Here is a 57,671-nt window from a genome sequence, read left to right as displayed (position 1 = left end):
CAAGGTGGGTTACGTCACGAACCCGCTGGAGTCCGACGAGTTGTCCGAGTATGTCGTGCATTCCGTCGCGATGACCACCCTCACGCTGGGCGCGGTCGAGGCGATCGGCGCGTCGAAGAAGGACGGTCAACGGGCCAAGAACATGTTCGCGCTGGGCTTGCTGTCGTGGATGTACGGCCGCCCGATCGAGACCAGCGAGAAGTTCATCCGGGAGAAGTTCGCCCGCAAGCCCGACATCGCCGAGGCGAACGTGCTGGCGCTCAAGGCGGGCTGGAACTACGGCGAGACGACCGAGGCGTTCGGCACCACCTACGAGGTGTCCCGGGCGACCTTGCCGTCCGGTGAATACCGGCAGATCTCCGGCAACACGGCCATGGCCTACGGCATCGTCGCTGCGGGGCAGCTGGCCGACATCCCGGTGGTGCTCGGCAGCTACCCGATCACGCCGGCGTCGGACATCCTGCACGAGCTGTCCAAGCACAAGAACTTCAACGTCATCACCTTCCAGGCGGAGGACGAGATCGGCGGCATCTGCGCCGCGATCGGCGCCTCGTACGGCGGGGCGCTCGGCGTCACCAGCACGTCGGGTCCCGGCATCTCGTTGAAGTCCGAAGCGCTGGGCCTCGCGGTGATGACCGAGTTGCCGCTGCTGGTCATCGACGTCCAGCGCGGCGGCCCGTCGACCGGCCTGCCGACCAAGACCGAGCAGGCCGACCTGCTGCAGGCGCTGTACGGCCGCAACGGCGAGTCGCCGGTGGCGGTGCTGGCGCCGAGTTCGCCGTCCGACTGTTTCGCCATCGCGATCGAGGCGGTGCGCATCGCGGTGTCGTACCACACCCCGGTGATCGTGTTGTCCGACGGCGCGATCGCCAATGGCTCGGAGCCGTGGCGGATTCCGGACGTCGGGACGCTGCAGCCGATCAAGCACACGTTCGCCAAGCCGGACGAGCCGTTCCAGCCCTACAACCGCGACCCCGAGACGCTCGCGCGCCAGTTCGCCGTCCCGGGCACCCCGGGCCTCGAGCACCGGATCGGTGGCCTGGAGGCGGCGAACGGCTCGGGTGCCATCTCCTACGAGCCGGTCAACCACGACCTCATGGTTCGGTTGCGGCAGGCCAAGATTGACGGCATCACGGTGCCCGACCTCGAGGTCGACGACCCCAGCGGGGAGGCCGAGCTGCTGCTGATCGGCTGGGGCAGCTCGTACGGCCCGATCGGCGAAGCCTGCCGGCGCGCGCGGCGCAAGGGCGTCAAGGTCGCGCACGCCCACCTGCGTCACCTCAGCCCGTTCCCGGCCAACCTGGGCGACGTGCTGCGGCGCTACCCGATGGTGGTGTGCCCGGAAATGAATCTGGGCCAGCTGGCGCTGTTGCTGCGGGGCAAGTATCTGGTCGACGTGCAATCGGTCAGCAAGGTCCAGGGTGTGGCGTTCCTCGCCGACGAGATCGGGCGGGTAATCCGCGCCGCGATCGGCGGCACGCTGGCCGAAATCGAGCAGGACAAGACGATGGTCGCCAGAATGGCGGCAGCGACGGTTGGAGCGGGAGCTATCGAATGACCGACCTGGTGGGAAATCTGGCGGGCACCGACCTCGGGTTGACGCCCAGGTTGAAGAAGAACGACGGTGTCCCCGCGACGGATCAGCCGCAGAAGGGCAAGGACTTCACCAGCGACCAGGAGGTCCGCTGGTGCCCGGGTTGCGGCGACTACGTCATCCTCAACACCATCCGCAACTTCCTGCCGGAGCTGGGACTGCGCCGCGAGAACATCGTGTTCGTCAGCGGCATCGGGTGCTCCAGCCGCTTCCCGTACTACCTGGAGACCTACGGGTTTCACTCCATTCACGGCCGCGCGCCGGCCATCGCGACGGGTCTGGCACTGGCCCGCGAGGACCTGTCGGTGTGGGTGGTCACCGGTGACGGCGACGCGCTGTCAATCGGCGGCAACCATCTGATCCACGCGCTGCGCCGCAACGTCAACATCACGATCCTGCTGTTCAACAACCGGATCTACGGGCTGACCAAGGGCCAGTACTCGCCGACGTCGGAGGTCGGCAAGGTCACCAAGTCGACTCCGATGGGATCGCTGGACCACCCGTTCAACCCGGTGTCGCTGGCGCTGGGCGCCGAGGCCACGTTCGTCGGCCGCGCCCTGGACTCCGACCGCAACGGGCTGACCGAGGTGTTGCGCGCCGCCGCCGAGCATCGCGGCGCCGCCGTCGTCGAAATCCTGCAGGACTGCCCGATTTTCAACGACGGCTCCTTCGACGTGCTGCGCAAGGAAGGCGCCGAGGAGCGGGTGATCAACATCCGCCACGGCGAGCCGATCACCTTCGGCGCCGACGGCGAGTACTGCGTCGTGAAATCCGGCTTCGGCCTCGAATTCGCCAAGACCGCCGACGTTTCCGTGGACGAGATCATGGTGCACGACGCGCACACCGACGACTCCGCCTACGCCTTCGCGTTGTCCCGGCTGTCCGATCAGAACCTCGATCACACCGTGCTCGGCATCTTCCGGGACGTCAGCCGGCCCACCTACGACGACGCGGCGCGCTCGCAGGTGCAGGCCGCGCGCGCCGCCAAGCCGTTCGACGACGCCGCCCTGCAATCGCTGCTGCGTGGGCGCGACACCTGGACCGTCGACTGACGTGGGCGAAAAGAGTTCGCTTGCCGGGGTGGTGCTCGCCGGCGGCGCATCGCAACGGATGGGCCGCGACAAGGCCAGCCTCCCCGTCCCCGCCTCCGCCGGTTCCAACGCGACCACGATGGTCGAGCACGTCGTCGGCGTCCTGCGACAGCGCTGCGACCCCGTCCTGGTGATGGCCGCCCAGGGGCAGCCGCTGCCCGAACTCGAGGCGCGCGTGATGCGCGACGAGCTGCGCGGCCTGGGGCCGCTGCCGGCGACCGGACGGGCATTGCGCGCGGCGGCCGAGGCCGGCGCCCCGCTCGCCTTTGTCTGCGCCGTCGACATGCCTTTCCTGGCAGTCGAACTCATCGACGACCTCACCCGCAGGGCGCAGGAGACGGGCGCGGAGGTGGTGCTGCCGTGGGACGGCCAGGACCACTATCTCGCCGCGGTGTACCGGACCGATCTGGCCGACCGGGTCGACGCCTTGGTGGCGGCGGGGGAGCGCAAGATGCGCGCCCTGGTGGACGCCTCGGACGCGCAGCGCATCGTCACGACGGATTCGCGGTCGCTGACCAACGTCAACACCGACGCCGAGCTGCGCGCCCTCGCGCGGCCCCGCAGCTGAGGGCACCCGGGCCCCCTGCGGCGCCGGATGAAATCTGGGTAAACCCCTTGAACACGGCGCCGATGCGCGCCAATCAGTAAGACTTCGTGGCGATTTCGCGGCTGGAGATCGAAATGCCAAGCCTAGCAGGCGAATTGGAACCCGAGCTCAGCGACTCTTGCGGCTGTTCGGGCGCATTGAAACAGCATGACCGCATGCGGGACATTGTGGAAATCGCCTTCCGGACAGCGTATTTCGTTCTTATCCCGACTCGCCGGCGACGCGCCACGACCGGTGTGCGTTATTTGAACAATGCAAGTTACGCGGCGGCGCAAGGCAATTCGCTCGTATGTTCGCCCCCCGTGTGTGACGTAAACCCGTAACTTGTTGTAGTGTGCGGTGCTTCGCAACGGCGGAATCGAGTCCGATACGGCCGCAACGTTGTAAACGACCGGGGCAAATACGTGGGCCAGTTCACAAAATGGGCGTGATTCGGCTCACGCTGTGAAAGCTTTTGCATTTGTTGGGTACTCGCCGGAATCGCGCGGCTGACCTGCCAAAAGTGCGAGGCTACCGCGTCGTGATCACCCCGTTACCGAACGGAGATATCCGTTTTCCGAAGATGACGAATGCCGTCGGGTCTCGTACGGTCCCTCTTAGCCCGCAACGGGTTACGGAAGAGTAACTGAAAACAGAATCACGGACCCGCGTGTGAGCGGGGCCGCGGACGGCGAAGTCCCGTCCGTGGCCGGCGGTAGTACCCCGCCGGGCGATTCGAGCCCACCGCTGTCGTGCCAGGACAAGCCGGCACGTCCCGAAGCAGGTTTTCGCACCAACCAAACACCGTCAGCCCACCCCCGTGGGCTTGCTTTGGCGCGCGCGCACCGCGAAAGGAAAGATATTGAAGAACGTCCGTAAGACGCTCGTTCTTGCCGCGGTCACGGGCACCCTCGTGACCATCCCGTCGGCCAGCGCCAGCGCGGAGGCCACGGGTTTCGACCCCAACATGGCGCCCGTCGGGGCTCCGGACGCCCCGCCGCCGCCGGCGCCGGACGCCCCGCCGCCGCCGGCCCCGGACGCACCTCCGCCGCCCCCGGCGCCGGACGCGCCGCCGCCGGCCCCCGCGGCCTTCGACCCCAACGTGCCGCCGCCTCCGGCCCCGGACGTGCCGCCGCCCCCGCCGGTGCGGGCGTACAGCGTCAACTGGGACGCCATCGCGCAGTGCGAGTCGGGCGGTAACTGGGGGATCAACACCGGGAACGGTTTCTCCGGTGGCCTGCAGTTCACCTCGAGCACCTGGCACGCCAACGGCGGCAGCGGCTCGCCCCAGAACGCGAGCCGTGAGGAGCAGATCCGGGTGGCCGAGAACGTGCTGCACTCGCAGGGCATCGGCGCTTGGCCGGTCTGCGGGCGTCGCGGCTGATCATCGGACAACGCAGTAATAAGTAGTGCCGGGCCACGGGCCCGGCACTACTTATTTGCGGGAGGGGTAGCGTCGGGCCCGTGACCGCAACGCCGCGCGAATTCGACATCGTGTTGTACGGGGCGACCGGCTTCGTCGGGAAGTTGACCGCCGAATACTTGGCGCGGTCGGCGCCCGGCACGCGGGTCGCGCTGGCCGGTAGGTCAACCGAGCGGTTGCGCGCGGTCCGGGACACCCTGGGCGAGTCGGCGCAGTCCTGGCCGCTTGTCACCGCCGACGCCTCATCGCCCTCGACGCTCGACGAGATGGCGGTCCGCACCCAGGTCGTCATCACCACGGTCGGGCCCTACACCCGCTACGGGCTGCCGTTGGTGGCCGCCTGCGCCGCCGCGGGCACCGACTACGCCGACCTGACCGGTGAGCCGCCGTTCATCCGCGACAGCATCGACTCCTACCACAAGCAGGCCGCCGACACCGGCGCCCGCATCGTGCACTGTTGCGGATTCGACTCCGTTCCTTCGGATCTCACCGTGTACGCGCTGTATCTCGCGGCCCGCGACGACGGTGCGGGGGAGCTGGCCCGCACCGACTTCGTCGTGCGCTCCATGTCCGGCGGACTGTCGGGCGGCACCATCGCGTCGCTGCTGGAAGTGTTGGACACGGCGTCGCGGGATGCCGACGAGCGGCGCCAGCTCTCGGACCCGTACACGCTGAGCACCGATCGCGCCGCCGAACCGGAGTTGGGCCGCCAGCCCGACCTGCCCTGGCGTCGAGGCCGTGACATCGCGCCCGAACTGGCCGGGGTGTGGACCGGCGGATTCATGATGGCACCCGTCAACACCCGAATCGTGCGGCGCAGCAACGCATTATTGGACTGGGCCTACGGCAGGCAGTTCCGGTACAGCGAAAGCATGAGCCTGGGCTCGTCGCCACTGGCGCCGGTGGGATCCGCCGTCCTGAGCGGCGTGGGCAACGCCACGATGGAACTGGGCAGCCGTTATTTCCGGCTGCTGCCCCGCAAGCTGCTGGAACGCGTCCTGCCCAAGCCGGGTACCGGTCCGAGTGAGGCGGCGCGCGAGCGTGGCTACTACCGGATCGAGACCTACACCACCACGACCTCCGGCACGCGGTACGTCGCACGCATGGAGCAACGCGGCGATCCGGGTTACAAGGCGACCGCGGTGCTGTTGGGGGAGTGCGCCCTTGCGCTCGCATTCGACCGCGACAAGCTGTCGGCGCTGCGCGGCGTCCTCACGCCCGCGGCCGCGATGGGTGATGCGCTGCTGGACAGGTTCCCCGCCGCCGGTGTGACCTTGCAGGTCGACCGGTTGGGGAAGTGACCCGGCTCACCTGCAGTTTGGGCACTTACATTCAGGTGAGCGGCGCTCCCTAGAATTGACGGGTGACCGCCAGCCGCAGCCCCGCCACCGACCTGCCCAAGTCGTGGGATCCCGCTGCCGCCGAAGACGCGATCTACCAGAAATGGCTCGACGCGGGCTACTTCAAGGCCGACGCGGCCAGCGCCAAGCCCGGCTACTCGATCGTGCTGCCCCCGCCGAACGTCACCGGCAGCCTGCACATGGGCCACGCGCTCGAACACACCATGATGGACGCCCTGACCCGTCGTAAGCGGATGCAGGGATACGAGGTGCTCTGGCAGCCGGGCACCGACGCGGCCGGCATCGCCACCCAGAGCGTGGTGGAACGGCAGCTCGCGGTCGACGGTAAGACCAAAGAGGACTTCGGCCGGGAACTGTTCGTCGACAAGGTGTGGGACTGGAAGCGCGAGTCCGGCGGCGCCATCGGCGGCCAGATGCGCCGGCTGGGCGACGGGGTGGACTGGAGCCGCGACCGGTTCACCATGGACGAGGGCCTGTCGCGGGCGGTGCGAACGATTTTCAAGCGGCTCTACGACGCCGGGTTGATCTATCAGGCCGAGCGGCTGGTCAACTGGTCGCCGGTGCTCGAGACCGCGATCTCCGACCTCGAGGTCAACTACCTCGACGTCGAAGGCGAGCTGGTCTCGTTCCGCTACGGCTCGCTCGACGATTCGCAACCCCACATCGTGGTCGCCACCACCCGGGTCGAGACGATGCTGGGCGACACCGCGATCGCGGTCCATCCCGACGACGAGCGGTACCGCCACCTGGTGGGCACCACCTTGCCGCACCCGTTCGTGGACCGTCAGCTCCTCATCGTCGCCGACGAACACGTCGACCCCGAATTCGGCACGGGCGCGGTCAAAGTCACCCCGGCGCACGACCCCAACGACTTCGAGATCGGGCTGCGGCACCAGCTGCCGATGATCTCGATCATGGATACCAAGGGCCGAATCGTCGACACCGGAACGCAATTCGACGGCATGGACCGCTTCGAGGCCCGGGTTGCGGTGCGCGAGGTGCTGGCCGGGCAGGGCCGCGTGGTCGAGGAGAAACGACCTTACCTGCACAGCGTGGGCCATTCCGAGCGCAGCGGCGAGCCGATCGAACCGCGGCTATCGCTGCAATGGTGGGTGCGGGTGGAATCGCTGGCCAAGGCCGCCGGTGACGCTGTCCGCAACGGGGACACCGTCATTCACCCCGCCAGCCTGGAGCCACGCTGGTTCGCCTGGGTCGACGACATGCATGACTGGTGCATCTCCCGGCAGCTGTGGTGGGGACATCGCATCCCGATCTGGTACTCACCGGACGGCGAACAGGTATGCGTCGGGCCCGACGAGACCCCGCCGGAGGGCTGGGAGCAGGATCCGGACGTGCTGGACACCTGGTTCTCGTCGGCCCTGTGGCCGTTCTCCACGTTGGGCTGGCCGGAAAAGACTCCCGAGCTGGAAAAGTTCTACCCCACAAGCGTTTTGGTGACCGGATACGACATCCTGTTCTTCTGGGTCGCCCGGATGATGATGTTCGGCACCTACGTGGGGGGCGACGACACGATCACCCTCGGCGGCCGTCGCGCCCCGCAGGTGCCGTTCACCGACGTGTTCCTGCACGGCCTGATCCGCGACGAATTCGGCCGCAAGATGAGCAAGTCCAAGGGCAACGTCATCGACCCGCTGGACTGGGTCGAAACGTTCGGGGCCGACGCGCTGCGGTTCACGCTGGCCCGCGGCGCCAGCCCCGGCGGTGACCTCGCCGTCAGCGAGGACGCCGTCCGCGCGTCGCGCAGTTTCGTCACCAAGTTGTTCAACGCCACCCGGTTCGCGCTACTGAACGGTGCGCGCCCGGCGCCGCTCCCCGATCTCGCCGACCTGACGGACGAGGACCGCTGGATCCTGGGACGGCTGGAGGAGGTTCGTGCCGAGGTCGATTCGGCGTTCGACGTTTACGAGTTCAGCCGGGCCTGCGAGGCGCTCTACCACTTCACCTGGGACGAATTCTGTGACTGGTACGTCGAATTGGCGAAGACACAGCTCTCCGAGGGGATCACGCACACCACCGCCGTGCTCGCCGCCGTTCTCGACACGCTGCTGCGGCTGCTGCACCCCGTCATCCCGTTCGTCACCGAGGCGCTGTGGCAGGCGCTGACCGGCGGGGAGTCCCTGGTGATCGCCGACTGGCCGGCGCCGTCCGGCATCGCGTTGGATAGCGTTGCCGCGCAACGCGTCAACGATTTGCAGCGGCTTGTCACCGAGGTTCGCCGGTTCCGCAGCGATCAGGGGCTGGCCGATCGACAGAAGGTGCCGGCCCAGTTGGCCGGCGGTGGCCACTTGAGCGCGCAGGTGATGGCCCTGACCTCGCTGACCGCCCCGGGTGCGGATTTCAATCCCTCTGCGTCCCTTGAGGTTCGGCTCGGCGCCGACACCATGGTCGTCGAAATCGACACCTCGGGCACCATCGACGTGGCCGCCGAACGCCGCCGCCTGGAGAAGGACCTCGCTGTGGCGCAGAAGGAGCTGGCGTCCACCACCGCCAAACTGGCCAACGAGGACTTTCTGGGCAAGGCCCCGCAGCACGTCGTCGACAAGATCCGCGACCGCCAGCGGGTGGCCCAGGAGGAGACCGAGCGCATCAACGCCAGGCTGGCTGCGCTGCAATGACGTCCGAGCAGCCCGACTGGGCACCGAGCACCGGCCTGGCGCCCACCCCGGACGAGATCGCCGCCCTGCTGCAGGTGGAGCACCTGCTGGATCAGCGCTGGCCGGAGACGAAGCTCGAGCCGAGCCTGACGCGGATCAGCGCCCTGATGGACTTGCTCGGCTCACCCCAACTGGCCTATCCCTCGATCCACATCGCCGGCACCAACGGAAAGACGTCGGTGGCGCGCATGGTGGACGCGCTGGTGACCGCGCTGCACCAGCGCACCGGGCGGACCACCAGCCCGCACCTGCAATCGGCGGTCGAGCGCATCGCCCTCGACGGACGGCCGGTCACCCCCGCCCAATACGTGGCGACCTACCGGGAGATCGAGCCGTTCGTCCAGATCGTCGACGGCCAGTCGCAGGACGCGGGCGGCCCGGCGATGAGCAAGTTCGAGGTGCTGACGGCCATGGCGTTCGCGGCGTTCGCCGACGCGCCCGTCGACGTGGCGGTGGTCGAGGTCGGCATGGGCGGGCACTGGGACGCCACCAACGTGATCAACGCGCCGGTGGCGGTCATCATGCCCGTGGGGATCGACCATGTCGAATACCTCGGCGGCGACCTTCCCGGCATCGCCGGCGAAAAGGCCGGCATCATCACGAAGGCGCCCGAGGGCGCACCCGACACCGTCGCGGTCATCGCCCGGCAGGCGCCCGAAGCGATGGAGGTGCTGCTGGCCCAGGCCATGCGCGCCGACGCCGCCGTGGCCCGCGAGGGATCGGAGTTCGCGGTCCTGGGCCGCCAGATCGCGATCGGCGGTCAGGTGCTCGAACTGCAGGGCCTCGGCGGGGTGTACTCGGACATCTACCTGCCGCTGCACGGGGAACACCAGGCCCACAACGCGGTGGTGGCACTCGCGGCCGTGGAAGCCTTCTTCGGCGCCGGCGCCCAGCGGCAACTCGACGTCGAGGCGGTGCGGGCCGGTTTCGCCGCCGTCACCAGCCCCGGCCGGCTCGAACGCATGCGCAGCGCGCCCACCGTGTTCATCGACGCCGCGCACAATCCGGCCGGCGCGGCCGCGCTGGCGCAGACCCTCAGCGACGAATTCGACTTCCGATACCTGGTCGGCGTCCTCAGCGTGATGGCGGACAAGGACGTGGACGGCATCCTCGCCGCCCTGGAGCCGGCGTTCGACGCCGTGGTGGTGACCCATAACGGGTCCCCGCGGGCGCTGGACGTCGAATCGCTCGCGGTGGCGGCCGCGGCCCGGTTCGGACCCGAGCGGGTCACCACCTCCGAGAACCTGCGCGACGCCATCGACGCCGCCACCGCGCTGGTCGACGACGCGGCGGTGGATGGGGAGGCCGAGGCCTTCTCCGGCACCGGGGTCGTCATCACCGGCTCGGTCGTCACCGCCGGGGCGGCGCGGACCCTGTTCGGTCGTGATCCGGAATGACCGACGAAGACCCGGCCCCGCCGGCCGACCCGTGGCGCAGCTTCGGCGCGGTGATGGCCGCCACGCTGCTCCTGGAAGCGATCGTGGTGCTGCTGGCGATCCCCGTGGTGAGCGCGGTCGGCGGCGGGCTGACCTCGGTGTCCCTGGGCTACCTGGTCAGCGTCGCCGGGCTGCTCATCGTGCTGGGCGGGGTGCAGCGCAAACCCTGGGCGATCTGGGTGAACCTGGCCGCTCAGCTGCTCCTGCTCGCCGGCTTCGCGGTGTACCCGGGCGTGGGATTCATCGGGGTGCTGTTCACCGGCTTGTGGGCCTTGATCGCGTACTTCCGGGCCGAGGTGCGGCGCCGGCAGCCGTAGGGCCCGGTCGCCGCCCGGCCGATCGGCGCCCGGTTCTGTACGCTGTCCGCCGTGACCGAACGGACCCTGGTACTGATCAAGCCGGACGGCGTCGAGCGGCAGCTGGTGGGGGAGATCATCAGCCGCATCGAGCGGAAGGGCCTGACCATCGCCGCGCTGGAGCTTCGGCGCGTCGGCGGGGACCTGGCCGCCGCGCATTACGCCGAACACGAAGGCAAGCCGTTCTTCGAATCCCTGCTGGAGTTCATCACCTCGGGGCCGGTGGTGGCCGCGATCGTCGAGGGACCGCGCGCGATCGCCGCATTTCGGCAGCTCGCGGGCGGTACCGACCCGGTCGAGAAGGCCACGCCCGGCACCATTCGGGGCGATTTCGGGCTGGAGACCCAGTTCAACCTGGTGCACGGGTCGGACTCGCCGGAGTCCGCAAAGCGCGAAATCGCGCTCTGGTTTCCCGACGCCTAGCGACCCAGCTAACGGCGCGCTGACGGCCGGTTTGCTCGGGGGCGGCTTGGCCCGCCGAGTGATGTGGGATACTGACGGAGGGTGAACGTCGCCGGACCGGTGTCGGACACCCGAATGAAGACTTAGACAAGCGCGATCATCGCCACCGGCGTTGGTGCGCGGCATGTCAGGCCATCATTCAGCACGGCGCCGAGTGCGTTCCCCGCGAACCGCTCGGGGCGAGACCATCACAAGTCCGGGGGAAGCCACCCGGACCCATAGCGAAGCCCTCGCGTGGCCGCGTCGCAAGGACGCGCCCGGGGGCTTGAGGAGAATACGTGGTAGACGGTGCACCATCTGCAGAGTCATCCGAAGAGCCGACCGGGCACGACGAACTGCCGGACCGCCTGAGAGTTCATTCGCTGGCACGAACGCTGGGAACCACCAGCCAGCGGGTGCTGGACGCGTTGAGCGCACTCGACGGGCGGGTACGCAGCGCGCACTCGACCGTGGACCGCGAAGACGCCGTCCGGGTGCGTGATCTGCTGGCCGCCCAGCCCGACGGCGGCGCCGAAAGCGCCGCCGACGCCGCGAGCGCTGCAAACGCCGAGGCCGCTGCCGAGGAACCCGAATCCCGGTTGATGCTGGAGACCGCGACCGAGCGGCCGCATTACATGCCGCTGTTCGTCGCCCCGCAGCCGATATCGGAAGACGAGGACGACGGAAGCGCCGACGAGGGCTCCGATTCGGACTCCGACTCCGACGATTCCGACTCCGACGACGAAGACGACGAGCAGGCCGATCGGCCGGCCAACCGGCGCCGCCGGCGGGGCCGCCGTGGCCGGGGCCGGGGCCGCGGTGAGCAGGGCGGATCCGACAATCAAGACGGCGGTGAGGACGACGAGCCGCAGCAGCAGCGGGGCCAGAAGGCCGGCCGTGACGATTCCGCCGACGCCGAGGACGACGACGACTCCGACGACTCCGATGACTCCGACGCCGGTGACGACGGCTCCGCGGAAGGCGGCAACCGCCGTCGCCGCAGGCGCCGGCGGCGCAAGTCGGGTGCAGGCGGCGACGACGGCGACGAATCGCCGTCCCCAGACGACCCGCCGAACACGGTGGTGCACGAGCGGCCGCCCCGCAACGGCAAGAACGGCGGCGACGGCTCGTCGAATGCCGAGATCAAGGGCATCGACGGCTCCACCCGGCTCGAGGCCAAGCGGCAGCGGCGCCGCGACGGCCGCGACGCCGGGCAGCGCCGCCCGCCGGTGCTGACCGAGGCGGAGTTCCTGGCGCGCCGGGAGGCCGTCGAACGGATCATGGTCGTGCGCGACAGGGTTCGCAGCGAGCCGCCGCATCAGGGGGCGCGGTACACCCAGATCGCGGTGCTCGAGGACGGCATCGTCGTCGAGCACTTCGTGACGTCGGCCGCTTCCGCCTCGCTGGTCGGCAACATCTACCTCGGGATCGTGCAGAACGTCCTGCCCTCGATGGAGGCGGCGTTCGTCGACATCGGCCGCGGCCGCAACGGCGTGCTCTACGCGGGCGAGGTCAACTGGGAAGCCGCCGGGCTGGGCGGGTCCGACCGCAAGATCGAACAGGCGCTCAAACCGGGCGACTACGTCGTGGTCCAGGTGAGCAAGGATCCCGTCGGGCACAAGGGCGCCCGGCTGACCACCCAGGTGTCGCTGGCCGGCCGCTACCTGGTCTACGTGCCCGGCGCGTCGTCGACCGGGATCAGCCGCAAGCTGCCCGACACCGAACGGCAGCGGCTCAAGGAGATCCTGCGCGAGGTTGTCCCGTCCGACGCCGGGGTGATCATCCGCACGGCGTCCGAGGGCGTCAAAGAGGACGACATCCGCAACGACGTCACCCGCCTGCAGGAGCGCTGGAAGCAGATCGAGGCCAAGGCGGCCGAGATCACGGGGAAGGCCGCCGGCGCCGCCGTCGCGCTGTACGAGGAGCCGGACGTGCTGGTCAAGGTGATCCGCGACCTGTTCAACGAGGACTTCGCCGGCCTGGTCGTCTCCGGCGACGACGCGTGGACGACCATCACCGAATACGTGAATTCCGTTGCGCCCGATCTAGTTTCGAAGCTCAGCAAGTACGAGCCGCCCAGCGGGCCGGAGGGGCAGCCGGGCCCCGACGTGTTCGCGGTGCATCGCATCGACGAGCAACTCGCCAAGGCGATGGAGCGCAAGGTGTGGCTGCCCTCGGGCGGCACGCTGGTGATCGACCGCACCGAGGCCATGACCGTCGTCGACGTCAACACCGGCAAGTTCACCGGCTCCGGCGGCAACCTCGAACAGACCGTCACCAAGAACAACCTGGAGGCGGCCGAGGAGATCGTCCGGCAACTGCGGCTGCGCGACATCGGCGGCATCGTGGTCATCGACTTCATCGACATGGTCCTCGAGTCCAACCGCGACCTGGTGTTGCGGCGGCTGACCGAGGCGCTGGCCCGCGACCGCACCCGCCATCAGGTGTCGGAGGTGACGTCGCTGGGCCTGGTCCAGCTCACCCGCAAGCGGTTGGGCACCGGGCTGATCGAGGCCTTCTCGACGTCATGCACGCACTGTGGCGGCCGCGGGATCGTGCTGCACACCGACCCGGTGGACTCGGCGCCGTCGAACGGGCGCAAGTCCGAGGGCGGTGGGCGCCGCGGCAGGCGCTCGAAGAAGAACCGGGCCGAGGAGCCGGTGGTGGCCAAGGTGCCCGCCCACGCCCCGGGCGAGCACCCGATGTTCAAAGCCATGGCCGCCGGCGGCTCCGCGCAGACCGATCGTGCCGACGAAGAATCCGACGAATCCGCGGTGGAAGCCACCGACGAGCTCGACGAGCAGAAGCGGCGCGACCTGGCCGACGTGGAGGACACCGACCAGGAGGACTTCGAGGAGTCCGACGACGACACCGATGACGACACCGACGAAGACGACGAGCTCGACGACGAGGACGACGAGGACGACGACGAGGACGAGGACATCGACGACGAGGAAGACCTCGGCGATGACGACGACGACCTCGAGATGGACGACGACGACCTGGACGTCGAGGACGACGACTCCGAGGACTCCGACTCCGACGGTCCAGACGGCGGGCCGGCGTTCGGGCGTCCGCGTCGGCGCCGCGCGGCGGGCCGGCCGGCCGGTCCGCCCATCCACGCGGACTGACCTGGCCCGGTTTGACCCTGTAGCCGCTGGTCAAGTACCCTAGGACAGTTGTCGCCAGGCCGGTTGGGCTTTGGCCGGTGACGGCGGGACTCCCGGGCAGTCGGCGCGGACCCGCAACCCAGACCCACCACGCGCACCGCCGGTGGCTCGCGCGCGAAGCGCCGACCAAGCGGCTGAGCAGAGGAAAGAAGGCAGGAGCAACGATGGCGACCTACGCAATCGTCAAGACGGGCGGCAAGCAGTACAAGGTCGCCGTCGGGGACGTGGTCAAGGTCGAGAAGCTCGACTCCGACCCGGGCGCGAACGTGTCGCTGCCCGTCACCCTGGTGGTGGACGGCGCGAAGGTGACCACCGACGCCGCCGCGCTGGCCAAGGTCGCGGTGACCGGCGAGGTGCTCGAGCACACCAAGGGTCCGAAGATCCGCATCCACAAGTTCAGGAACAAGACCGGCTACCACAAGCGTCAGGGACACCGTCAGCAGCTGACGGTCCTGAAGGTCACCGGAATCGCGTGATGAGCCGTCCGGCGAAGAACAGACAACACTGAGCGGGAGACCACATAAATGGCACACAAGAAGGGCGCTTCCAGCTCGCGCAACGGTCGCGATTCCGCAGCCCAGCGGCTGGGCGTGAAGCGATTCGGCGGCCAGATCGTCAAGGCCGGCGAAATCATCGTTCGCCAGCGGGGCACCAAGTTCCACCCCGGCGTGAACGTCGGGCGCGGCGGCGACGACACGCTGTTCGCCAAGGCGGCGGGGGCCGTCGAGTTCGGCGTCAAGCGCGGACGCAAGACCGTCAACATCGTCGCGGCCGGCCAGACCGCCGACTGACCACCGCGAGCGTGCGCTCGCAGTAGTCGCACGTTCGGCGTGGGGAAGGACCCACGATGCCCCGGTTCGTCGATCGCGTCGTCATCCACGCCCGCGCGGGCTCCGGCGGTAACGGCTGCGCGTCGGTCCATCGCGAGAAATTCAAGCCACTGGGCGGTCCCGACGGCGGCAACGGCGGCCGCGGCGGCAGCATCGTGTTCGTCGTGGACCCGCAGGTGCACACCCTGCTGGACTTCCACTTCCACCCGCACGTCACCGCGCCGTCGGGCAAGCAGGGGATGGGCAACAACCGCGACGGCGCGGCCGGTGCGGACCTGGAAGTCAAAGTCCCCGACGGCACCGTCGTGCTGGACGAAAACGGCCGCCTGCTGGCCGATTTGGTCGGCGCGGGCACCCGCTTCGAAGCCGCGGCCGGCGGCCGTGGCGGCCTGGGTAACGCGGCGCTGGCGTCGCGCGCCCGTAAGGCCCCCGGCTTCGCGCTGCTCGGCGAACAGGGCGAAACGCGGGACCTGACCCTCGAGCTCAAGACCGTCGCCGACGCCGGCCTCATCGGGTTCCCCTCGGCCGGCAAATCCTCACTGGTGTCGGCGATCTCGGCCGCCAAACCCAAGGTCGCGGACTACCCGTTCACCACCCTGGTGCCGAACCTGGGCGTGGTGTCGGCGGGCGAGCACACCTTCACCGTCGCCGACGTGCCGGGCCTGATCCCCGGCGCTTCCCAGGGCCGCGGCCTGGGCCTGGATTTCCTTCGCCACATCGAACGCTGCGCCGTGCTGGTGCACGTCGTCGACTGCGCCACGGCGGAGCCGGGCCGCGACCCGATCTCCGACATCGAGGCGTTGGAAGCCGAACTCGCCGCGTACAAGCCCACCCTGCAAGGGGATACGACGCTCGGAGACCTCGCGGAACGGCCCCGGGCGGTTGTGCTCAACAAGATCGACGTGCCCGAGGCGCGCGAGCTCGCCGAGTTCGTCCGCGACGAGATCGCCGAGCGCGGCTGGCCGGTGTTTCTCGTATCGACGGTCTCGCGAGAAGGTCTGCAGCCGTTGATTTTCGGGCTCTGGCGGATGATCTCGGAGTACAACGCGGCCCGGCCGGCGATCGTGCCGCGGCGCCCGGTCATCCGTCCGGTCCCGGTCGACGACAGCGGCTTTGCCGTCGAGCCGGACGGCGAGGGCGGCTTCCTCGTCACCGGCGCCCGGCCGCAGCGATGGGTCCGCCAGACCAACTTCGACAACGACGAAGCCGTCGGCTATCTCGCCGATCGCCTGGCCCGGCTGGGCGTCGAGGAGGAGCTGCTGCGCCTCGGCGCCCAACCCGGCTGCGCCGTGACGATCGGCGACATGACGTTCGACTGGGAGCCGCAAACGCCTGCGGGACAACACGTTGCGATGTCCGGGCGGGGCACCGACGTGCGGCTGGAACGCAGCGAGCGCACCGGCGCCGCGGAACGCAAGGCCGCCCGGCGTCAGCGTCGGGAGCGCGGCGACGACCCCGGTGAGCGGTCGTGAGTGCGCATCGCGACGCGATACGGACCGCGCGCAGCCTGGTCGTCAAGGTCGGGACCAACGCCCTGACCACGGCCGCCGGTGTGTTCGACGCCGGTAGGTTGGCCGGGCTGGCCGACGCCATCGAGTCGCGGATGAAGGCGGGCACCGACGTCGTCATCGTGTCGTCGGGCGCCATCGCCGCCGGGATCGAGCCGCTCGGATTGACCCGGCGCCCCAAGGATTTGGCGACCAAGCAGGCCGCGGCCAGCGTCGGGCAGGTCGCACTGGTGAACGCGTGGAGCGCGGCGTTCGCCCGCTACGGCCGTACGGTGGGGCAGGTGTTGCTGACCGCGCACGACATCTCGATGCGGGCCCAGCACACGAACGCCCAGCGCACCCTGGACCGGTTGCGCGCCCTGCACGCGGTCGCGATCGTCAACGAAAACGACACGGTGGCCACCAACGAGATCCGGTTCGGCGACAACGATCGGCTTTCGGCGCTGGTGGCTCACCTCGTCGGCGCCGAGGCCCTGGTGCTGCTCTCCGACATCGACGGCCTGTACGACTCCGATCCGCGAAAAACCAAGGGCGCGAGATTCATTGCGGAGGTGTCCGGCGCGGCGGACCTGTCCGGTGTGGTCGCCGGCCCGGGCAGCCACCTGGGCACCGGCGGGATGGTGTCGAAGATGTCGTCGGCCTTGCTGGCCGCCGACGCCGGGGTGCCGGTCCTGCTGGCCGCCGCGGACGACGCCGCGACCGCCCTCACGGACGCCTCGGTCGGCACGGTGTTCGCCGCACGGCCCGCTCGGATGTCGGCCCGGCGGTTCTGGGTCCGCTACGCCGCCGAGGCCGCCGGGGTGCTGACCCTCGACGAGGGCGCCGTGCGCGCGGTGGTGACCCAGCGCCGCTCGCTGCTGGCCGCCGGGATCATCGCGGTGGCGGGCCGGTTCTACGCCGGCGACGTCGTCGAACTGCGCGGACCGGACGCGGCCATGGTGGCCCGGGGCGTGGTGGCCTACGACGCCGCGGAACTGGCGACCATGATCGGCCGGTCGACCTCCGAGCTGCCGGGCGAGCTGCGCCGGCCCGCCGTGCACGCCGACGACCTGGTGGCGGTCTGAACCGGGTCAGGTGAACGGGTTGCTGTTGTCCTGCCACGCCGCCGATTCCGGGCGCGGCCCGAACCGGCGCGCGTAGTCCTCGTGCATCCGCGCCTGTTTCTTGTTCTTGAGCACGTCGACCATGTTCGGGTCGAGGCCGTGCTGGGCGAGCCGGTGCCGGCGCCACACCTTGTTCAACGCCAGCGTGATCAGCAGGGCCCAGATGTACAGCGGCGCCGTCATCTCCGTGTGCACATACAGCGAAGCGGGTAGCAGCCAGAACGGCGCCAGTACGAACAGCGGCGGGATTGCCCACCGGATCATGTGCCGGCGCACTGCTCCCTTGCCGGCGAGATCGTTGGCGACCCAGTCGCGCATCGAGCTGGGCAGGCAGCGCCCGTACGAGTAGCCGATGTATTGCCACACGTTGGGTTTGGTGGTGGTCATGGTTCCCATCTTGTCCTCGTCCTGTCGCGGGCGCATCAGCGCACGGGCTTGAGATAGAGCGCACCCCAGACGATCTCGGCGAGCGTCGCGGCCAGTTCCGGATCGTATGCGGGTGGCTTCACGGGGAGCTCCTGCTGGCACGCCCGCTCGACCATCCAGGTCAGCGCGCCGGCCGTGGTGGTCGCCGGCAGCTCCGGCCGGATCGAGCCATCGGCCTGGCCCTCCTCGATCACCCGGGCCATCCGCCCGGTGACCGCGGTCAGCAAATTGCGGTAGGTCGCCGCGACCAGCGGGTCGTAGCCGGCCATCTCGTTGAGCGCGACCAGCACCGGCTGGTGCCGGCGATAGCTGGCGATGATGCCGTCCATCGCGGCGCGGACGTCACTGGGATCGTGGCGCCCGGCCACCGCCCACCAGCGCTCCGCGCTGTCGGCGAGGTCGGCGAACACCTGGTTGGCCAGGCGGCGCAGCAGGTGGCCCTTGTCCTCGAAGTAGATGTAGAAGCTCGCGCGGGAAATGCCGGCCGCGCTCGACAGCCGGTCCACGCTGAGCTCGGTGAAGCTGGCGCCGTCGCGCATCAGCCGCTCGGTCGCGTCCAGCAACCGGCGCTCGATCTGCTCTCGCCGCTGCTGGCGTTCCTGTTCCCGGTTGGCCTGCGGCTTGCGGGTGACCGATGGCATTCTCCCAGCATAGACCCTGCTTCGACAACTTGACTAGACATCATGTCTAGGAATAGTGTCGCAGGCGGATTTGTGACCGGGGTCATACGCGACGGAGGACCATCATGACCGTGCTGACCGGAAAGTCGGGCACCGAGCAGCCCGGCCGCCCCTACGACCCCATCGACCTGTCCTCCCGCGCGTTCTGGGCGACGACCGCGGCCGAGCGGGAAAAGTCGTTCGCCGTGCTGCGCGCCGAGCGGCCGGTGAGCTGGCATCCGCCCGTCGAAGACGCCCTGATGCCCGATCCGGCGGACCCCGGCTACTGGGCCATCACCCGGCGCGCCGACATCGTCGCGGTCAGCCGCAACAACGAGGCGTTCCTGTCCGGCCGGGGCGTGATGTTCGAGAACATCCCGGTGGAGCTGCTCGAAGCATCCCAGTCGTTCCTGGCGATGGACCCGCCGCGGCACACCAAGCTGCGCAAGCTGGTCAGCGCCGCGTTCACCCCGCGCCAGGTGCGCCGCATCGAGGAGTCGATCCGGGCCAACGCCCGCACCATCGTGGCAGAGCTGCGCGCCGCCGGCAGCGGGGCGGACTTCGTCGACCACTGCGCCAAGGAGCTGCCCATCCGCACGTTGTCGGACATGGTCGGGATCCCCGAATCCGAGCGTGAGCACATGGCGGCCGCCACCGACGCCATGGTGTCCTGGGCCGACCCGGCCTACCTCGACGGCCGCCACCCGATGGAGGTGTTGTTCGAGCACCAGACCTACGTGCACCAGGTGGCCGGGGAGCTCGCGGTCCAGCGCCGCGAGCATCCCGGCGACGACCTGATCAGCGGCCTGGTGAACGCCGAGGTCGACGGTGAGCGGTTGACCGACGCCGAGGTGGCCGCCTTCTTCGTGCTGCTCTCCGTGGCGGCCAACGACACCACCCGGCAAACGACCAGCCACGCGATGAAGGCGCTCACCGATTTCGGTGATCAGCGGGCGTGGTTGCTGGAGGATTTCGACAGCCGGATCGGCACGGCGGTCGAGGAGTTCGTCCGGTGGGCCTCCCCGGTGATGACCTTCCGCCGCACGGCCGCAACGGATTTCGAGTTGGGCGGCCAGCAGATAGCGGCGGGGGAGAAGGTGGTGATGTTCTACCCGTCGGGCAACTGGGACACCGAGGCGTTCGACCATCCGGAGCGGTTGGACCTGAGCCGCAGCCCCAACCCGCACGTCGGCTTCGGCGGCGGCGGCGTGCACTTCTGCCTCGGGGCGCACGTCGCCCGGGCGCAGCTGCGGGCGATCTTCGGCGAACTGCTGCGGCAGCTGCCGGGCATCGAGGCCGGCGATCCGACCTACGTGGCGGGCAATTTCGTGCACGCCGTCCGCAGCATGCCCTGCACGTTCTAACGCGTTGCCAGCGGCGACAATTCGTCGGCCAACAGGGTCAGTAGCTCGGAACAACCGCCGTCGACCTTGACCGTCGCCAGCTCATCGCCGCGGGTGTCGCCGCGGTTGACGATCGCGATCGGCCTGCCCAGCGCGGCGGCGTGCCGCACGAATCGGTAGCCGGAGAACACCGTCAGCGACGAGCCGGCGACCAGCAGGGCATCGGCCTCGTCGACCAATGAATACGCTTGAGCAACAACCTCTTTGGCGACGTTTTCGCCGAAGTAGACGATGTCCGGCTTGAGCATGCCGCCGCAGCGCGGGCAGTCGAGGTAGCGAAAATTCGCGGTGTCGCCGACGACGGCGTCGGCGTCGGGGGCCACCGCCAGGTCGCCGACCGCTTCGGCCCGCTCGATGAAGCCCGGGTTGAGCGCTTCCAGCCGGTCGGCCAGCGCGGCGCGGCTCATGGTGTAGCCGCAGCTCAGGCAGACCACCCGCGCGTAGGTGCCGTGCAGGTTGACGACGTTGACGCTGCCGGCCTTGGTGTGCAGCAGGTCGACGTTCTGGGTGATCACGCCCGTCACCACGCGGACGCGCTCGAGTCGCGTCAGCGCGCGGTGCCCGGCGTTGGGCTGGGTGTCGTCCATGTGCCGCCAGCCGACGTGGTTGCGCGCCCAGTACCGCTGGCGGAACACCGGATCCGAGGTGAACTGACGGATCGTCATCGGATTGCTGGGTGGCGAATCGGGCCCGCGGTAGTCGGGAATCCCGGAATCGGTGGACAGGCCCGCGCCCGTCAGCACCGCGATCCTGCGACCGGCCAGCAGCGCGACCAGCTCCGGCGATTCGGCGCGGCGGGTGGTCACCCCGTCCAGCGTACGGGGCCTAAGGCAGGCAGTCGGCGGCCGTGGTGAGCTCCGCGGACATGTTCCGCTCCATCATTTTGCACGCGGCCTCGGCCAGCCCGGTGTCGATGCCGGCGACGGCGTCGGTCGCGATCACGACGGGAAAATGGCGCACGTAGGCGTCGAGCGCGGTGTAGAGGATGCACTGCTCGGTGACCTGTCCGGCGATGACCAGCCGCTTGGTCTCCAGCCGGTTCAGCAGATACGCCAGCGCGGTCGCGTAGAACGCGCTGTGGCGCACCTTGGTCATCACCCGGCAGTCCCCGGCGGGAAGGATCGGCTTCACCAGATCGGGCCGGGCGCCGTCCAGCGCGGCGTTGACGATGTCGGAGAACTGGGCGGCGAAGTCGCCGTAGTTGTCGTTGACGTAGATCAGGTCGACCTTCTCGGATTCGCGTGCGCGGCGGACCAAATCGGTCAGAGGGTCGATGATCTTGCCGACATTGGGTATCAGTTCCTCAGCATCGGGGTGCTCATAGGTGTTCATCATGTCGACCACCACGACGGCAGTATCGCTCATGATGGAGGTAATACCCGGCGGCAACGGGTTGACACCGGTCAGGCGACAATGGAAGGGCGATGGACTTCTACAACGCTTACAGCCAGGGCTTTGTCCGGGTCGCCGCGTGCACCCATCACACCACGATCGGCGATCCGGCGGCCAACGCGGAGTCGGTCTTACGGCTGGCGCAAGAGTGCCACGAGGACGGCGTCGCCGTGGCCGTGTTCCCGGAGCTGACGCTGTCGGGGTACTCCATCGAGGACATCGTCATGCAAGACCTCTTGCTCGACGACGTCAAAGCCGCCGTCGAGACCATCGTCGCGTCGTCCAGCGATCTGCTGCCCGTGCTGGTCGTCGGCGCGCCGCTGCGCTATCGGCATCGGATCTACAACACCGCGGTGATCATCCACCGCGGCGCGGTCCTCGGGGTGGTGCCGAAGTCGTACCTGCCCACCTACCGGGAGTTCTACGAGCGCCGCCAGATCGCCGCCGGAGACGACGAGCGCGGCACCATCCGGATCTGCGACGCCGAGGTTCCGTTCGGCCCGGACCTGTTGTTCGCCGCGTCGGACATCGCCGACTTCGTGCTGCACGTCGAAATCTGCGAGGACATGTTCGTGCCGATCCCGCCCAGTGCGGAGGCGGCGTTGGCGGGCGCGACGGTGCTGGCGAACCTGTCCGGCAGCCCCATCACCATCGGCCGGGCCGAGGACCGCTGCCTGTTGGCCCGCTCGGCATCGGCGCGGTGCCTGGCCGCCTACGTGTACGCGGCCGCGGGCGAGGGCGAATCGACCACCGACCTGGCGTGGGACGGGCAAACCATGGTGTGGGAGAACGGCGAACTGCTGTCCTCCTCCGAGCGCTTCCCCAAGGGCGAGCGACGCAGCGTGGCCGACGTCGACCTCGACCTGCTGCGCTCGGAACGGCTGCGCATGGGGACGTTCGACGACAACCGGCGCCACCATCGCGGGCCGGCCGAGTCGTTCCGGCGCATCGCTTTTCGGCTGGACCCGCCGGGCGGCGACATCGGACTGCGTCGCGACGTCGAGCGTTTCCCGTTCGTTCCCGCCAACCGCGAACGGCTGGAACAGGATTGCTACGAGGCCTACAACATTCAGGTTGCCGGGCTCGAGCAACGGTTGCGGGCCCTGGACTATCCGAAGATCGTCATCGGGATCTCCGGCGGCCTGGACTCGACGCACGCGCTGATCGTCGCGGCCCGCGCGATGGACCGGGAAGAGCGGCCGCGCAGCGACATCCTGGCGTTCACGCTGCCCGGCTTCGCGACCGGAGATCGGACCAAGCGCAACGCGATCGAGTTGTGCCGCGCGCTGGGTGTGACGTTCGAGGAGATCGACATCACCGAGACCGCGAAGCTGATGTTCGCCGAGATCGGCCACCCGTTCGGGCGCGGCGAGAAGGTCTACGACGTCACCTTCGAGAATGTCCAGGCCGGCCTGCGCACCGACTACCTGTTCCGGCTGGCCAACCAGCGCGGCGGCATCGTGCTCGGCACCGGTGACCTCTCCGAGCTGGCGCTGGGCTGGTCGACGTACGGGGTGGGCGACCAGATGTCGCACTACAACGTCAATGGCGGCGTCCCCAAGACGCTGATCCAGCACCTGATCCGCTGGGTCATCTCGTCCGGTCAGTTCGAATCCGACGTCACCGACGTGCTGCAGTCGGTGCTGGACACCGAGATCTCCCCGGAGCTCGTTCCGAGCGGCGAGGAGGAAGAGTTGCAGAGCAGCGAGGACAAGGTCGGCCCCTATGCGCTGCAGGACTTTTCACTCTTCCACGTGCTGCGCTTCGGCTTCCGGCCCTCGAAGATCGCGTTCCTGGCCTGGCACGCGTGGAGCGACCCCGACCGTGGCAACTGGCCGCCGGGATTCCCCGAGGAAAAGCGACCGACCTACTCGCTGAAGGAGATTCGGCACTGGCTGGGCGTTTTCGTGCAGCGGTTCTACTCGTTCAGTCAGTTCAAGCGCTCGGCGCTGCCCAACGGCCCGAAGGTGTCGCACGGCGGCTCGTTGTCGCCGCGCGGCGATTGGCGCGCCCCGTCGGACATGTCCGCCCGTATCTGGCTCGACGAGATCGAGCGGCAGATCCCCGAGGAATAGCGCGTTGCGGGCCCGCCCGGCAGCGCCGGACGGGCCCCGGGCGTCCGCTCACGCCCGCGCGCGGCGCCAGCCCTGGTACTGCAGCTCGGCGAACACCAGCGTGTAGGCGCCGGCCGCCAGGTTCAACGCGACGCCCGCCGAGGTCAGTGGGAAGACGTCGGTGAGCACCAGCACGACGGCGGCCACCGTGTACGCCACGTTGGCGATGATGACGGCCATGCCGGCGCGCAGGACCGACGGCCGCGCGGCGAGCGCGAACACGACCACGCCGTAACCGATCAGGAACGCGCCCATGGCGTACTCGAACGCCTTCGTCGTGCCCGAGAGCTCGGCGAGCCGGCCGGCCAGCGGGATACCGGCCAGACCGACCAGTCCGCTGATGGCGGCGTCGGCACGCATGGCAAGGCGAAGCAGCCCGTCGCGGGTGCCGGTGCGGTCAATCGTGGTGGCGGACATGATGTTCCTTTCGTCGATGGCTTGAACGCCTCCGACGCTGCCCGTTGACCACTGCCAGATCGACGCCAGACGCTGCCAACTGCTGCCAACCGCAGGTCAGGCCAGTGATTCGAGCGCCGCGTCGATGGCTTCGGCATCCGGCGCGCAGTCCCCGGCGCCGGCCACCAGCGTCGCCAGCGCGCCCGCGGCGCTGGCCCGCCGCAACGCCTGCAGCCGCTGGGCGGGCGTACCCGGGTTGGGTGGCCAGCTTCCGGCCAGCACTCCCGCGAACACGTCCCCGGCCCCGGTGGTGTCCACCGCCGTCACCGCGGGCGCGGGCACCACGAACTCGCCGTCGGCGCCCGCGTACCGCGCGCCGCGCGCGCCCAGCGTGGTGACCAGGTGGGCGGGTCGCCACGGCCACTCGCGGGCCTCGGCCTCGTTGGCGATCACCACATCGGCCAGGTCGGCAAGGTCGGACAACGAGCCCCGGTCCTGGCCGGCCGGCGAGGCGTTGACGATGACGACCGTCCCCGCCGCGCGAGCCTGCCGCGCCGCCTCCACCGCCGCCGCCACCGGAATTTCCAACTGCGTCAATAAGACGTCGCAGCCGGCGATGGCCGTTCGTGCGGCGGCGCCGTCCAGCGACAGCCGCCCATTGGCGCCCGGCGCGACCACGATGGTGTTCTCGGCGTCGGCGTCGACGACGACGATCGCCGTGCCGCTCGAACCGGGCACCTCGGCCGTGGCGTCCAATCCCACGCCGTTGTCCCGCAGGTGCGCGCGTAACCGTTCGGCGGCCGCGTCGTCGCCGACGGCCCCCACGAACTGCACCCGCGCGCCCGCCCGGGCCGCCGCCACCGCCTGATTGCCACCCTTGCCGCCCGGTGCGTAGGTCAACTCCGACGCCAGCACCGTCTCGCCGGGGCGCGGGAGCGCGTCGACGCGCAGCGACACGTCCATGTTGACGCTGCCGACCACGCAGACTCGTGGCATCAGCCGTTGCCCGGGCCAAAACGTTTGCGGTGACGCCGTTTTGGGGCGTGCGTCAGCATCCGCACTCCTCGCCCCGCCACGCCTCGACACCCTCCCGGACCGCGACGCCGGCGATCGCGAGCCCCACCACCGGGTCCACCCACCAGCCGCCCGGCCACACCGCGAGCACGACCAGCGTCAGCAACACCGCAGCGGATTGCGCGGCGCACAGATAGTTCTGGGTGCCCTCCCCGGCGGTGGCCCGCGAGTCCAGACGCCTGGCGAGCGTGCGCTTGGCCCAGCCCAGCAGGGGCATCAACACCAGCGCAACGGCGGTCAACACCATCCCGATCACCGTCGTTTCGGGGCGGGCCCCGGAAAGCAGGTTGCGGACCGATTCGAACGCGATGTAGGGCGCGATGAGCCAGAACGAAATGGCCACCCCGCGTTGCGCCCGCCGCTCGGAGGTCTCCGACAGCGTGCGTGAACCCGAGAACCGCCAGACGACGATCGCACTGGCCAGGCCCTCGACCGCGCTGCCGAGCGCCCAGCCGATCAGGGAGACGGATCCGGCGTTGAACCCTTGCCACAGGCCGAGGGCGCCCTCCGCGCACATCCAGAGCAGGCTCGCCCACGCGAGCCATCTCGCCCAGCGCGCCGCCCGTATCCATTCGGCGTCGCGCTTTGCATCCCGGACGGTTGTCAGGTCGGTGGCGCCGTGGCCGCAACCGTCCGCGCAGCCGTCGCTCATAGCGCAAGGATAAGTGCCCGCTGCCCGGGGAGTTAAGCGCCGTTCTTCCCGTCGAATGCTTTGCCGCAATCCCCCATATCTTGAGACGCGCGCGCTAATGTGCTGCGTGAGCGATGCTGCGTGTCCGAGGAAGGGCGAAGTCGAGTGACATCGAGCGAGCTGCAAGACGCTGAGCCGGCTTCGCAAACCGCACCGGCCCCCACCCCGGCGGAAACGCCTGGGACGCAGGAGGACGAGGCTCGCAAGCACCATAAGTTTCGCCGTCGCCGGCTTTTCCGCATCGGCATTCAATCCAAGCTCCTGCTGACGCTGCTGCTCTGCAGCATCCTGTCGATCGGGGTGATCGGCTTCATCGGGGCGTCGTCGGGCCGCAACGCCTTGCGCCAGGTCGAATCCGAGCGACTCATCGAGTTGCGCGAGTCGCAGGCGCGACAGGTGCAGTCGCTGTTCCGGGAGGTGACGAATTCGCTGATCGTCTACAGCGGCGGGTTCTCCATCGTGGAGGGCGCGGCGGCGTTCACCGAGGGTTTCGCGCAGTTGTCCAACGCGACGATCACGCCGGCCCAGCAGCAGGCGCTCGTCACCTACTACGACGAAAACATGATCCAGCCGATCAGGCGGATCACCGGCGACGAGCTCGATCGCAACGCGATCTTCCCGAGTTCCAATGCGCAGAAATATCTTCAGGCGCACTACACCGCGCCGTACCCGTTGGTCTCGGAGGCGCGAAAGGTCGACGACGCCGGCGACGGCAGCGCCTGGTCGGCGGCCAACGCCCGCTACGGCTTCTACATGCGCAACATCGTCACCCATTTCGAGTTCCCGGACGCGCTGTTGCTGGATATGCAGGGCAACGTCGTGTACTCGGTGAACAAGGGCCCGGACCTCGGCACCAACATCCTCACCGGCCCCTACCGGGAATCGAATCTGCGGGACGCGTATCAAAAAGCGCTGCGGTCCAACGACATCAACTTCGTCTGGATCACCGACTTCCAGCAATACCAGCCACAGCTGGACGCCCCAACGGCGTGGGCGGTGTCCCCGGTCGGGATGAACGGCAAGATCGACGGCGTCATGGCCCTGCCGCTGCCGATCTCGAAGATCAACCGGATCATGACCGCCGACAAGCGTTGGGAGGCCGCCGGCATGGGGCCGGCAACGGAGACCTACCTCGCCGGCCCCGACGGCCTGATGCGTTCCGACTCAAGGCTTTTCCTCGAGGACCCGGCCGAGTACCGGCGCGAGGCCGTGGCCGCGGGCACTCCGCCCGACGTCGTGGACGAAGCGATCCGCCTGGGCGGGACCACGCTGGTGCAGCCGGTCCAAACCGCGGGTCTCCATGCGGCCCAACGCGGACAATCCGGGGTCATCAGCGCCACCGACTACCAGGGCAACCGGGAGCTGGAGGCCTACGCGCCGCTGACGGTGCCGAACTCCGATCTGCACTGGTCGATCCTCGCGACGCGGGACAACTCGGACGCCTTCGCGCGCCTGGGCAGGTTCAGCAGGACGCTGGTGCTGGCGGTGGCGATCATGATCTTCGCCATCTGCGTCGCGTCGATGGTGTTGGCCCAGCTGATGTTGCGGCCGATCCGCCGGCTGCAGGCCGGCACCCAGAAGATCACCTCCGGGGATTACGAGGTCAGCATCCCGGTGACCACGCGTGACGAAATCGGTGACCTGACTGGGGCTTTCAACGAGATGAGCCGCAATCTGGCCATCAAGGAGGAGTTGCTCAACGAACAGCGCCGGGAGAACGACCGCCTGTTGCTTGCGCTGATGCCCGAGTCCGTCGTCCAGCGGTATCGCGAAGGTCAGGAGACCATCGCGCAGGAACACCAGGACGTGGCGATCATCTTCGCCGAAATCGTCGGGCTCGACGAGATCTCCGGGGATGTGTCGGGAGACGAATTGGTCGGCATTGTCGACGAACTGTTCCGGCAGTTCGATTCGGCGGCCGAATCCCTTGGCGTCGAGCGGATCCGCACCTTCCACAACGGCTACCTCGCCAGCTGCGGGGTGGTGACGCCGCGGCTGGACAGCATCCACCGCAGCGTCGACTTCGCCGTGGAGATGCGCCTGATCATCGAGCGGTTCAACAGCCAAACGGGTCACGAGTTGCGCCTTCGGGTGGGCATCAACACCGGCAACGTCATCAGCGGACTGGTCGGCCGATCCGGACTGGTCTACGACATGTGGGGCGCCGCGGTGAGCCTGGCCTACCAGATGCAGAGTGGCTCAAGCCAATCCGGCATCTACGTCACGTCGCAGGTGTACGAGGCGATGCGTGATGTCCGGCAGTTCGCGCCGGCCGGCACCATATCGGTCGGCGGAACCGACCAGCCGATCTACCGGCTGTCGGAGCGATAATGAACCTCTTCGGCTCATCGTGGTTCTACTGGGCCATCGGCGTCGCGATCGGATTCCCGGTCGCGTTGATCCTGCTGACCGAGTTGCACCGCACGCTGGTCCGCCGCAACAGCCACCTGGCCAGGCAAGTGAGCCTGCTGCGCAACTACCTGCTGCCGCTCGGTGCGCTGTTGCTGCTGCTCGTCAAGGCTTCGCAGGTGCCGGCCGGCCAGGGCTCGGTGCGGATCCTGACCACGGTGTTCGGCCTGCTGGTGCTGGTGCTGGTGCTGTCGGCGTTGAACGCGACCGTGTTCGAGGGTGCGCCCGCCGACAGTTGGCGCAAGCGACTGCCGGCCATCTTCCTCGACGTCGCCCGCTTCGGGGTCATCGGCGTTGGGCTGACCCTGATGCTGTCGGTCATCTGGGGCGTCCGGATCGCCGGTTTGTTCACCGCGCTGGGCGTCACGTCGGTGGTCATCGGCCTGATGCTGCAGAACTCCGTCGGGCAGATCGTGTCCGGCTTGTTCATGCTGTTCGAGCAGCCGTTCCGGATCGACGACTGGTTGGACACCGGCACGGTGCGCGGGCGCGTCGTCGAAGTCAACTGGCGCGCCGTGCACATCGACACCGGCAACGGCATCCGCATCATGCCCAACTCGATGCTGGCCAGCACCTCGTTCACCAACCTCAGTCGCCCCTCGCGCGCGTACGACTGCGCGGTCACAACGAAGTTCGCGGCGGGCGATTCGCCGGACAAGGTGTGCGCGATGTTGACCCGGGTCGCCGCCGCGCTACCGGCCCGCAGACCCGAAGTGCCGCCGAGCACCGTGGCCCTCGGCGGCGCCCAATACCGCACGACGATCCGGCTGGTGTCGCCCGCCGACGCCGAGGCGACCGAGGCCACCTTCCTGCGCTGGGTCTGGTACGCCGCGCGCCGGGCGCGCCTGCGCCTGGACGGCACCGAGGACAACTTCTCCACCAAGCGACGGGTGGAGAAGGCGTTGCGCACAGTGGTGGCGCCGGCGTTGCGGCTGAGCCACATCGATCAGCAGTCGCTGGTGCCGTACGCGAAACTCGTCCGCTACGGTGCCGACGAGATCCTCGAGTACGCCGGTCAGGTGTCGTCGGGAATGACCTTTCTGGTGGCCGGCCGGGTCCGGCTGACCGCGAGGACCGAAGACGGGTCGATGGTGCCGGTCACCATCCTGGACGAGGGGTCGTTCCTCGGCCTGACCGCGCTGACCCGCCAGCCCAACCTCGCCGGCGCCTACGCGCTGGACGAGGTGACCGCCCTGCAGATAGATCGGGAGCACCTGGAGCATCTGGTGATGCGAAAACCGTTGCTGCTTCAAGACTTAGGCCGGCTGATCGACGAGCGGCAAGCCAAGGTTCGTCAGGTCAGTGGGCGCGAGCGGCTCGGACCGGCCCGCGCCGAGGCGCAGGATTCCGCCAAGCCGCTGCGCTGAGGAGAACGCGGGTGCCGCGTCCGGCCCCGGCGTTACGCGCCGAGCGCATGCCGTAAATACCCGGGCCGCCGCACCTGGCCGGTTGTGGCCCGATACCCTGGTTCAATGAGTCTGCAAGCACCATCGCTGCCTGACTTGCGCCGGGAGGTCCACAACGCCGCGCGGCGTGCCCGGGTCGCCTCCCGCGTCCTCGCGTTGTTGCCGACGGTCGCCAAGGACCAGGCGCTGCGGTCCGCGGCCGACGCGATTGCCGCCCACACCGACTTGATCCTGTCGGCCAACGCCGAGGATCTCAGCGCCGCCGAAGCCGCGGGCACACCGACCGCGATGCTCGACCGGTTGGCGCTGGACGCCAAGCGGGTCGATGCAATCGCCGCGGGGCTGCGGCAGGTCGCCGGTCTGCCCGACCCGGTCGGGGAGGTGCTGCGCGGCTACACCTTGCCCAACGGTTTGCATCTGCGGCAGCAGCGCGTGCCCCTCGGCGTGGTGGGCATGATCTACGAAGGCCGGCCCAACGTCACCGTGGACGCCTTCGGTCTGGCGCTCAAGTCCGGCAACGCGGTGTTGTTGCGCGGAAGTTCTTCGGCGGCCCGGTCGAACCAGGCGCTGGTGCAGGTGCTGCGTGCCTCACTGGTCAGCGAGGACCTGCCTGCCGACGCGGTGCAATTGCTCTCGGCCGAGGACCGCGCCACGGTGACACACCTGATCCAGGCCCGCGGTTTGGTCGACGTGGTGATCCCGCGTGGGGGAGCGAGCCTGATCAACGCGGTGGTCCGCGACGCGCAGGTGCCCACCATCGAGACCGGGGTCGGCAACTGCCACGTGTACGTGCACGAAGGGGCCGATCTGGAGCTCGCGGAGCGAATCCTGCTGAATTCCAAGACCCGTCGGCCCAGCGTCTGCAACGCCGCCGAGACGCTGTTGGTCGACGCCGCGATCGCCAAGAAAGCGCTGCCCCGGCTGCTCAGCGCCCTGCAGGACGCCGGAGTGACCGTGCACGGCGGGTTTTCGGCGGACGCCGCGGAGGACGACCTGCGCCGCGAGTACCTGTCGATGGACATCGCGGTCGCGGTGGTCGACGGCATCGACGCCGCGATCGCCCACATCAACGAGTACGGCACCGGGCACACCGAGGCCATCGTCACCAGCAATATGGCTGCGGCGCAACGGTTTAGCGACGGTGTGGACGCCGCCGCGGTGATGATCAACGCGTCGACGGCGTTCACCGACGGCGAGCAGTTCGGTTTCGGCGCCGAAATCGGCATCTCCACCCAGAAATTGCATGCGCGCGGTCCGATGGGGCTGCCGGAGCTGACCTCGACCAAGTGGATCGCGTGGGGTGACGGGCAAGTCCGCCCCGCCTGACTTCCGTGTTTTAGGAGAACTGAGATAGTGAGCGTGCCCGCCCGGCCCAAGCCGTTGTTCGCCGACATCGACGACGTATCGCGGCGGTTGGCCGAGACCGGTTATCTGCCGGACACCGCCACCGCGACGGCGGTGTTCCTGGCCGACCGGCTGGGCAAGCCGTTGCTGGTGGAGGGCCCGGCCGGCGTCGGCAAGACGGAGCTGGCCCGCGCCGTCGCCCAGGCCACCGACTCCGGGCTGGTCCGCCTGCAGTGCTACGAGGGGGTCGACGAGGCGCGCGCGTTGTACGAGTGGAACCACGCCAAGCAGATACTCCGTATTCAGGCCGGCTCCGGGGACTGGGACCAGACCAAGGACGACGTGTTCAGCGAGGAGTTCCTGCTGCAGCGCCCACTGCTGACCGCCATCCGGCGCACCGAACCCACGGTGCTGCTGATCGACGAGACCGACAAGGCGGACATCGAAATCGAGGGCCTGCTGCTCGAGGTGCTGTCCGACTTCGCGGTGACCGTTCCCGAACTGGGCACCATCACGGCCGAGCGGACGCCGTTCGTGGTGTTGACCTCCAATGCCACCCGCGAACTGTCCGAGGCCCTCAAGCGTCGATGCCTGTTCTTGCACATCGACTTTCCCAGCCCCGAGCTGGAACGTCGGATCCTGTTGTCGCGGGTGCCCGAACTGCCGCAGCACCTCGCCGAGGAACTGGTGCGCATCATCGGGGTGTTGCGCGGCATGCAGCTCAAGAAGGTGCCGTCCATCGCCGAGACGATCGACTGGGGCCGCACGCTGCTGGCGCTGGGCCTGGACACCATCGACGACGCCGTCGTCGCCGCCACGTTGGGCGTCGTCCTCAAACATCAGTCCGATCAGCAGCGCGCAAGCGGCGAGCTCCGGTTGAATTAGGAACGCATCGATGGCCGCCCGCCGCATCCGACCCACCCGGCCGCTCGCCCCGCACGGGCTGCCCGGCCACCTGGTGGGTTTCGTGGAAGCGCTTCGCGGAGTGGGCATTTCGGTGGGGCCGTCCGAGACCGTGGACGCCGGCCGGGTGATGGCCACCCTGGGTCTGGGCGATCGTGAGGTGCTGCGCGAGGGCCTCGCGTGCGCGGTGCTGCGCCGCCCCGAACACCGCGACACCTACGACGCCATGTTCGACCTGTGGTTCCCCGCGGCGCTGGGCGCGCGCGCGACGGTCACCGGCGAGGAAGGCGACGGGACCCCGGGCGACGACTGGTTGCCGCCCGACGACGTCGAGGCCATGCGCCAGATGCTGCTGGATCTGCTCAACGAGAACCCCGACCTGGCCGACATGGACGAGCGGCTGGTCGCCATGGTCGCGCGGATCGTGGAGGCCTACGGCAAATACAGCTCCAGCCGCGGGCCGTCGTTCTCCTCCTACCAGGCGCTCAAGGCGATGGCCCTGGACGAGCTGGAGGGCAAGCTGCTGGCTGGACTGCTCGCCCCATACGGCGACGAGCCAACTCCCACCCAGGAGCAGATCGCCAAAGCGCTTGCCGCGCAGCGGATCACCCAGCTGCGCAAGATGGTCGACGCCGAGACGAAACGGCGAACCGCCGAACAGCTGGGCCGCGACCACGTCCAGATGTACGGCATTCCACAGCTTTCCGAAAACGTCGAGTTTTTGCGGGCATCCGGCGAACAGCTGCGCCAGATGCAACGGGTGGTCGCCCCGCTGGCCCGCACCCTGGCCACCCGGCTGGCGGCGCGGCGCCGGCGCAGCCGCGCCGGGGTGATCGACCTGCGCAAGACGCTGCGCAAGTCGATGTCCACCGGCGGCGTGCCGATCGACGTGGTGCTGGCCAAACCGCGGCCGGCGCGGCCCGAACTGGTGGTGCTGTGCGACGTGTCCGGCTCGGTCGCCGGTTTCAGCCACTTCACCCTGCTGCTGGTACACGCTTTGCGCCAACAGTTCTCGCGGGTCCGGGTGTTCGCGTTCATCGACACCACCGACGAGGTGACCCACATGTTCGGGCCGGAGGCCGATCTGGCCGTGGCGATCCAGCGGATCACCCGGGAGGCCGGCGTGTTCAGCCGTGACGGGCATTCCGACTACGGCAACGCCTTCGCGTCGTTCGTGCAGGCGTTCCCCAACGTGCTGTCGCCGCGCAGCTCGCTGCTGGTGCTCGGCGACGGCCGCACCAACTACCGCAATCCGGAGACCGAGCTGCTGTCCCACATGGTGACCGCGAGCCGGCACGCGCACTGGCTCAATCCCGAGCCCAGGCATCTGTGGGGCAGCGGCGACTCTGCGGTGCCGCGCTACCAGGAGGTCATCACGATGCACGAATGCCGGTCGGCCAAGCAGCTGGCCGCGGTGATCGACCAGTTGCTGCCGGTGTAAGGGCGGTTCCCGCGTCACGTCAGCGTGCGGGTGCTTTTCCCCGGGCCGCTGTGGCCGCTGTGACGAAATCGGGCCGGATCGCCGCCTCAAGTAAGCTGGCAAACCGTGCAAAAGCAGCTTCGCAGGCTCGGCGTGATGGGTGGGACGTTCGATCCCATCCATTACGGGCACCTGGTTGCCGCCAGCGAGGTCGCCGACCTGTTCGACCTCGACGAAGTCGTGTTCGTGCCCAGCGGTCAGCCCTGGCAGAAGGATCGTGAGGTCTCCGCCGCGGAGGACCGGTATCTGATGACGGTGATCGCCACCGCCTCCAACCCCCGCTTCTCGGTGAGCCGGGTCGACATCGACCGCGCCGGGCCCACCTACACCAAGGACACGCTGCGGGATCTGCAGGCCCTGAACCCGGATTCGCAGCTGTACTTCATCACCGGCGCCGACGCGCTCGCTTCCATCCTGTCGTGGCAGGGCTGGGCGGAGATGTTCGAGTTGGCGCGGTTCGTCGGCGTCAGCCGGCCCGGATACGAGCTGCGGCGCGAACACATCACCGGCGTGCTGGGCGAGCTGGAAGACGATGTGCTGACGCTGGTCGAGATTCCGGCGCTGGCGATCTCGTCGACCGATTGCCGCCTGCGTGCCGAACAGCGTCGGCCCCTGTGGTACCTGATGCCCGACGGTGTCGTCCAATACGTCTCCAAGCGCCGCCTGTATCGCGCCGCCGAACCATCGAAGGACACCGTGAGCCGATCGAGCCTGCCCGCCGGGAACAACCCATGACCGCCACCCCGGAAGCCATCGACATGGCGACGGTGGCCGCCGGCGCGGCCGCCTCGAAGTTGGCCGACGACGTCGTCGTGATCGACGTGTCGGGTCAGCTGGTCATCACCGACTGCTTCGTCATCGCGTCGGCGTCCAACGAACGACAGGTCAACGCCATCGTCGACGAGGTCGAGGAGAAGATGCGCAGGGCGGGCTACAAGCCGGCCCGACGGGAGGGCACCCGGGAGGGCCGCTGGACGCTGCTGGACTACCGCGACATCGTCGTGCACATCCAGCACCAGGACGACCGCGACTTCTACGCCCTGGACCGGTTGTGGGGCGATTGCCCGGTGGTGCCCGTGGATTTGGCCGAGGGCCCCGAGGATTCAGCGGACGCGCAATGACCATTCGTCGCCTGATCATGTTGCGGCACGGGCAAACCGAGTTCAACGCCGGCAGCCGGATGCAGGGCCAACTGGATTCCGAACTCAGCGAGCTCGGGCGGGCCCAGGCGATCGCCGCCGCCGAGGTGCTCGGCAAGCTGCAGCCGCTGCTGATCGTGTCGTCGGACCTGCACCGCGCCTACGACACCGCCGTGCGGCTGGGGGAGCGGACCGGCCTGCCGATCCGGGTCGACCAGCGGTTGCGCGAGACCCATCTCGGGGACTGGCAGGGGTTGACCCACACCGAGGTCGACGCCCAGGCCCCCGGTGCCCGGCTGGCCTGGCGCGAGGACGCCACCTGGGCGCCGCATGGCGGCGAAAGCCGCGTCGACGTGGCCGCCCGCAGCGTGCCCTTGGTTGCCGAATTGGTCTCCGGCGAACCGGAATGGGGCGACCCCCAGCACGCCGACAGGCCGGTGGTGCTGGTGGCCCACGGCGGCCTGATCGCCGCGCTGTCGGCCGCGCTGCTGAAGCTCCCGGTCGCCAACTGGCCGGTGCTGGGCGGCATGGGCAATGCCAGCTGGGTGCAGCTTTCCGGCCATTCCGACGACGACGCGGCGGGTTTCGACGGCATCCGCTGGCGCCTCGACGTGTGGAACGCTTCGGCGCAGGTGTCCAACGATGTCCTCTGACGCCCGGCCCACGCTGCTGATCTTCGCCGATTCGCTGGCCTACTACGGGCCCACCGGCGGCCTGCCCGCCGACGACCCCCGCATCTGGCCGAATATCGTTGCCGCCCAACTGGGTTGGGACGTCGAACTCATCGGACGCATCGGCTGGACGTGCCGCGACATCTGGTGGGCGGCGACCCAGGACCCGCGCGCCTGGGCGGCGCTGCCCCGGGCGGGCGCCGTCATTTTCGCCACCGGCGGCATGGATTCGCTGCCGTCGGTGTTGCCGACCGCGTTGCGTGAGCTGATCCGCTACGTGCGCCCGCCGTGGTTGCGGCGCTGGGTCCGCGACGGATACGGCTGGCTGCAACCCCGGCTCTCGCCGGTGGCCCGGTCCGCGCTGCCGCCGCACCTCAGCGTCGAATACCTCGAACAGACGCGCGGGGCAATCGATTTCAACCGCCCCGGCATCCCGATCGTCGCGTCGCTGCCGTCGGTGCACATCGCCGACACGTACGGCCGGGCCCACCATGGCCGCGCGGGGACCGCGGCCGCGATCACCGAGTGGGCGCAAAGCCACGACGTTCCCCTGGTGGATCTCAAAGCCGCTGTCGCCGAACAGATCATGTCCGAGCGGGGAAATCCCGACGGCATCCACTGGAATTTCGAAGCCCATCAGGCGGTCGCGGAGCTGATGCTCAAGGCGTTGGCTGAGGCTGGCGTCGCGACCGGCAAGCCACCGGCATGACCGTCGTGGTGGTGACCGACGCGTCGGCGCGCCTGCCGGCCGACCTGCTGGACCGGTGGGCGATACGTGTTGTGCCGCTGCACATTCTGCTCGACGGAGTCGATCTGCGCGATGGTGTGGACGAGGTCCCCGACGACGTCTACAAGCGCCACGCCACCACCGCGGCGGCCACGCCGGCCGAACTCGCCGACGCCTATCAGCAGGCACTGGCCGACAGTGGCGGGGACGGCGTGGTGGCGGTGCACATATCATCCGGGTTGTCGGGGACGTGCGGCGCCGCCGAACGGACCGCCGCCGACCTGGACCCCCGCGTGCGGGTGGTCGACTCGAAGACGACCGCGATGGGCACCGGCTTCGCGGCGGTGGCCGCCGCGCGGGCCGCGGCCGCCGGCGGCGACCTCGACGCGGTCGCCGAGGGGGCGACCGTGGCCGCCCGGCATAGCCACGCGTTCATGGTCGTGCACCGGCTGGATAACCTGCGCCGCAGCGGGCGGATCGGCGGGGCCACCGCGTGGCTGGGCACCGCGCTGTCGCTCAAGCCGGTGCTGCGCATCGATGACGGCAAACTCGTTCTGGCGCAACGGGTGCGCACCGTCAGTCACGCGACGGAGGCGATGGTCGACCGGGCCTGCGAGGTGGCCGGCGACAGCGCGTGCGCGCTGGCGGTGCATCACGTCGCCAACCCGGACGGCGCCAAGGAGGTGACGGCGACGCTGGCGCGGCGGTTACCCGCGTGCGAGCCGGCGATCATCACACCGTTGGGGCCGGTGCTGGCGTTGCACGTCGGCGCCGGAGCCGTCGCGGTGGTCGTGCAGCCGCCGACTTAAGCCGGCACCGCGCGCCGCGCGTTGTCCCCCCGCGGATGCACCACCTGCGGCCACCAGAACCACCGGCCCAGCAGCGTCGCGATCGACGGCATCAACAGCGTGCGCACGACGAGCGTGTCGAGCAGCAGACCGATGCACACCGTCGAGCCGAACTGTCCCAGCACCCGCAAGTCACTGCCCAACATGGCAGCCATGGTGAACGCGAACACCAGACCCGCCGCGGTCACCACCCCGCCGGTACCCGCCATAGATCGGATGATTCCCGTCTTGAGGCCGGCATGGATCTCTTCTTTGAACCGTGAGACCAGCAGCAGGTTGTAGTCGGATCCGACCGCCAGCAGGATGATCACGGACAGCGCCATCACGATCCAGTGGATCCTGATCCCGAACAGGTCCTGCCAAATCAGCACGGACAGACCGAACGACGCCGCGATCGAGCTGGCCGCGGTGCCGACGATCACCAGCGCCGCCACCACGGAACGGGTGAGCAGCAGCATGATCATGAAGATCAGCGTCAGGGCGGACACCACGGCGATCATCAGGTCGTACTTCTCGCCGTCGGCCATGTCCTTGAACGTCGCGGCGGTTCCGCCGAGGTAGACCCGGGCGTCGGACAGCGACGATTGCTTGAGACCCTCCTGCGCGGCGGTGCGTTCGGCGTCGACTTGCGCAATGCCCTCCGGCGACATCGGATCACCCTGATGCGTGATGAAGAACCGCGCCGATTTACCGTCCGGCGACAAGAACATTCGAAGGCCGGTCTGGAAGTCCGGGTTGTCGAAGGCCTCGGGCGGCAGGTAGAAGAAGTCGTCGTTCTTCGATGCGTCGAAGCTTTGACCCATCACGATCGCGGTGTTGCTCATCGCTTCCATCTGGTCGATCATCGCCTTGAACGTCTGATACAGGGTCAAGGTGATGCCCCGGGTCGTCTTCAGCGTGTTGATCAGCGTCGGAAACAACTCGGTCAGGTCGCGGGATGCTTTCGCGGTGTGCTCGATATCGGTTGTCAGGTAATGGAATTGCTCGGCGAGCTGATCGAATCCGTCGAACGTGTCGAACAGCGACCGCAACCCGATGCACAACGGAATGTCGTAGCAGTGCCGCTCCCAGTAGAAGTAGGAGCGCACGGGCCGGAAGGTGTCATCGAAATCCGCGATGTGGTCGCGCAGGGTATCGGTGATCTGCGACGTCACGGCCGTGGTCTTGGCGCTGTCCTCGGCGGCGTTGGCCAGGTCTTTGGACACCTCGTACTGGCGCTGCGTCGTCTCGATCTGGGTCTGCAGGTCGTCGGCCATCCGCAGGATGTCGGCGATGCGTTCCTTGAGGAAGCCCATGTTCTGCATCGTCGTCTGGCTTTGGATGCTGTTCTGGAACGGAATCGAGCTGTGCTGAATCGGGATGCCCAGCGGCCGGGTGATGTCCTGAACCATGGCGATGCCGAGCGTGCGCATCTCGTTCTTGGCGACCCGGTCCAAAACCAGCATGTCGGCCGGGTTCCGCATGTCGTGGTCGGATTCGACCATCAACAGGTCGGGGTTCATCCGTGCCTCCGAGAAATGCCGGTTCGCGGCCTCTTGTCCTTGATTGGACGGCGCGGACAACGGCAGGTAATGGCGGTCGTTGTAGCTCGTGTGAAAGCTCGGCAGGGCGATCATGCCGACCAGCACGACCGCGGCGCTCACGGCCAAAACCGGTGCCGGCCAACGTACTACGGCGGTACCCACCCGGCGCCACAGCCGGCCACGCTTGGCCTGCCTCTCGAACAGGTGGAAGCGGCTGCCGACGAAGACCACCGCGGGCCCCAGCGTGACGCCGGCCAGCACCACGACGATCATGCCGATCGCCACGGGCGCGCCCATGGTGTTGAACCACGGTAGCCGCGAAAAACTGAGGCAATAGGTCGCGCCCGCAATCGTCAGGCCCGAACCCAAGACGACCGGGGCGACGCCCCTGAAGGTGGTGTAGTACGCCGTTTCTCGGTCTTCGCCCGCGGCCAACGCCTCCTGATAGCGGCCGATCAGGAAGATGCCGTAGTCCGTCCCGGCGGCGATCGCCAACATGGTGAGGATGTTGGCGGCGAAGGTGGTGAGCCCGAATGCGTTGTGGTACGCCAGAACCGCGACGACCCCCCGCGAACACGCCAGCGCGACAAAGGTCATGAACAGCTGCACCAGCGTGGTGACGATGGACCGGTACACCAGCAGCAACATGATCGCGATGGCGCCCAGCGTGAACAGCGTGATCTTGGCCAGGCTGGCGTTACCGATGATGTGCATATCGTCGGACAGCGCGGCAGGGCCCGTGACGTAGGCCTTCACGCCGGGCGGCGCCTTGTTCTCCTCGATCACCTTGCGGACGGAATCCACGGACTCGTTGGCCAGCGTGGTGCCCTGGTTGCCGGCGAGGTTCACCTGCACATAGGCGCTCTTGGCGTCGGCGCTCTGCGCACCCGCAGCCGTCAGCCGGTCGCCCCAGAAGTCCTGAATGTGCTGAATGTGCTTGGGATCTCCGCGGAGTTGCCGAATCAGCTTGTCGTAGTACTGGTGCGCGTCGGGGCCGAGCGGTTGCTGGCCCTCCAACACGATCATCACCGTGCTGTTGGAGTCGAATTCGTGGAAATTGTGGCCCAGGCGCATCATCGCCTTCATCGACGGCGCGTCCAGCGGTGTCATCGGCGCCGAGTGGGCCTCACCGACTTTTTCCAGTGTCGGAACGATGACGTTCACGAGGACCGTCACGAACAACCAGACCAAGATGATCGGCACCGCGAAGATGCGGATCGCATGCGGCAGGTACGGGCGGTGGCCCCGCTCGGCCTTGGACAGGCCCTTGCTGTTGATTGGGCCGGTGTCGGCCGCGCTCAGGTCGCGTTGGGTTTCGTTGCTCGCGTTGCTCATGCGGACTTCACCAGGCAGAAGGTCTGCGCGTTGTGGCCGTCGGAATTCCGCTGTTCGCGCACCACGCCGTCCACCGTGATCTTGCAGCTGATCTCACCGCTGTCGCTCTGCGCCATGATGTTGGCGCTGACCGACGGCAAGGTGGTCGAGATGGTGGTCGACCACGGCAGCGGCGCGGCGTTCACCTGATGGGTGTTGGCGTTCTCGTCCCAGTAGTTGATGTTGGCGGTGGCCCCGGGGGGCCCGGTGATTTCGTAGACGACGACCTTCGGGTTGAACTGCACGATTTCGATCCCCTTGCCGGCGTTCGCGTTGAGGTCTTGCGAGCCGAAAATCCTGTGGAGCCGCGACACGATCAACGCCGAAACGGCCAGGACGACCACCAAAACCAGGGGTATCCACGCCCGCTTGAGCACACGGGTCACGGTGGGAGTACGTGGACCCGAGTCTGGACCAGCCACCGCCTGACCGCCTTCCGCTTGCCCGCCGTCCGGGCATTGCCGCAAAGCTCACCTATGTCGTCGACGACACCGCTGTCTTGTCGACTATTTGCTCAGCTAAGCACTCTAAACCTTAGTGCACGCAAGCGTTCCTCCGGGGCCCTTCGATGTGGTGAACGGCATACGCGCCTACCCCGCCACGCGGCCGGTGACCGGCGGTAAGTCGGCGAGGGTGACGATTCCGGGCTCGGCGGCCACCACGGCCGGGACCGCGTTGGTGACCGGCATCGCGGTGTAGATCATGCCCAAGCCCATGAACCCCGGTTCGGTCCAATCCTTGGGCGGCAGGCAGTGCAGGACCGTGCGCATGTTGGGCAGCCCGAACACCTGGATGACGTGGCCGTGCTCCAGCGGTTTGGGCGGCGTCACGTGACTGCCCATGGTCCAGTTGAACCCGACGCTGACCACGTTGCGGTCGCCCACCCAACCCCGGTGGTAGCCATAGACTCCGCCGACGGTTCCCGCGGGGATGGTCATGAAGCCCAGATCGGAATCGCCGGTGGCGGCGGTGAAGGTCACGTCGAAGGTCATCCGGTCCAGCTTCGCCCCGATCGCGTCGGCCATCATGGCGGCCGATTCGGCGAAGACCTCGCTTTCGCGGCGCACGCTTTCCGCCAGGCCAGGCGTATCGGGATCCTGCGAAAAGCCCATCGCCGTCTGGGTTTCCGCCGATTCGTAGGTCGAGCAATCCACGGATTCGGTGATGCGGATCTCGTCGACGCGTTCACACGCGCCGGACAGCACCATGCCGACCATGTTCGTCATGCCCGGGTGCGCCCCGCTGCCGAAGATCGTCGAACCGCCTCGCTTGCAGGCGTCCGCGATGCGTTCGCGGTCCTCGGGCGTCTGCTTGCCCCCGGTGATCCAGGCCGCGCTGGAGCACACGTTGACACCCGATTCCAGCAGCCGCACCAACTCATCTACGTTGGGCCACAACGGGTTATAGCAACACGCGTCGGGGCCCAGGGCGAGCAGCGCGTCGATGTCGTTGGTCGCCCGCACGCCGGTCGGCTCCGGCCAGCCGGCCAGTTCGGCGGCGTCCACCCCGACCTTGTCCGCCCCGTGCGCGTACACCCCGACCAGCTCCATGTCCGGCCTGCCGATGATCGCGTGCAGCGAACGCCGCCCGATGTTTCCGGTGGTCCACTGGATCACCTTGAGCGGGCGGTCCATCGGGGGCTTGCTCATCGCGTCTCCTTTGACGGGTGGGGGATTCAGTCGCTGATATCGAAGCCGGCAATGACCTTGGTCGGGCGCAGCCGCACCACCAGTTCACCGGGGACGGCGTTGCGGCGGCCGAACTCCTCGGCGCGCTCGGCGCCCATGTACCGCGCCCCGGTCCGCGTCGCCACGTCCAGCACGTCGGCCGGCTCCTCGCCGAGCGCGACGACCCCCTGCACCTGAACGAACGAATACGGCGGATGGGGATCGTCGACGCAGATCACCGTTCGCGGATCACGGGCCAGGGCACGGCCTTTCGACGTGTCCCGGCCGGTGGTGAAGGCCAGCTGGTCGCCGTCGACCACGAACCACACCGGCGCCACCAGTGGCCGCCCGTCGGCCGCGGCGTAGCCCAGCATCCCGGTGCGGGTGCCCGCTGACAGGAACTCGACGACTCTTTGCGAGAGCTTGGCGGGCTCGGCCATCGGCTATAGCCGGGCCAGGTCGTAGTCGCCCAGGTGGTCGATAAGGTTGTGCAAGTGGTCGCCGGAGGTGCCCAGGGTGTGCTCGATCGCGGTGAGCCGGGCCGCATAGTGCGCAACCGGATATTCCGCGGTCACCCCGATCCCGCCGTGCAGCTGGATCGACTCCTGCGCGATGTGCCGGCCCGAGCGGCCGATCTGCAGCTTGGCGCGCGACGCGATCAGCGGGTCGAGGTTGCCGTCCGCGATGGACATCGACGCGTACAGGCTCATGCTGCGCGCCAATTCCAGCGACACGTACATGTCGGCCGCGCGCTGGGTGAGCGCCTGAAACTTGTTCAGCGTGACGCCGAACTGCTTGCGGCTCTTCAGGTAATCGGTGGTCAGCCGCAGCGCCTCCTCCATCGCCCCGAGGGCCTCGGCGCACAGCCCCGCCTGGATGCGGATGACGGCGTCGCGGATGGCCGCCGACGCGTCGACCGCCTCGCCCAAGGGTTCGGCGGGAGCGGCGTCCAAGTCGATCTGCGCGCCGCGCTGCCCGTCGAACGTCCGGTAGGGGTGCCGGGTCGCCGCGTTCGCGTCGACCAGGAACAGGCCGGTGCCGCCGTCGGGCAAGGCGGCGCTCACCACCAACGTGTCGGCGCAGTCACCGGCCAGCACCGGGTTCTTGCTGCCGGTCAACGCCCACGAATCTCCTTGCCGCACAGCCTTGGTGGTCACGCCCTCGGTCGCCTTGCGGTGGCCGGGCTCCAGGTGGGCGAAGGCCAGCAGGCGCTGGCCGCCGGCGACCTCGTCGAGCTGTTCCTTCTGGGCGTCGGTACCCAGCTCGGCGATCAGCGCACCCGGCGCCAGCGCGGCGTGCAGGATCGGTTCGGGGGCCAGCCGGCGCCCCGCCTCGGCGAGCACCACCATGATCTCGATCTGGCCCGCCTCGTCCGGGTCGAAGCCGAGGCCGAGGATTCCGGTGTCGGCGAGCTGGCTCCACACCTCGCGGCTCCAGCCCAGATCGGTGCCGATGACCTTGTTGCGGCTCTCCGGGTCGTAGCTGCGCGACAGCAGCTCGCGGGTGGTGTCGCGGAGCAGGGTCTGCTCGTCGGTCAACTGAAAGTCCATGGCAGCCTCACAATCCCAGGATGGTCGACGAGATGATGTTGCGCTGAACCTCGTTGCTGCCGCCGTAGATCGACGTCTTGCGGTAGTTGAGGTAGTGCGGCGCACTGTGTTGCGCCCAGTCCGGGGACGCGATGCCCTTGCCGTCGGCGGGCAGGGCGTCGGGCCCCGCCACCTCGACGAGCAGCTCGGTGGCCACCTGCTGCAGCTGGCTGCCGCGGAGTTTGAGCACCGACGACGCCGGGTTGGGCTGGCCGTTCGCGGAATCGGTGACCACCCGCGACTGCGTGAGTTCCAGTGCCAGCAGCTCGTTTTCGGCCTCGGCCAGCCGGGCGGCGAACAGAGGATCGGCGAGCAGCCCGGTCTCGGCGGCGTGCCTCTTCACCTCGGCGAGGCGCACCTTGGTCCGACCCACACCGGCGATGCCGGTGCGCTCGTTGCCCAACAGGAACTTCGCGTACGTCCAGCCCTTGTTTTCTTCTCCGACAAGCTGATTGGCGGGCACGCGGACGTCTTCGAAGAAGATCTCGTTCACCTCGTGGCCACCGTCGATGGTCTTGATGGGCCGCAGGGTGATGCCCGGCGTGTTCATGTCGAAGAGCAGGAACGAGATGCCGGCCTGACGCTTGGGCGCCTGCGGGTCGGTGCGTACCAGGCAGAAGATCCAGTCCGCGTACTGGCCCAACGTGGTCCAGGTTTTCTGGCCGTTGACGACGTAGCTGTCACCGTCGCGGACCGCGGTGGTGCGCAGCGACGCCAGGTCCGAACCGGCCTCCGGCTCGGAGAACCCCTGGCACCACCAGATGTCGAGGCTGGCGGTCGGCGGCAGGAAGCGTTGTTTGATCTCCTCCGAACCGAATTCGGCGATCACCGGCCCCACCATTTTGGTGTTGAAGTTCAGCGGCTCGGGGACGCACGCCAGTTGCATCTCGTCGGCCCAGATCTGGTGCTGGGTGGCCGTCCAATCCTTACCGCCCCATTCGACCGGCCAGTTCGGCACCGCCAGACCGTGCTCGTGCAGGATCTTGTGGCTGGTGACGATGTCGTCGTGGTTCACCTCCGCCGAGCCCCGGCGCACCCGATCGCGCACCTCTTCGGGAATCTTGGTGGTGTAGATGGTGCGAAGTTCGTCGCGGAACGCGGCTTCCTCCGGTGTGAGCGCCAGTTGCACGGCGGCCTCCTGTCTCTGGGGTGAACGTGGCTACCAGCTGGCTGGCGATGCGTTCGTGGTTCCATATTGACCCATCCCGCGGAGCGGTTGTGCACAGCCTCGGTTTAATCCCCAGTGGGCGCCGCGGCGCGGCCGGGACCGGCCGATCCGGCGGCCGGCGCGCCTACGGTCGCGGCATGCGAATCGAACTTCCCGGCGAGCGTCTGCAGCGGCGGCTCGGTGCCGAACCGGACACCGAGGCCGACGGTGCGGGGGCGGCGTCACTACAGGACGCCGCGGACGAGGACCAGAATTCGCTGCTGCCGCGCTGGCTGCCCGACGCAGCCCGGGATCGGGGCTGGGCGGCCAGGCTGCGCGCCGACCCGGGACGCGCGGGTGCCATCGGGCTGGCGATCGTGGCCGCGCTGGCCGTCCTCGTCACGGTGTTCACGCTGCTGCACGACCGGCCGGCGCCGGTGATGTCAGCCAAACTGCCGCCGGTGGACAAGGCGGCGACGGCCGGCCCCAAATCCTCGGCGAGCCCCAGCCCGGGCCCGGACCGGCCCGTGGTGGTGAGCGTGGTGGGTCTGGTGCACACCCCCGGCTTGGTCACCCTGGCGCCCGGCGCGCGGGTCGCCGACGCGCTGCAGGCCGCGGGGGGTGCGGTGAACGGGGCGGACACCATCGGGCTGAACATGGCGCGCCCGCTCGGCGACGGCGAGCAGATCGTCGTCGGACTGGCTCCCGTGCCCGGGCAGCCGGCGGCGTTGGGGAGTTCGGTGGCGTCCGCGTCGACGCCGACGTCGAAGCGGGCGCCGCCGCGGTCTGCAACGGCCCGGCCGAAGCCGGGCGAGGTGCTCGACCTCAACACCGCGACCGCCGAGGACCTGGACGCCCTGCCCGGTGTCGGACCCGTCACGGCCGCCGCGATCGTCGCCTGGCGGCAGGCCAACGGCAAGTTCACCACCGTCGACCAGCTCGCCGATGTCGACGGCATCGGCCCGGCGCGGCTGGAGAGGTTGCGCGCCCTGGTCCGTGTCTGACGCCGATGGGCCGGCCGGCCTCATCGACTCGGGCGCGACCCGCCTCGATGCGCGGCTGGTGCCCGCGGCGCTCACCTGTTGGCTGGTGACCGCCGCCGGCATCTGGTGGCCGATCGGCCGGACGGTGGCGGCGTGCTGTCTGGTGTTGCTCGCGGCCTCGGGCGCGCTGGCCTGCCGGGCGGGCGAGGCCGGGCGGTTGCGGGCGATCGCCGGCGGCCTGGCCGCGGTCGGGGTGGTCGGCGCGGGATTCGGGTTCGCGGTTGCGCTGCGCGCCGAAGCGGTCGATCGGCACCCGATCACCGCGGCCTTCGGCGCCGCGGCCCCGGTGACGCTCACCCCGACCGAGAGTCCGGTCCCGCTGGGTCGCGGCCGGCTGATGTTTCGCGCCACGCTGCAGCGCCTGCGCGACGCACCGATCTCCGGCCGGGTGGTCGTTTTCGCGCGGGCGTCGGACTTCGACTCGCAAACCGACGGGCCGGTGGTGGGCCGGCCGATGCGGTTCACCGCGCGCATCGGCCGTCCGACCCGCCGCGACCTCACCGTCGCGGTGCTCAACGCCTCGGGCCGCCCGACCGTGGGGACCGCGAGCGCCGTGCAGCGCGCCGCGCACGCGGTGCGCGGCAGGTTCGCCGCCGCCGTCCGTGGCGCGCTGCCCGCCGAGCAGGCGGCCATGCTGCCCGCGCTGGTCCTGGGCGACACCTCGGCGGTCACCGCCGAGACCGACCGCGACTTTCGCGCGGCGGGCATGACGCACCTGATGGCGGTGTCGGGCGCCAACGTGACCATCGTGTGCGCGGCCGTCCTGTTCTCGGCGCGCGTGATCGGCCCGCGGGCCGCCGCCGTCCTCGCCGGCGTCACGCTCGCCGCGTTCGTCGTCGTCGTGCAACCGACGGCGAGCGTGTTGCGGGCGGCGGTGATGGGCGCCATCGCGCTGCTGGGGATGCTGTCTTCCCGTCGGCGCCAGGCCATCCCGGCGCTGTGCGCCGCGGTGCTGGGGTTGCTGGCGGTGGCCCCGCAACTGGCCGTCGACGTGGGCTTCGCGCTGTCGGTGGTCGCGACGGCCGCGCTGGTCGTCATCGCGCCCCGCTGGTCGCGCCGCCTGGCGGCCTGGGGCTGCCCCAAACCGCTGGCCGACGCGCTGGCGATCGCCGCCGCGGCGCACGTGGTGACCGCCCCGCTGGTGGCGGGCATCTCCGGGCGGGTCAGCCTGGTGGCGGTCGCCGCCAACCTCGCGGCCGCACCGGTGATAGCGCCGATCACCGTGCTGGGCAGTGCGGCCGCCGTGCTGAGCGTGGCGTGGCCGTCCGGCGCCCAGCTGTTGGTCCGGTTCACCGGGCCCGAAGTGTGGTGGGTGGTGCACGTGGCGCGGTGGTCGGCCGGCGCGCCCGCGGCGACGGTGCCGGTTCCGGCCGGGCCGCCGGGCGTCCTGCTGGTGGCCGGGGCGACCGCGGCGATCGTCGTGCTGGTCGCGCGGCTGCGCCGTCGGCGCTGGTTCGGCCGGGCGGTCGGCCTGGCCGCGCTCTGCGTGCTGGCGTGCTGGCTGTCGGAGCTGTTGGATCCCCGGGCGGCGTAGTCGGTCCCTCGTGACACCATCGTGGGGTGAGCGAGGTTTCGCCGTTGCACCTGGTCCTCGGAGACGAGGAGCTGCTGGTCGAGCGGGCGGTGGCCGACGTGTTGCGGTCGGCGCGCAAGCGGGCCGGCGTCGAGGACGTTCCGGTCAGCCGGATGCGGGCGGGTGACGTCAGCACCTACGAACTCGCCGAACTGCTGAGCCCGTCGCTGTTCGGCGACGAGCGGATCGTCGTGCTGGAGGCCGCCGGGGAGGCGGGCAAGGAGGCGGCCGCGGTGATCACCTCGGCCGCGGCCGACGTCCCGCTGGGCACCATGCTGGTGGTGGTGCATTCGGGCGGTGGGCGGGCCAAGGCGCTGGCCACCGAGCTGCAGTCACTCGGCGCCGTCGTGCACCCGTGCGCGCGCATCACCAAGGCCAGCGAGCGGATCGATTTCGTCCGCAAGGAGTTCCGCGCGCTGAAGGTCAAGGTCGACGAGGACACGGTGACCGCCATGCTGGACGCGGTCGGCTCCGACGTGCGCGAGCTGGCGGCCGCCTGCTCGCAATTGGTGGCCGACACGGGCGGGGCGGTCAATCCGGCGGCGGTGCGCCGCTACCACAGCGGCAAGGCCGAGGTGAAGGGGTTCGACATCGCGGACAAGGCGGTGGCCGGCGACGTCGCAGGCGCCGCGGAGGCGCTGCGGTGGGCGATGCTGCGCGGGGAGCCGCTGGTGGTGCTGGCCGACGCGCTGGCGGAGGCGATCCACACGATCGGCCGGGTCGGGCCGCTGTCGGGGGATCCCTACCGGCTGGCGTCGCAGCTGGGCATGCCGCCCTGGCGGGTGCAGAAGGCCCAGAAGCAGGCGCGGTATTGGTCGCGCGACAGCGTGGCGGCCGCGATGAAGGTGGTGGCGACGCTCAACGCCAACGTCAAGGGGGCGGTCGCGGACGCCGACTACGCGCTGGAAGCGGCGGTCAGAAAGGTCGCCGAGCTGGCCGCCAACCGGAACCGATGAGCGGCGGGGCTCAGAGCTTGTTGAGCGCTCGGGCCAGGGCCGACTTCTTGTTGGCCGCCTGATTCTTGTGGATCACGCCCTTGCTGGCCGCCTTGTCCAGCTTGCGGTTGGTCGACGCGAGCAACTCCGTGGCCTTGTCTTTGTCGCCGGCGTGGGTGGCCTCGCGGAACGCGCGAACGGCGGTGCGAAGCGACGACTTCACCGACTTGTTGCGCAGGCGAGCGCGCTCGTTGGTGCGATTGCGCTTCTGCTGCGACTTGATGTTGGCCACGCTTGTAGTTCCTTCTTCGAATCGACGTTTGGCTTGGGGCGCCGGATACCACCACGGCGACTGCCCAGGTTATCAGTCGGTTACGTTTTCTCCCAAAACGGGAACCCGTGGCCTGCCATAACGTCAATTTGAGGCAGCATCTTAAAAGTGAGTCTTCCGAGCCAGCTCGAGGAAACCAGGCGGGGGTTACGCGCCGCGCGCGCTGAGCGCATCTTCGGCGGCTACAACACGTCGTCGGACGTCTATTCGATGGCCTTTGACGAGATGTTCGACGGCCAGGGCGGCGTGCGGGGACCCTACAAGGGCATCTACGCCGAGCTCGCGCCGTCGGACGCCTCGGAGCTCAAGGCCCGCGCCGAAGCGCTCGGCCGCGCGTTCATCGACCAGGGCATCACGTTCTCGCTGTCGGGCCAGGAGCGACCCTTCCCGCTCGACCTGGTGCCCCGGGTGATCTCGGCCGCCGAGTGGAGCCGGTTGGAGCGCGGCATCATCCAGCGCGTCAAGGCCCTCGAGATGTATCTCGACGACATCTACGGCGATCAGGAGATCCTCAACGACGACATCATTCCGCGCCGGCTGATCACGTCCTGCGAGCATTTCCACCGCCAGGCGGTCGGCATCGTCCCGCCCAATGGCGTGCGCATCCACGTCGCCGGCATCGACCTGATCCGCGACGAGAAGGGCAACTTCCGCGTCCTCGAGGACAACCTGCGCTCGCCGTCGGGGGTGTCCTACGTCATGGAGAACCGGCGCACCATGGCGCGGGTGTTCCCGAATCTGTTCGCCACCCACCGGGTGCGGGCGGTCGACGACTACGCGGCGCACCTGCTGCGTGCGCTGCGCAACTCGGCGGCGACCAACGAGGCCGACCCGACGGTGGTGGTGCTGACCCCGGGGGTGTACAACTCCGCCTACTTCGAGCACTCGCTGCTGGCCCGCCAGATGGGCGTCGAGCTGGTCGAGGGTCGCGACCTGTTCTGCCGGGACAACCAGGTCTACATGCGCACCACCGACGGCGAGGTGCAGGTCGACGTCATCTACCGGCGCATCGACGACGCCTTCCTGGACCCCCTGCAGTTCCGGGCCGACTCGGTGCTGGGGGTGGCCGGCCTGGTCAACGCCGCGCGCGCCGGGAACGTCGTCGTCTCCAGCGCCATCGGCAACGGGGTGGGCGACGACAAGCTCGTCTACACCTATGTGCCGACCATGATCGAGTACTACCTGGGCGAGAAGCCGCTGCTGGCCAACGTCGAGACGTACCGGTGCTGGCTCGACGACGAACGCGAAGAGGTGCTGGACCGGATCGACGAGTTGGTCCTCAAGCCGGTGGAGGGCTCCGGCGGTTACGGCATCGTGTTCGGGCCGGAGGCGACCGACAAGGAGTTGGCCACCGTCGCCAAGAAGGTTCGCGACGACCCGCGCAGCTGGATCGCGCAGCCGATGATGGAACTGTCGACCGTGCCGACGCAGATCGGCAACACGCTGGCGCCCCGGTACGTCGACCTGCGGCCGTTCGCCGTCAACGACGGCGAAGACGTGTGGGTGCTGCCCGGCGGCCTCACCCGGGTGGCCCTCGTCGAGGGCTCGAGGGTGGTCAACTCCAGCCAGGGCGGTGGCTCGAAGGACACCTGGGTGCTGGCGTCGCGCACCTCGGCCGGTGAGCACGAGCTCGGCGCGGCGGAGGTCGTGCGCTCGCTGCCGGAGTCCATCGCCGACCCGGCGTCCGACGGCGCGCCGCGGCTGCGGCAAACACAGTCGCAACCCACCGAATCGCCGCAGGAACAGCAGCTACAGCAACAACAGCGACGGGGCAAGCGCCGTGCTGGCCCGTAACGCCGAGGCGCTGTTCTGGATCGGCCGCTACGTCGAGCGAGCCGACGACACCGCGCGCATTCTCGACGTCGTGCTGCACCAGCTGCTCGAGGATTCCAGCGTCGACCCCGACCAGGCGTCCCGGCTGCTATTGCGGGTGCTGGGCATCGACCCCCCGACCCACGACCTCGACGTCTGGTCGCTGACCGACCTGGTGGCCTTCAGCAGCAACGCTTCGGGCGGTTCTTCGATCGTCGACGCGATCACGGCGGCGCGGGAAAACGCGAAGTCGGCGCGGGAAGTGACCTCGAGCGAGATCTGGGAGTGCCTCAACGGCACCTACCATGCCCTCGCCGAGCGCGAGCGCGCCGCGAAACGCCTTGGGCCCCACGAATTCCTGTCGTACATCGAGGGGCGGGCGGCGACGTTCGCCGGGCTGGCGGACTCGACGCTGTCCCGCGACGACGGGTACCGCTTCATGGTGCTGGGCCGCGCGATCGAGCGGGTCGACATGACGGTGCGGCTGTTGCTTTCCCGGGTGGGCGACAGCGCGTCGTCGCCGGCGTGGGTGACGCTGCTGCGATCCGCGGGCGCGCACGACACGTACCTGCGCACCTACCGCGGCGTGCTGGACGCCGGGCGGGTGGTCGAATTCATGTTGCTCGACCGGCTTTTCCCGCGTTCGGTGTTCTATTCGCTGCGGCTGGCCGAACACAACCTCGACGAACTGCTGCACAACCGGCAGAGCCGCATCGGGGCCACCGGGGAGGCGCAGCGATTGCTCGGGCAGGCCCGCAGCGAACTGGAATTCGTCCAACCCGGCGTCCTGCTCGAGTCGCTGGAGGACCGCCTGGCCGGGCTGCAGCGAACCTGCCGCGATGTCGGAGAAGCGTTGTCGGTGCAGTACTTCCACGTCACCCCGTGGGTGGCGTGGTCGGACGCCGGCGCGTTGGTGAGCAGGGCGGGGGACAACTGATGTGGCGGCTGCGGGTGGTGCACACCACCGGGTACGCCTACCAGTCGGCGGTGACCGCGTCCTACAACGAGGCGCGGTTGACCCCGCGGTCGAACACCCGGCAGAACGTCATCCTCAATCGCGTCGAAACGATCCCCGCCACCCGCTCCTATCGCTACATCGACTACTGGGGGACCGCGGTGACGGCGTTCGACCTGCACGCCCCGCACAGCGACCTCACGGTGACGTCGTCGTCGGTGGTCGAGACCGAGCGGCCCGAACCACCGGTGACCGACGTCGGCTGGAGCGACCTGCACTCGGCGGCGGTGATCGACCGGTTCGACGAATTGCTCCGCCCCACCGAGCACACCCCGGCGAGCAAAAAGGTTGCCTCCGTGGCCAAGAAGATCGCCAAGTCGCACCAGCCCGCCGAGGCCGTCGTCGCCGCGGCCCAGTGGGTGCGCGAGCAGCTGGAATACCTGCCCGGAACCACCAGCGTGCACTCCTCGGGCCTGGACGCGTTGAACGCGGGCAAGGGCGTCTGCCAGGACTTCGTGCACCTGTCGCTGATGTTGTTGCGCGCCATGGGAATTCCCACCTACTACGCGTCGGGTTACCTGCATCCCAAGGAGCACGCCGTCGTCGGGGACACCGTGGACGGGCGCAGCCACGCCTGGATTCAGGCGTGGACGGGCGGGTGGTGGAGCTATGACCCCACCAACGAAACCGAGCTCTCCGAGCAATACGTCAGCGTGGGCGCCGGCCGCGACTACACCGACGTCCCCCCGCTGAAGGGCATCTACTCCGGTGAGGGCGCGACCGACCTGGACGTCGTGGTGGAGGTGACCCGGCTGGCTTAGCCACCGGGGCCGCGCGGGCATAGCGTGCACCCATGACCGAACGCCGGCGCGGTGGTCCCTCGTTGCTGCTGCTCTCGTTGCTGTGCGCGGCGCTGCTCTTCGGTGGAATCGCCGCCGGGGTGGCGCTCGGCGGCGTGATGCCGCTGCCGTACGGCCCGGCGGCCGCCGTGGCGGCCTACGTCCGCGCGCAGCCGGTTGCCGTGCGGGTCATGGCCGTTGCGACGTTCGCGTCCTCGGTCCCGTTGGCGATCTACGCGGCGACGGTCAGCGCCCGGCTGCGCCGCCTCGGGGCCGCCGGGCCGGCGCCCGCGATCGCGCTCACCGGAGGCATTCTGGCGGCCGGCGGGCTGGCGCTGTGCGGATTGCTGGCCTGGCCCCTGTCGTGGCCCGACGTCGCCGCGGATACGGCGTTGGTGCGGGCGCTGTACCTGCTGGTGTTTCTGGTCGGCGGGCCGGGGCACATCGTGGCCCTCGGCCTGCTGGTCGCCCCGATCGCGGCAACCGGCCCGAGCCCGGGCTTGCTGCCGAGGCCGATCGCCTGGGCCGGCCTGGGCACCGCGGTCCTCGCCGGGGCGGCAACGGGGGTGTTGGCCTGGCCGGAGCTCGGTGCGATCCTGCCGGTCGCCCGGGTGCTCGCGCTGTCCTGGCTGGTGCTGGCGGGCGCGCTATTGCCGTTGCCGCGCAACGACATTCGGCAATGACCGTTACGGGGTCCCGATTTCGACGCGGTGCAGGTCGTCGCCGAGCTCGATCCGCCCGCCGAAGCGCGCGGCCGCCAGCGCCCGCCACTGTTCTTCCTGCCCCGGCACCAGCGCCGGCACGTAGTGGGTCATGACGAGGGTGCCCACCCCGGCGCGGGCCGCGGTCGTCGCCGCTTCCTCGACCGACGAGTGGTAGTCGCAAATGTCCTGGAGCCGCTGCTGCGGGATGTTGCCGACGATGTCCTTGCGGATCACCGTGTGCACCAGCGCGCCGGCGCCGGCCGCCAGCTCGTCAAGGCCCGCGCAGGGCACGGTGTCCCCGGCCAGCACCACCGACGCCGCCCCGTAGTCGACCCGGAACCCGATGGTCGGCGTGACCGGCCGGTGGTCGGTGGGCGCGACGCGGATCGCCACGCCCTCGCGGTCCCACACCGGTCCGTCAGTGCATTCGTGCACCTCGACGGCCGGCGGGGCGTTCAGGTCGGCGTGATGCGCGATCCGGTACTCGATGTCGTGGCGGAACGCGTGCAGCGTGGCCTCCACAGTCTCCGCGATCCCGGGTGGGCCGATGATCGGCAGCGGCGCGGGGTCCGGCGCGAACGTGCTGATCCACCGGGTGATCAGCAGGTCGCCGAGGTCACCGATGTGGTCGCTGTGCAGGTGGGTGATCAGCAGCGCCGACAGCCCGGCCGCGCCCACGCCCACCGCCGCGGCGCGCTGCAACACGCCCCGCCCGCAATCCACCAGGAACACCTGTCCGCCCGCCCGCACCAGCGTCGACGGCCCGGCGCGGTTCGGGTCGGGGATCGGGCTCCCGGTCCCGAGCAGGGTGATCTCGATCATGGCCCCTATCTTGCAAGCCGGGGCGCGCCGCGGTGGCCCAAACGCGGGAACCGCGGTTTCGGACGACGGCGTCAGGGTATGGACACGGATCGGCTACCGGTTCTCGTCGTGGCTTTTGCGCCGCGCGAGTTAGCCGTAGCCTGATGTGAAGCGGATCACAACCGGCTGGAGGCCAGATGCGGATAGCGGATGTCTTGCGGAACAAGGGCGCGGCGGTGGTGACCATCAACCCCGAGGCGACGGTGAAAGAGCTGCTCGCCGGCCTCGCCGAGCAGAACATCGGCGCCATGGTGGTGGTCGGCGACGAGGGTGTCGTCGGCATCGTCTCCGAGCGCGACGTCGTTCGTGAGCTGCACACCCACGGGGCCAGCGTGCTGTCGCGCCCGATCTCGAAGATCATGACCGCCAACGTCGCCACCTGCACCAAGACCGACACGGTCGACTCGTTGAGCGTGCTGATGACCAAGAACCGGGTGCGCCACGTGCCGGTGCTCGACGGCAAGAAGCTGATCGGCATCGTCAGCATCGGCGACGTGGTGAAGACCCGCATGGAAGAACTCGAGGCCGAGCAGCAGCAGCTGCACTCCTACATCACGCAGGGCTGATTGCCCGGCTCCTCAGCTGGCCGCGTTGCGGCCCGCATCGTCGCCGGGCGGGGCTGATCCGGCATTTCGCCGAACGTGCACTCTGGGCGAAGATTCGGCCGATTTTCCGCCCTGGTTACACGTTCGGCGGGAGGCCTGACCCGCTAGCTCCAGGCGTAGTCCGCCCGTAGCCGGGCGGCGATGACGTCGAAGATCTCCCGGTCCAGGATGGCGCCCTCGCGGCGAATGCTCTCCTCCGGCACGTCGAGCACCCGGTCCAACCGGACCCAGCTCGGCCTGCCCTCGTAATCCCAGGCGCCGGAACCGATTCCGATCCAGTCCCGGTCCGAGGCGTGACGCTCCTGGCTGGACACCATCAACCCGAGCAGGACCCGGCGGTCGCGGCCGACGACGAGCACGGGCCGGTCCTTGCCGCGGGTGGGATCGTCCTCGTAGACCACCCAGGTCCAGACGATCTCGCCGGGATCGGCCCGGCCGTCGAGGTCGGGGGCGTAGACCAGCTTGCGCGCGCGCTGCGCGGTGGGGAAGCTCGCGCTGGTCACCGGCCGGCCCGCGGTAACGGCGGCTTGTTGGGGCGCGGCCGCGGCGATGACGTCCGCGGTGACCTTCACGGCGTGCTGAAGTTCCCGCGCGACGAGCTGGGCGGTCTGTGCATAGATGATCGCGTTGCGGGCGAACCGCTGGATCGTCTTCCACTGGGATTTGCGGGGAGACGCCATATTCGCAGCATAGACGCGCGCGCGTGGGTGCGATTGTGTCCAAGTAGGTCTCGGCCACCGCGCACAGATACGCTGGACGTATCGCTCAAGAAGCCTCGAGCGGGCCCAGACCAGGAGATTCCCATCAGCAGTTTCGCCGACAAGACCTTCACCGCGCCGGCGCAGATCAGGAATTTCTGCATCATCGCTCACATCGATCACGGCAAGTCGACGCTGGCCGACCGGATGCTGCAGCTGACCGGGGTGGTCGACGAGCGCTCGATGCGCGCGCAGTACCTGGACCGGATGGACATCGAGCGCGAGCGCGGGATCACCATCAAGGCGCAGAACGTGCGCCTGCCGTGGAAGGTCGGGGACGAAGAATACGTCCTGCACCTGATCGACACCCCGGGCCACGTCGACTTCACCTACGAGGTGTCGCGCGCGCTGGAGGCCTGCGAGGGCGCGGTGCTGCTGGTCGACGCCGCCCAGGGCATCGAGGCGCAGACGCTGGCCAACCTGTACCTGGCGCTGGACCGCGACCTGCACATCATCCCGGTGCTCAACAAGATCGACCTGCCGGCGGCCGACCCCGACCGCTACGCGGGGGAGATCGCCCACATCATCGGCTGCGAGCCCGGCGATGTGCTGCGGGTGTCCGGCAAGACCGGCGAGGGCGTCGCCGACCTGCTCGACCACGTCGTGCGCGAGGTGCCGCATCCCCAAGGCGATGCCGACGCGCCCACCCGCGCGATGATCTTCGACTCCGTCTACGACATCTACCGCGGCGTGGTGACCTACGTGCGGGTGATGGACGGCAAGATCGTGCCGCGGGAACGCATCCAGATGATGTCCACCGGCGCCACCCACGAGCTGCTCGAGGTGGGCATCGTCTCGCCCGAGCCCAAGGCCAGCGAGGGCCTGGGGGTCGGTGAGGTGGGCTACCTGATCACCGGGGTGAAGGACGTCCGGCAATCCAAGGTCGGTGACACCGTGACGACGGCCCGCCACGGCGCAACCGAGGCGCTGACGGGCTACCGCGAGCCCAAACCGATGGTCTACTCGGGGCTGTATCCCGTCGACGGCTCCGACTACCCAAACCTGCGCGACGCCCTGGACAAGCTGCAGCTCAACGACGCGGCCCTGACCTACGAGCCGGAAACCTCGGTGGCGCTGGGCTTCGGGTTCCGGTGCGGCTTCCTGGGCCTGCTGCACATGGAGATCACCCGCGAGCGCCTGGAGCGCGAGTTCGACCTCGACCTGATCTCGACGTCGCCCAACGTCGTCTACCGGGTGGTCTTGGAAGGAGGGGCGGATGGCGGCGTTATCGTGACCAACCCGTCGGACTGGCCCGAGGGCAAGATCCGTGAGGTGTACGAGCCCGTCGTGAAGACCACCATCATCGCGCCCAGCGAGTTCATCGGCACCATCATGGAGCTGTGCCAGTCGCGCCGCGGCGAGCTGGGCGGCATGGACTACCTGTCACCCGAGCGGGTCGAACTGCGCTACACGATGCCGCTGGGCGAGATCATCTTCGACTTCTTCGACTCGCTGAAGTCGCGCACCCGCGGCTACGCCAGCCTCGACTACGAGGAGGCCGGCGAGCAGGAGGCCCAGCTGGTCAAGGTCGACATCCTGTTGCAGGGCGAGGCCGTCGACGCGTTCTCCGCGATCGTCCACAAGGACGGGGCGTCGGCCTACGGCAACAAGATGACCACCAAGCTCAAGGAACTGATCCCGCGCCAGCAGTTCGAGGTGCCGGTGCAGGCCGCCATCGGATCGAAAATCATTGCGCGCGAGAACATTCGGGCGATACGCAAGGACGTGCTATCCAAGTGCTACGGCGGTGACATCACCCGCAAGCGCAAACTGCTGGAAAAGCAGAAGGAAGGCAAGAAGCGGATGAAGACGATCGGCCGGGTGGACGTGCCGCAGGAGGCCTTCGTGGCGGCGCTGTCCACCGACGCCGGCGGCGACAAATCCAGTTCGTCAGGCAAGAAATAGCCGTGATCCTGATGCGAGCCGTGACGTTGGTCGGTATCAGCCTGCTCGGCACCGGATGCGTCACGACCGTGGCCGGCACCCCCGCGAGCACCGGCCGCCTGGGCGGCGCCGGGGCGCCGCTGGAACAGGTCCTGCCGGAGGGCACCGAGGTCGCCACCGCCGTCGGCAATGAGCTGCCGCCCCACCGTCCGCCGGAGGTGGGCGGTATCGACGTGCTGCCCAACGGAATTCGCGACGCCGGTGGCGCAACGCCGATCGAATGCCTCGGGGTCGTCGACCCGGCGATGCGCATCGTCTACGAGAACGGCCCGGTCCGCCGGGCTGCGACGCAGGACTACTGGAATTACGACTCCGGGGTGCAGGTGTCCAGTGCAACGGCAGCCGCGATCGAGCTCGGGTCGACCGCCGACGCGCAACGCCTCTTCGCGTCGTTCGCGCAGCAATGGCAGCATTGCGCGGGCACCACGGTCACCATGTACACGCACGACAGGAGCGACACCGAGTTGTACTCGAAGGTGACCGACGTCCGAGTCGACGGGCCGATAGTTTCCGCGACCGTCATGGCGTGGGACAACCATCACACCCCACCGAGCCCGGACGAGCGGGCGATCGGCGTCCGGGGCGATGTCATCGCTGACGTCAAGGTCGCCGTCGGCCCGCGCGCCCAGGCCGGGACCAGGGCCGTCGATATCGTGCAGGCGATGTTGCGCAAAGTCTCGAGCACGAACTGATGAGGGTCGGCCGCATCGTCCTCAGCTGCCTGTCGGTCGTGGCGCTGGCCACCGGCTGCACCGTTGCCGGCACCGCGCGGCCCGCGCCGAATCTGAAGCCCCACCCGGTCACCGGGCAACCGGTGAAGAAGGTGCTCCTCGACGACGCGGACTTGTCGAAGCTGCTAGGCCAGTCCTTCGGCAGCAAGAACGAACTTCCGGCGCGGTTCGGCGGGCCCGAGGTGCTGCCGCCGGCCTTCGGCGCGGTCTCGCCCGCCAACTGCGTCGGCGTCACGTCGATGATGGTGCAGGACGCCTACCGATCCGGCGACGTCAAGAATGCGGCGCGGGAGACGTGGTGGAATCAGCGCGGGCCGGCGAAGGTGATCAGCGTCGCCGAAGGGGTGGTGGCGCTCTCCAGCGCCGCGGGGGCCGCCGCGCTGTTCGGACAGTTCGCGCAGCAGTGGCGCGACTGCGACGGCACCACCGTGACGATCGGTCGCCCCAGCATCATCATCGACCGGCCCTCGATCGTCTTGTCGGACACCATTTCCGAAGTTCGGGTCTCCGAATCCGTTCTGGCCGCGACCATTTCGATAGACACCCAGCTGCCGGGCCTACCGTCGAGCGGGCCCAGGCCCGAAGCGCGCGCCATCGGCCTGCGGGGGAACTGCCTCGTCGAGG

At 69.0% G+C, this 57,671-nt stretch carries 52 protein-coding genes and 1 pseudogene (2 of these 53 only partly in view); 37 read left to right on the top strand and 16 right to left on the bottom strand.

Annotated elements, in window-relative coordinates:
• The 14 genes from A5730_RS09945 to proB form a co-directional block, all read left to right on the top strand.
• Nucleotides 1–1,558, top strand: the 3' portion of a protein-coding gene (locus tag A5730_RS09945; RefSeq protein WP_369829868.1) for a 2-oxoacid:acceptor oxidoreductase subunit alpha. It extends 422 nt beyond the left edge of the window; only the last 1,558 of its 1,980 coding nucleotides appear in the window; its start codon lies beyond the left edge, outside the window; it ends in the stop codon at nt 1,556–1,558.
• Entirely contained in the window at nt 1,555–2,646 is a 1,092-nt protein-coding gene (locus A5730_RS09940) for a 2-oxoacid:ferredoxin oxidoreductase subunit beta (protein ID WP_055400122.1), read from the top strand. Before A5730_RS09945 ends, A5730_RS09940 begins: the two co-directional genes overlap by 4 nt.
• Before the next feature lies 1 nt (nt 2,647).
• On the top strand, nt 2,648–3,253 hold the full coding sequence (gene mobA, locus A5730_RS09935) for a molybdenum cofactor guanylyltransferase (protein WP_082946787.1): 606 nt from the start codon (nt 2,648–2,650) through the stop codon (nt 3,251–3,253).
• A gap of 880 nt (nt 3,254–4,133) precedes the next feature.
• Nucleotides 4,134–4,655 (top strand): transglycosylase family protein, encoded by a 522-nt coding sequence (locus tag A5730_RS09930; RefSeq protein ID WP_067899612.1) that lies wholly within the window; start codon nt 4,134–4,136, stop codon nt 4,653–4,655.
• Between the two features lie 80 nt (nt 4,656–4,735).
• Complete coding sequence (locus A5730_RS09925; RefSeq protein WP_067898936.1) at nt 4,736–5,995, top strand: trans-acting enoyl reductase family protein; 1,260 nt, start codon at nt 4,736–4,738, stop codon at nt 5,993–5,995.
• Nucleotides 5,996–6,057: 62 nt separating this feature from the next.
• Nucleotides 6,058–8,691 (top strand): valine--tRNA ligase, encoded by a 2,634-nt coding sequence (locus tag A5730_RS09920; protein WP_067898934.1) that lies wholly within the window; start codon nt 6,058–6,060, stop codon nt 8,689–8,691.
• Nucleotides 8,688–10,127 carry a folylpolyglutamate synthase/dihydrofolate synthase family protein gene (locus tag A5730_RS09915; protein ID WP_067898931.1) on the top strand — a complete coding sequence of 480 codons (1,440 nt, stop codon included), beginning with the start codon at nt 8,688–8,690 and terminating at the stop codon, nt 10,125–10,127. Before A5730_RS09920 ends, A5730_RS09915 begins: the two co-directional genes overlap by 4 nt.
• Nucleotides 10,124–10,483, top strand: a complete 360-nt coding sequence (locus tag A5730_RS09910; RefSeq protein ID WP_067898928.1) for a DUF4233 domain-containing protein — start codon at nt 10,124–10,126, stop codon at nt 10,481–10,483. Before A5730_RS09915 ends, A5730_RS09910 begins: the two co-directional genes overlap by 4 nt.
• 51 nt (nt 10,484–10,534) lie before the next feature.
• A complete protein-coding gene (gene ndk, locus A5730_RS09905; RefSeq protein ID WP_067821003.1) occupies nt 10,535–10,945 on the top strand; it encodes a nucleoside-diphosphate kinase in 411 nt (136 codons plus the stop codon).
• A 317-nt stretch (nt 10,946–11,262) separates the two neighbouring features.
• Entirely contained in the window at nt 11,263–14,094 is a 2,832-nt protein-coding gene (locus A5730_RS09900; RefSeq protein ID WP_082946786.1) for an Rne/Rng family ribonuclease, read from the top strand.
• Nucleotides 14,095–14,297: 203 nt separating this feature from the next.
• Nucleotides 14,298–14,609 carry a 50S ribosomal protein L21 gene (gene rplU / locus A5730_RS09895; protein ID WP_067898924.1) on the top strand — a complete coding sequence of 104 codons (312 nt, stop codon included), beginning with the start codon at nt 14,298–14,300 and terminating at the stop codon, nt 14,607–14,609.
• A 48-nt stretch (nt 14,610–14,657) separates the two neighbouring features.
• Nucleotides 14,658–14,924 (top strand): 50S ribosomal protein L27, encoded by a 267-nt coding sequence (gene rpmA / locus A5730_RS09890; protein ID WP_055400110.1) that lies wholly within the window; start codon nt 14,658–14,660, stop codon nt 14,922–14,924.
• Between the two features lie 56 nt (nt 14,925–14,980).
• The gene (gene obgE, locus A5730_RS09885) at nt 14,981–16,435 is read left to right on the top strand and encodes a GTPase ObgE (protein ID WP_067898921.1); all 1,455 of its coding nucleotides are present in this window, start codon (nt 14,981–14,983) and stop codon (nt 16,433–16,435) included.
• On the top strand, nt 16,432–17,535 hold the full coding sequence (gene proB, locus A5730_RS09880) for a glutamate 5-kinase (protein WP_067898918.1): 1,104 nt from the start codon (nt 16,432–16,434) through the stop codon (nt 17,533–17,535). Before obgE ends, proB begins: the two co-directional genes overlap by 4 nt.
• A 6-nt stretch (nt 17,536–17,541) precedes the next feature.
• Here proB and A5730_RS09875 read toward each other — a convergent pair whose 3' ends face one another.
• Both A5730_RS09875 and A5730_RS09870 read right to left on the bottom strand, forming a co-directional pair.
• Complete coding sequence (locus A5730_RS09875) at nt 17,542–17,961, bottom strand: DUF5313 domain-containing protein (RefSeq protein ID WP_055400184.1); 420 nt, start codon at nt 17,959–17,961, stop codon at nt 17,542–17,544.
• 35 nt (nt 17,962–17,996) lie between these two features.
• Nucleotides 17,997–18,641, bottom strand: a complete 645-nt coding sequence (locus A5730_RS09870; RefSeq protein ID WP_067898915.1) for a TetR/AcrR family transcriptional regulator — start codon at nt 18,639–18,641, stop codon at nt 17,997–17,999.
• Between the two features lie 104 nt (nt 18,642–18,745).
• On the opposite strand from A5730_RS09870, the gene A5730_RS09865 reads away from it, so the two are divergent.
• The gene (locus tag A5730_RS09865) at nt 18,746–20,023 is read left to right on the top strand and encodes a cytochrome P450 (protein WP_067898912.1); all 1,278 of its coding nucleotides are present in this window, start codon (nt 18,746–18,748) and stop codon (nt 20,021–20,023) included.
• Here the strand turns inward: A5730_RS09865 and A5730_RS09860 are convergent.
• On the bottom strand, nt 20,020–20,868 hold the full coding sequence (locus A5730_RS09860; protein WP_067898909.1) for an NAD-dependent deacetylase: 849 nt from the start codon (nt 20,866–20,868) through the stop codon (nt 20,020–20,022). The two genes, A5730_RS09865 and A5730_RS09860, sit on opposite strands and share 4 nt — an antisense overlap.
• Nucleotides 20,869–20,887: 19 nt before the next feature.
• On the bottom strand, nt 20,888–21,427 hold the full coding sequence (locus tag A5730_RS09855; protein ID WP_067898906.1) for a cysteine hydrolase family protein: 540 nt from the start codon (nt 21,425–21,427) through the stop codon (nt 20,888–20,890).
• Between the two features lie 59 nt (nt 21,428–21,486).
• Here A5730_RS09855 and A5730_RS09850 point away from each other — a divergent pair, with 59 nt between their 5' ends.
• On the top strand, nt 21,487–23,529 hold the full coding sequence (locus A5730_RS09850; RefSeq protein WP_067898902.1) for an NAD(+) synthase: 2,043 nt from the start codon (nt 21,487–21,489) through the stop codon (nt 23,527–23,529).
• Nucleotides 23,530–23,577: 48 nt separating this feature from the next.
• Here A5730_RS09850 and A5730_RS09845 read toward each other — a convergent pair whose 3' ends face one another.
• The 3 genes from A5730_RS09845 to A5730_RS09835 all read right to left on the bottom strand — a co-directional run bounded on the left by A5730_RS09845 (nt 23,578) and on the right by A5730_RS09835 (nt 25,690).
• On the bottom strand, nt 23,578–23,985 hold the full coding sequence (locus tag A5730_RS09845) for a hypothetical protein (RefSeq protein ID WP_067898899.1): 408 nt from the start codon (nt 23,983–23,985) through the stop codon (nt 23,578–23,580).
• 96 nt (nt 23,986–24,081) lie between these two features.
• Entirely contained in the window at nt 24,082–24,960 is an 879-nt protein-coding gene (locus A5730_RS09840; RefSeq protein ID WP_067898896.1) for a ribokinase, read from the bottom strand.
• Between the two features lie 52 nt (nt 24,961–25,012).
• On the bottom strand, nt 25,013–25,690 hold the full coding sequence (locus A5730_RS09835; RefSeq protein ID WP_082946785.1) for a cation transporter: 678 nt from the start codon (nt 25,688–25,690) through the stop codon (nt 25,013–25,015).
• A gap of 144 nt (nt 25,691–25,834) precedes the next feature.
• On the opposite strand from A5730_RS09835, the gene A5730_RS09830 reads away from it, so the two are divergent.
• The 10 genes from A5730_RS09830 (at nt 25,835) to A5730_RS09785 (ending at nt 36,617) form a co-directional block, all read left to right on the top strand.
• Complete coding sequence (locus tag A5730_RS09830) at nt 25,835–28,060, top strand: adenylate/guanylate cyclase domain-containing protein (protein ID WP_067898894.1); 2,226 nt, start codon at nt 25,835–25,837, stop codon at nt 28,058–28,060.
• Nucleotides 28,060–29,505, top strand: a complete 1,446-nt coding sequence (locus A5730_RS09825; RefSeq protein ID WP_067898891.1) for a mechanosensitive ion channel domain-containing protein — start codon at nt 28,060–28,062, stop codon at nt 29,503–29,505. Before A5730_RS09830 ends, A5730_RS09825 begins: the two co-directional genes overlap by 1 nt.
• A 105-nt stretch (nt 29,506–29,610) precedes the next feature.
• Nucleotides 29,611–30,870 (top strand): glutamate-5-semialdehyde dehydrogenase, encoded by a 1,260-nt coding sequence (locus tag A5730_RS09820; RefSeq protein WP_067898888.1) that lies wholly within the window; start codon nt 29,611–29,613, stop codon nt 30,868–30,870.
• Nucleotides 30,871–30,897: 27 nt separating this feature from the next.
• Complete coding sequence (locus A5730_RS09815) at nt 30,898–31,773, top strand: MoxR family ATPase (RefSeq protein WP_067898884.1); 876 nt, start codon at nt 30,898–30,900, stop codon at nt 31,771–31,773.
• Nucleotides 31,774–31,783: 10 nt separating this feature from the next.
• Nucleotides 31,784–33,232, top strand: coding sequence for a VWA domain-containing protein (locus A5730_RS09810; RefSeq protein ID WP_067898882.1), 1,449 nt, complete (start codon nt 31,784–31,786; stop codon nt 33,230–33,232).
• Between the two features lie 105 nt (nt 33,233–33,337).
• Nucleotides 33,338–34,006, top strand: coding sequence for a nicotinate-nucleotide adenylyltransferase (gene nadD / locus A5730_RS09805; RefSeq protein WP_082946784.1), 669 nt, complete (start codon nt 33,338–33,340; stop codon nt 34,004–34,006).
• Nucleotides 34,003–34,392: a ribosome silencing factor gene (gene rsfS / locus A5730_RS09800; protein ID WP_067821043.1), complete on the top strand. Its 390-nt coding sequence runs from the start codon at nt 34,003–34,005 to the stop codon at nt 34,390–34,392. Before nadD ends, rsfS begins: the two co-directional genes overlap by 4 nt.
• The gene (gene gpgP, locus A5730_RS09795; protein ID WP_067821046.1) at nt 34,389–35,063 is read left to right on the top strand and encodes a glucosyl-3-phosphoglycerate phosphatase; all 675 of its coding nucleotides are present in this window, start codon (nt 34,389–34,391) and stop codon (nt 35,061–35,063) included. Before rsfS ends, gpgP begins: the two co-directional genes overlap by 4 nt.
• Nucleotides 35,053–35,790, top strand: a complete 738-nt coding sequence (octT, locus tag A5730_RS09790; protein WP_067898879.1) for a diglucosylglycerate octanoyltransferase — start codon at nt 35,053–35,055, stop codon at nt 35,788–35,790. The genes gpgP and octT overlap by 11 nt, the downstream gene beginning before the upstream one ends.
• Nucleotides 35,787–36,617: a DegV family protein gene (locus A5730_RS09785; protein ID WP_067898875.1), complete on the top strand. Its 831-nt coding sequence runs from the start codon at nt 35,787–35,789 to the stop codon at nt 36,615–36,617. Before octT ends, A5730_RS09785 begins: the two co-directional genes overlap by 4 nt.
• Here the strand turns inward: A5730_RS09785 and A5730_RS09780 are convergent.
• The 6 genes from A5730_RS09780 to A5730_RS09755 form a co-directional block, all read right to left on the bottom strand.
• The gene (locus tag A5730_RS09780; protein WP_067898872.1) at nt 36,614–39,514 is read right to left on the bottom strand and encodes an RND family transporter; all 2,901 of its coding nucleotides are present in this window, start codon (nt 39,512–39,514) and stop codon (nt 36,614–36,616) included. The two genes, A5730_RS09785 and A5730_RS09780, sit on opposite strands and share 4 nt — an antisense overlap.
• The gene (locus A5730_RS09775) at nt 39,511–39,939 is read right to left on the bottom strand and encodes an MmpS family transport accessory protein (RefSeq protein WP_197506221.1); all 429 of its coding nucleotides are present in this window, start codon (nt 39,937–39,939) and stop codon (nt 39,511–39,513) included. The genes A5730_RS09780 and A5730_RS09775 overlap by 4 nt, the downstream gene beginning before the upstream one ends.
• A 204-nt stretch (nt 39,940–40,143) precedes the next feature.
• Complete coding sequence (locus A5730_RS09770; protein ID WP_067898866.1) at nt 40,144–41,202, bottom strand: dihydrodipicolinate reductase; 1,059 nt, start codon at nt 41,200–41,202, stop codon at nt 40,144–40,146.
• A 26-nt stretch (nt 41,203–41,228) separates the two neighbouring features.
• Nucleotides 41,229–41,660, bottom strand: a complete 432-nt coding sequence (locus A5730_RS09765; protein WP_067898863.1) for a PPOX class F420-dependent oxidoreductase — start codon at nt 41,658–41,660, stop codon at nt 41,229–41,231.
• 3 nt (nt 41,661–41,663) lie between these two features.
• A complete protein-coding gene (locus A5730_RS09760; RefSeq protein ID WP_067898860.1) occupies nt 41,664–42,770 on the bottom strand; it encodes an acyl-CoA dehydrogenase family protein in 1,107 nt (368 codons plus the stop codon).
• A 7-nt stretch (nt 42,771–42,777) separates the two neighbouring features.
• The gene (locus A5730_RS09755) at nt 42,778–43,938 is read right to left on the bottom strand and encodes an acyl-CoA dehydrogenase family protein (RefSeq protein WP_067898857.1); all 1,161 of its coding nucleotides are present in this window, start codon (nt 43,936–43,938) and stop codon (nt 42,778–42,780) included.
• A 176-nt stretch (nt 43,939–44,114) separates the two neighbouring features.
• Between A5730_RS09755 and A5730_RS09750 the strand changes: the two genes are divergently transcribed.
• Genes A5730_RS09750 through holA form a run of 3 tightly spaced genes read left to right on the top strand, consistent with a single transcriptional unit; the run spans nt 44,115 to nt 47,528 of the window.
• Nucleotides 44,115–44,960 carry a ComEA family DNA-binding protein gene (locus tag A5730_RS09750; protein ID WP_067898854.1) on the top strand — a complete coding sequence of 282 codons (846 nt, stop codon included), beginning with the start codon at nt 44,115–44,117 and terminating at the stop codon, nt 44,958–44,960.
• 22 nt (nt 44,961–44,982) lie between these two features.
• Nucleotides 44,983–46,533, top strand: coding sequence for a ComEC/Rec2 family competence protein (locus tag A5730_RS09745; RefSeq protein WP_067899594.1), 1,551 nt, complete (start codon nt 44,983–44,985; stop codon nt 46,531–46,533).
• A 26-nt stretch (nt 46,534–46,559) separates the two neighbouring features.
• Nucleotides 46,560–47,528: a DNA polymerase III subunit delta gene (holA, locus tag A5730_RS09740; RefSeq protein WP_067898852.1), complete on the top strand. Its 969-nt coding sequence runs from the start codon at nt 46,560–46,562 to the stop codon at nt 47,526–47,528.
• A gap of 10 nt (nt 47,529–47,538) precedes the next feature.
• On the opposite strand, the gene rpsT is transcribed toward holA, so the two are convergent.
• A complete protein-coding gene (rpsT, locus tag A5730_RS09735; RefSeq protein ID WP_067898850.1) occupies nt 47,539–47,799 on the bottom strand; it encodes a 30S ribosomal protein S20 in 261 nt (86 codons plus the stop codon).
• Between the two features lie 138 nt (nt 47,800–47,937).
• Here rpsT and A5730_RS09730 point away from each other — a divergent pair, with 138 nt between their 5' ends.
• From A5730_RS09730 to A5730_RS09715, 4 genes are read left to right on the top strand one after another with little or no spacing between them, the layout of a single operon-like run.
• A complete protein-coding gene (locus tag A5730_RS09730; RefSeq protein ID WP_067898847.1) occupies nt 47,938–49,632 on the top strand; it encodes a circularly permuted type 2 ATP-grasp protein in 1,695 nt (564 codons plus the stop codon).
• Nucleotides 49,619–50,587, top strand: coding sequence for an alpha-E domain-containing protein (locus A5730_RS09725; RefSeq protein ID WP_067898844.1), 969 nt, complete (start codon nt 49,619–49,621; stop codon nt 50,585–50,587). Before A5730_RS09730 ends, A5730_RS09725 begins: the two co-directional genes overlap by 14 nt.
• Nucleotides 50,587–51,426: a transglutaminase family protein gene (locus tag A5730_RS09720; RefSeq protein WP_067898841.1), complete on the top strand. Its 840-nt coding sequence runs from the start codon at nt 50,587–50,589 to the stop codon at nt 51,424–51,426. The genes A5730_RS09725 and A5730_RS09720 overlap by 1 nt, the downstream gene beginning before the upstream one ends.
• A 32-nt stretch (nt 51,427–51,458) precedes the next feature.
• A complete protein-coding gene (locus A5730_RS09715) occupies nt 51,459–52,127 on the top strand; it encodes a hypothetical protein (protein WP_082946782.1) in 669 nt (222 codons plus the stop codon).
• Between the two features lie 3 nt (nt 52,128–52,130).
• On the opposite strand, the gene A5730_RS09710 is transcribed toward A5730_RS09715, so the two are convergent.
• Nucleotides 52,131–52,970 carry a ribonuclease Z gene (locus A5730_RS09710; RefSeq protein WP_067898839.1) on the bottom strand — a complete coding sequence of 280 codons (840 nt, stop codon included), beginning with the start codon at nt 52,968–52,970 and terminating at the stop codon, nt 52,131–52,133.
• 176 nt (nt 52,971–53,146) lie between these two features.
• On the opposite strand from A5730_RS09710, the gene A5730_RS09705 reads away from it, so the two are divergent.
• Nucleotides 53,147–53,575 carry a CBS domain-containing protein gene (locus A5730_RS09705; protein WP_067898837.1) on the top strand — a complete coding sequence of 143 codons (429 nt, stop codon included), beginning with the start codon at nt 53,147–53,149 and terminating at the stop codon, nt 53,573–53,575.
• A 143-nt stretch (nt 53,576–53,718) separates the two neighbouring features.
• On the opposite strand, the gene A5730_RS09700 is transcribed toward A5730_RS09705, so the two are convergent.
• Nucleotides 53,719–54,294 (bottom strand): type II toxin-antitoxin system PemK/MazF family toxin, encoded by a 576-nt coding sequence (locus tag A5730_RS09700; RefSeq protein ID WP_067898835.1) that lies wholly within the window; start codon nt 54,292–54,294, stop codon nt 53,719–53,721.
• Here A5730_RS09700 and lepA point away from each other — a divergent pair.
• The 3 genes and pseudogenes from lepA to A5730_RS09685 all read left to right on the top strand — a co-directional run.
• Nucleotides 54,276–56,277: pseudogene (gene lepA / locus A5730_RS09695) on the top strand (translation elongation factor 4). The gene A5730_RS09700 and the pseudogene lepA overlap by 19 nt on opposite strands.
• A gap of 11 nt (nt 56,278–56,288) precedes the next feature.
• Entirely contained in the window at nt 56,289–57,008 is a 720-nt protein-coding gene (locus tag A5730_RS09690) for a sensor domain-containing protein (RefSeq protein WP_067899587.1), read from the top strand.
• On the top strand, nt 57,008–57,671 hold the 5' portion of the coding sequence (locus A5730_RS09685) for a sensor domain-containing protein (RefSeq protein ID WP_067898830.1). Its footprint extends 116 nt past the window's final position; only the first 664 of its 780 coding nucleotides appear in the window; it begins with the start codon at nt 57,008–57,010; its stop codon lies off the right edge, out of view. The genes A5730_RS09690 and A5730_RS09685 overlap by 1 nt, the downstream gene beginning before the upstream one ends.

Source organism: Mycobacterium sp. ACS4054 (assembly GCF_001667275.1).
Taxonomy (GTDB): Bacteria; Actinomycetota; Actinomycetes; order Mycobacteriales; family Mycobacteriaceae; genus Mycobacterium.
The sequence above is the reverse complement of the archived record's forward strand: the minus strand, read 5'-3'. Positions and strand labels throughout refer to the sequence as shown.

Bases quoted from the DNA above. Each gene is read 5' to 3' on its own strand.
- A5730_RS09940 (WP_055400122.1), top strand. From the start codon at position 1,555: ATGACCGACCTGGTGGGAAATCTGGCGGGCACCGACCTCGGGTTGACG.
- A5730_RS09915 (WP_067898931.1), top strand. From the start codon at position 8,688: ATGACGTCCGAGCAGCCCGACTGGGCACCGAGCACCGGCCTGGCGCCC.
- A5730_RS09910 (WP_067898928.1), top strand. From the start codon at position 10,124: ATGACCGACGAAGACCCGGCCCCGCCGGCCGACCCGTGGCGCAGCTTC.
- rplU (WP_067898924.1), top strand. From the start codon at position 14,298: ATGGCGACCTACGCAATCGTCAAGACGGGCGGCAAGCAGTACAAGGTC.
- rpmA (WP_055400110.1), top strand. From the start codon at position 14,658: ATGGCACACAAGAAGGGCGCTTCCAGCTCGCGCAACGGTCGCGATTCC.
- obgE (WP_067898921.1), top strand. From the start codon at position 14,981: ATGCCCCGGTTCGTCGATCGCGTCGTCATCCACGCCCGCGCGGGCTCC.
- A5730_RS09875 (WP_055400184.1), bottom strand. From the start codon at position 17,961: ATGACCACCACCAAACCCAACGTGTGGCAATACATCGGCTACTCGTAC.
- A5730_RS09870 (WP_067898915.1), bottom strand. From the start codon at position 18,641: ATGCCATCGGTCACCCGCAAGCCGCAGGCCAACCGGGAACAGGAACGC.
- A5730_RS09865 (WP_067898912.1), top strand. From the start codon at position 18,746: ATGACCGTGCTGACCGGAAAGTCGGGCACCGAGCAGCCCGGCCGCCCC.
- A5730_RS09855 (WP_067898906.1), bottom strand. From the start codon at position 21,427: ATGAGCGATACTGCCGTCGTGGTGGTCGACATGATGAACACCTATGAG.
- A5730_RS09850 (WP_067898902.1), top strand. From the start codon at position 21,487: ATGGACTTCTACAACGCTTACAGCCAGGGCTTTGTCCGGGTCGCCGCG.
- A5730_RS09845 (WP_067898899.1), bottom strand. From the start codon at position 23,985: ATGTCCGCCACCACGATTGACCGCACCGGCACCCGCGACGGGCTGCTT.
- A5730_RS09840 (WP_067898896.1), bottom strand. From the start codon at position 24,960: ATGCCACGAGTCTGCGTGGTCGGCAGCGTCAACATGGACGTGTCGCTG.
- A5730_RS09835 (WP_082946785.1), bottom strand. From the start codon at position 25,690: ATGAGCGACGGCTGCGCGGACGGTTGCGGCCACGGCGCCACCGACCTG.
- A5730_RS09825 (WP_067898891.1), top strand. From the start codon at position 28,060: ATGAACCTCTTCGGCTCATCGTGGTTCTACTGGGCCATCGGCGTCGCG.
- A5730_RS09820 (WP_067898888.1), top strand. From the start codon at position 29,611: ATGAGTCTGCAAGCACCATCGCTGCCTGACTTGCGCCGGGAGGTCCAC.
- A5730_RS09810 (WP_067898882.1), top strand. From the start codon at position 31,784: ATGGCCGCCCGCCGCATCCGACCCACCCGGCCGCTCGCCCCGCACGGG.
- rsfS (WP_067821043.1), top strand. From the start codon at position 34,003: ATGACCGCCACCCCGGAAGCCATCGACATGGCGACGGTGGCCGCCGGC.
- gpgP (WP_067821046.1), top strand. From the start codon at position 34,389: ATGACCATTCGTCGCCTGATCATGTTGCGGCACGGGCAAACCGAGTTC.
- octT (WP_067898879.1), top strand. From the start codon at position 35,053: ATGTCCTCTGACGCCCGGCCCACGCTGCTGATCTTCGCCGATTCGCTG.
- A5730_RS09785 (WP_067898875.1), top strand. From the start codon at position 35,787: ATGACCGTCGTGGTGGTGACCGACGCGTCGGCGCGCCTGCCGGCCGAC.
- A5730_RS09780 (WP_067898872.1), bottom strand. From the start codon at position 39,514: ATGAGCAACGCGAGCAACGAAACCCAACGCGACCTGAGCGCGGCCGAC.
- A5730_RS09770 (WP_067898866.1), bottom strand. From the start codon at position 41,202: ATGAGCAAGCCCCCGATGGACCGCCCGCTCAAGGTGATCCAGTGGACC.
- A5730_RS09765 (WP_067898863.1), bottom strand. From the start codon at position 41,660: ATGGCCGAGCCCGCCAAGCTCTCGCAAAGAGTCGTCGAGTTCCTGTCA.
- A5730_RS09760 (WP_067898860.1), bottom strand. From the start codon at position 42,770: ATGGACTTTCAGTTGACCGACGAGCAGACCCTGCTCCGCGACACCACC.
- A5730_RS09750 (WP_067898854.1), top strand. From the start codon at position 44,115: ATGCGAATCGAACTTCCCGGCGAGCGTCTGCAGCGGCGGCTCGGTGCC.
- A5730_RS09720 (WP_067898841.1), top strand. From the start codon at position 50,587: ATGTGGCGGCTGCGGGTGGTGCACACCACCGGGTACGCCTACCAGTCG.
- A5730_RS09715 (WP_082946782.1), top strand. From the start codon at position 51,459: ATGACCGAACGCCGGCGCGGTGGTCCCTCGTTGCTGCTGCTCTCGTTG.
- A5730_RS09710 (WP_067898839.1), bottom strand. From the start codon at position 52,970: ATGATCGAGATCACCCTGCTCGGGACCGGGAGCCCGATCCCCGACCCG.
- A5730_RS09705 (WP_067898837.1), top strand. From the start codon at position 53,147: ATGCGGATAGCGGATGTCTTGCGGAACAAGGGCGCGGCGGTGGTGACC.
- A5730_RS09700 (WP_067898835.1), bottom strand. From the start codon at position 54,294: ATGGCGTCTCCCCGCAAATCCCAGTGGAAGACGATCCAGCGGTTCGCC.
- A5730_RS09690 (WP_067899587.1), top strand. From the start codon at position 56,289: ATGCGAGCCGTGACGTTGGTCGGTATCAGCCTGCTCGGCACCGGATGC.